Source organism: Nocardiopsis sp. NPDC049922 (genome assembly GCF_040660275.1).
Classification (GTDB): domain Bacteria; phylum Actinomycetota; class Actinomycetes; order Streptosporangiales; family Streptosporangiaceae; genus Nocardiopsis.
This window is the reverse complement of the sequence record NZ_JBFAME010000017.1, coordinates 55,103-112,773: the sequence shown is the minus strand read 5'-3', so window position 1 is coordinate 112,773 and position 57,671 is coordinate 55,103. Positions and strand designations below refer to the sequence as shown.

Here is a 57,671-nt window from a genome sequence, read left to right as displayed (position 1 = left end):
AGGCGCACGAGCACGACGCGCACGCGACAGCGCGCGTCAAGGGCTCCGAGCGGATGGTCGACCTGGTGCGCGCCGCCGTGCACGACCGCCAGCGCACGCCGACGCGGGCGTTCGGGTCCCCCGGCCTGCGGGTGGAGACCGACGCGGGCCCGCTCGTCGTTCCCGGCCCGGCGTGCGAGCGCGTCCTGTCCGCCGCGCGGGGCATGCGGCGCGCGCACAACGTGGCCCGCAAGCACGTGGTGCGGTCGCTGCTCACCGAGCTGGCCAGGGCCGAGGCGACGCTGCTGTCGCGGCCCGCCGACGAGGACGACCTGCCCTTCCACGGTGAGCGGCTCTGGCACGAGGACGCGGTGCGGGAGGCGATCGACGCGCTGTGGCCGTTGCTGACGCCGCGGCGGCTGCTGGAGGAGCTGTTCGCGGACCCCGAGGCGCTGGGCCGCGTGGGCGAGCGGGCGGGGCTGGACGCCGACGAGCGCGCCGCCCTGGTCCGCGCTCCGGGTTCGGGGTGGACCGTGGAGGACGTGCCGCTCCTGGACGAGGCCGCCGACGTCCTGGGCCGCGACGACAGCGCCGACCGGGCCCGGGAGCGGCGCGAGGCGGCCGCGCGGGCGGAGGAGGAGCGCTACGCCCAGGGCGTGCTGGAGGCCACCGGGTTGTCCGAGGTCAGGGTCTGGGACGGGTCCAAACTCCTGGAGGAGTCCGTGCTGGCGGAGCGGCACCGTGACTCCGGCCCCGACCTGACCACCGCCGACCGCGCGGGGGCGGACCGGGAGTGGACCTACGGCCACGTGATCGTCGACGAGGCGCAGGAGCTGTCCCCCATGGCCTGGCGCGCGGTGATGCGTCGGGTGCCGACCCGGTCGTTGACCGTCGTGGGGGACGTCGCGCAGACCGGCAACACGATGGGAACCCGGTCGTGGGTCGCCGCGCTGGAGCCCTACGCGCGGGAGAAGGTGCGGGTGGAGCGGTTGCGGGTGAACTACCGGACCCCGGCGCCGATCATGGCGGTGGCGGCGGACGTGCTGCGGGAGGCGGCCCCGGAGGAGGAGCCGCCGGAGTCGGTGCGCGAGGAGGGGGACCCGCCGCGCGCCGTGCGGATCGGGGGGACGTGGGCGGCGGAGCTGCCCGTGTTGGTCGCGGAGGAAGTCGAGGCGATCGGTGAGGGTCGGGTCGCGGTCATCACGGGTGACCGGGACGTGGCAGCCGTGGCGTCGGCGCTGCCGGAGGCCGGGTGGGCCGGGCGCGGGGGCGAGGACCGTCCGGTGGTGGTCCTGACCGCGCGGGAGGCCAAGGGGCTGGAGTTCGACGCTGTGGTGGTCGTGGAACCGGACACCTTGTTGGGGCAGCCGTGCGGGGCCAACGACCTGTACGTGGCGCTCACCCGCGCCACCAAGCGGCTGACGGTCGCCCACACGGGTGAGCTGCCGCAGGTTCTCAAGCGGCTGGAGTGACGGACGGGGCCACGGTTCCGCCCGGGGCTGGTGTGCGTGACCTTCGGCCCATGGTGGGGGCAGGTGTCGTCAGGGAGCATCGACCCATGACGACACCCCCCTTTCCGCCGAACACCATCCTCATCTCCCCGCGGAACGTGGCGCACCAACTCGGCTGCCAGCACAACGACGAGACCGAGATCCGGTCGGACGAGCACTCGGGCTGGGGGTGGATTCCGGAGGCGACCGCCGAGCAGTGGAAGGGCGTCGGCGAGGACCGGCCGCTCCGGGCCACCCACGGCGAGACGTCGCGCGGGGCCACGACCCGGTGCAAGCACTGCCCGAGTGGGTGGGCCCCCGGTTCGTGAGTCACGGCGTCACCGAGGAACGGGGCCCGCACCGCCGCCGTTGCGGGCCGTGAGGAAGTCGCGTAGCGCCTCGCGGGCGCTGTCGCCGTGGGGCGAGAGCGGCAGGATGTGCCATCCCTCGGGTACGACGTGCAGGTCGGCGTCGGGGATGGTGGCGGCGGCGTGCCGGGCGTGGGCGGGGTCGACGTCGCCGTCGTGGGAGCCGTGGAGCACCAGGGTCGGGCAGGTGACACCGGCGGTCAGGGTGTCGTCGAGGGCGGCCCACCGACGCAGGTCGTTGTCCAGTCCGGCGGCGCGGTCCTCGTAGGGGGTGAGGCTGGCGAAGAGCATGCGGACCAGCGCCGACCGCCCGCCGTCGGCCGTGATCCAGTCGACCACGCCGCGTCGGGCCCGAGGGTCCAGGGTCGATTCCTGGCGTACGAAGTCCGCCACGGCGGCACGCGGCCACCACTCGGCCAGGTGTGTGACCAGCCAGGTGCCGTACGGGCTGAGATAGATCCGCCTGGCCGTCGGGGAGATGACGGGGTCGTAGCGCCTGCTGATGGCGGATTCGAGCACGAGCGAGTCGGCCCGTGCGGGGTGGCGGCGCGCGAACTCGATCGCCGCTGGGCCGCCGCCGCTGATCGCGTAGGCCACCACGGAGCGCACGCCCAGCTCGTCGAGCAGGGCCGCGGCGGCGTCGGCCTGCTCGGCGAACGTCCGGCCCGTCGTGAGCGGGGTGCGCAGGTAGCCCGGCCGCGACCAGCCGATGACCCGGCAGCCCCACTCGGCGAGGTGGTCGAGCACGTGGAGCTGCTCGTGGCCGCCCGGCCCGCCGTGGAAGTACAGGACGGGCAGGCCGGTGGCGGGGCCGGTCTCGGCGTATTCGACCGTTCCGGCGCGTGTGGCCACCAGGTGCCCATGGGCGCGCAGCTCCGCCCTTCTCCGCTCGGCGAACCGCCGATAGGTCACGAACACGGGGGGTCCTCCCGTCACACTCGCACGCATGCGTATTGGTCATACGCCCAAGGCGATCGTACAGGACGACCCGCGTCCCACGAGCGACGCGTTCTCCCGCATCGGGGCGGAGACGGCCCCCGAAACACGGCGTCGAATCCACTCCGAATCTCCGAAACGGAATGACATAAGCCGAAATATCGGGTCCACGATCAACCTGGTGGCCAGGAATGGAATCGCACGCGCGGAATTCGTACGCTGGACCGTATGAACCCACCCGGATGAGACGGCCGGTTTCTCCCATGATCCCCGGACGATCCGTTCCAGGGAAAGCGCGACGGCCCCGACGCCCGCGTTCTCACCGGAAACGAACGTCCGGCGTTCCTGCCCGCACGGAACGCGCAGACGAACGAACCCCCTGGAGATAGTGAGCATGAGTGAACTCGTCACCGTTCTGGGCGAGGCGGCCCTGGACCGGATCAACGCCCTCGCCGACCGGGTCCGGGAGCTGGAGGATCGTGTGTCGGCCCTGGAGGACCCCGCACCGACCCCGGTGACGTCGACGGGCATGGCGGTCGGGTGGCGGGGCCGGGGCACGTCCTGGCCCCGCCTCATCGAGGAGGCCCAGGCCATGGCCGAACGCCCGATGCGGGTGCGGCGTGTGTACGACCCGGACGTTCCGGCCTCGTTCGAGGCGTCGCACCTGCGCCACGACAACGGCCGCCGCGTACAGGTGTGGTCGTTCAAGCCCGGGGTGGGGACGTCCTCCGACGAGCTCGTGCGCCTGTTCGCCTCGATCCCGGACAGGTCCGACGTCTGGGTCGTCCCCTTCCACGAACCCCGGGACGACATGCCGCCCGAGGAGTACCACGCCCTCTACCGCACCGCCCACCGGGCTTTCGTCGAGGTCGGCGGGTTCGCCGGTATCGGCCCGTGCCTGGTCAACTGGGGTGTGCGCGAACGGAACGAGCTGGAGTACGCGATCCCCGAGCTGTCCGACTTCCTGGCCGTGGACACCTACGTCGACCTGGAGGGCACACCGGAGGAGCCGGCCGTCGACCACCTGCGGTCGGCGCTGGACTACGCGAACGCGCACGGTCTGGCCTTCGGCGTCGGCGAGTTCGGGGTGGACCACGATCGCCGGGAGGTCTCCCCCGAGCGGAAGGCCGCCTGGATCCGGTCCTTCGCGGAGGTCGGTGACCACGCCGAACACGGGCTGGCGTGGCTGTGCTACTTCCACGCCGACGTGGGCGGGAACTTCCGGTTGGACAACCACCCGGACTACGTGTCCGCCTACCGGCACGTGTGGGACGCGTACGCGTGACCGCGCCGCGCTGACCAGGCCGGGGAGCGACCGGGCTCAGCGGGCTGCTGGCGGGCCCGCCGCCGGTCATTCACCGTCCCGGCTCCGCACGAGCAGTTCCGGCAGCGAACCCTCGAAGTCGGGCAGCCGCTCGGCCAGACCGTGCCAGAAGCCGGGCCCGGTCCTCGCGGCGGCCTGCTCGAGGTGCTTCGCGCACACGGCACGCCACGCGTTGTTCTCCGGTGTGTTCCCGGGGCGGCGGCACCCGTGGTCGAGCGCCTCCCTGGCGGGCCGGAAGGCCCTGAGCACGGACTCGTCGGTGAGGACTCCGGCGAAGCGGATCCTGTCGACCAGACCGGACCAGCGGAAGTCCCGAGTGGCCAGGTACACGCAGTCAGGACGGGTCAGCGCGACTCGGGCGGCGGTGGCCCCCCTGCGGGCCAGGAGCATCAGTCTCCGGGCGGGCAGCGCGTGGGCCAGGACGTCGGGGAACCCGGGGCGGGCGGCGAGCACGCAGAGCACCGGCTCCGACAGCGGTTCGGCCGTGTGCGCGCGGACCAGCTCGGACCAGGGGGTCGTGTCGTCACCGCACGCGCTGTCCAACACCGCCTGCGCCTCGATGGGGCCCGAGCACTCCCGTAGTTCCGTCACCAGGTCCGCGGTGAGGGCTCGCGGGAAGCGGGCGGCGATCAGGCGGCACAGTTCGGTGTTGGTGCGGGCCCACTCGGAGAGGCGCTGGTCGTTCTCGTCGTCCGCGCCGTACAACCACGCTTGGTCCTCGTGGACACCGGACCGGGCGTAGCGGACCCAACGCGCGATCGGCGCTCGGTCCGGGACTCCGCCCCGACGCAGTCGGGCCAGGATGGGGGCGCGCAGCTCCTGTCTGGAGTCAACGTCCCGCAGGGATTCCTCCATCGCGTGTTCGAGGTCCTCGTCGTCGAGGCGAGCGACGGTCGCGGCCAGGACCTCGGGTGGGGCCTGGGCGAGGATCCGCAGGTCGGGGAGGCGCCGCCCGGAGTTCTCGACCGCGCCCGACGACCTGGCACACAGCCCCTCCAGGCTGCCGGGATGCTCGGGTAGACGCCGGGCCGCGGCCAGCCAGGCGCGTCGGTCGGAGCCCAGCCTCGAACGCAGCATCGCACCGACCGCGTCCCAGAAAGCGATGCCGTACCGGATGTGGTTGTGGTCGTAGCCGTTCACGACGTTCACGAGCAGATCGATACGGGTCGCCGCACGCAGCACGGCGGGCAGGTTCCGCTCGGTCAGCACGTGCCGCACCAGGCTCGGCCGGGTCTCGCCCAGCCGCCGCAGGCTCGGCCACCAGGTCCACTCCGGCAACTCCGCCTGGCGGGCCACCAGGCGGTTGGCCACCGCGGGGTCCCAGGGCGTGAGCAGAGCGGCGGTGACATCGTCCGGGCAGTCCCGGCGCGCGATCAGGGACCGCCGGTGGATTCGCCCGAAGGGTTCGCGCTCGTGGGCGTCGGCCACGGCGGGCCAGTCCACGGGCGCGGCGGCGAGCGATGCGTCACCGTCCAACACCGTGCGGGCTGCCCGCAACGCGGCGGTGGGGTCGGTGGGAATCCCCGGCCGCTCGCCCCTGTAGTGCGCCTCGCTCTCGACGATGAACGCCATCGCCCTGTTGAGGGCGGGGGCGTCGACCTCGGCGAGCGCACGGCTCTGCTCGGTTGAAGGCATCAGCGACACGGCCCACGCGAGCGGCAGCATGTCCTGCTCACGAGGTGAGAGTTCCCCGCGTGTTCTGGGTGGCAGCCCGACCTCCCGCCGTAGGGGTACCGGCGGATCGTACCTGCGCGTCGGACGGGGAGTCCCACGGCGAACCTCCCGGGACCGGAAACGTGCCAGGTCATGCCCGCTGTGTCCGCTGTGTCCGCTTTCGGACACAGAGCACGCGTCCCTCGGAAGCCGGAGCGGCCCGAATCCGAACCGCGCCGACTGTCCGCGACGCGGAGACCTCCCACGGTCTCCCGATCAACTCTCCGGCGGCTACACCTCGCCGGGGCGGTCGATGACACGGGTGTCGACGACCAGGGCGGCGACGCGGCCGTCGACGGCCCGCCCCAGCCACACCGGGCAGGGGTCGCCGCCGTAGCCGGCGGGGAAGGTCACCAGGTTCGCGCCGCTCACCGGTTCGCACAGGGACCTGGACCACGGGCTGGTGTCCGTGGCCCGTTCCCCGGGATCCGCCGAGGCGGGAAGCCCAGGGTCCTCGGTGTGGACGATCGCGTGCGCCAGCCGCAGCAGCACGTGCACGCCCCGCCGGGTGTACGGCTCTCCCGTCATGGAGTCGCCGACGGTCGCCGCGAAGGCCTGCGCCGTACTCCGTCCCGGGGCGTCGAGGAACGCTCGGGCCGCCTCCCTCAGGCTCCGATCCTGGTCAGCGAAGCGTGCCCGCTCCTCCTCCGTGTAGCCGATGAGGAGGTTGTGGTCGTGGTCGGAGGACGCGAAGAGCTCCTGGAGGTGGGGCAGGCACGCGACGTCGCCGAGGCTCACCACGCCGCTGCCGCCGTCCACCATCACGCCGAAGAACTGGCCCTCGCCGAGGACCTGGAAGTCCTCGCCGGGCCGCAGGGCCATCTCCCAGGACTCGACCGGCGTCCCCACCAGATCGGCGACGTCGATCCGCACCCCCGCCACCAGGGCGAACTCCCGATCAGGGTCGGAGGAGCGCAGCACCGACAGCCGCACGGGGTGCTCCCCCGGCGGCAGGGGGACCGCCAGGGCCTGCTGTTCGGTGACCGAACCCAGTCCGGAGGGGTCGCACACGAGGATCCGCCCGGTGGGCAGGGCGACCGTCCCGATGTCGTGCACCTCGACCGTGCTCGGGGTCCTCCACCACGCGTCGCGGTGGTGTCCCCCGGGCTGGAAGAGTTCGTCGACACCGAACGGCGCCAGCGGTCCCGGCGGACACCAGGGCGCGAGCGCCGGGGCGGAATCGGGTGCGGCATCGGCGTCGCCCAGCCGGACGGTCGTGTCACTCAGCCGGGGGTGCAGTGCCAGCAGGCCCTCCCAGCGGCCGAACTCCGGCGCCGGTCGGGTCATGACGGCCACGAGGTCCTCGTCCGGCCTCCGGTTGACCGTCGTGCGTCCGCCGCTGAGGTAGTCGTGGTGGTAACCGGCCCAGTCCGCGCTCATCACAACGATGGTGGTCATGACGAGGTCGGGGGCCGCGTCGGCGGCCTCCGCGGACGGGTCCGGCCACCGGCGACTGTGGGTCAGCGCGAGCTCGCCGTCCTCGCGGCGCGCGTAGCGGTGGTGGGTCCGCCGCTCGCCGTCGGCGTCGAACAGCCAGACCCCGCAGTGCTCGTGCGACCAGGCGATCTCCAGCAGGACCAGCGGATCGCCCCCGGCCTCGCGGACGAGCACGGCGTACTGGTCACCGGAGGCGTCGCGGGCGCGGGCGGTGTCGGGGCTCAGGATCCCGACGGGGCGGGCGGTCTCGGGGTCCCACCCCTCGCAGTAGACGGACGCGTGGGTGAGGGGCGAGGGCATGGGGTCTCCGAGTCGCGCGGGGATGTCCCGGGGAAACTACCGCCCTCCGCCGACACGCGCGCGGGCGGGGTTCGCCGCGTTCGTGCCCGCCCCCATGCCCGACTCTGATCGAATTTCGGGAAACCGCCGAGTCTCCCCGGCTCCGACCGCTAGAACAGAGACACCGCACCGCAGCGAGCGTCAGGGAGAAGGCATGGCACGCCGCGCAATGTCGCATCGGGTCCACCGGCTCATGATCGTCCTCGACGACACGAGCCCTCCGGCATGGCTCCGTGCCGACGTGCCCTCCGTCACCCGGCTCGACGTCCTGCACAGGGTCATCCAGGCCGTCCTGGGCCGGCACGACGAACGCCCGCACACCTTCGTCTTCAACGGTCGGCACTACAGCGACCGGGCGGACGGCCCACCCGTCTCCGGCCCCCGCGACCGCGACCGCGACCGCGACGAGCGCATCGTCAGACTCGCTGACGTCCTGCCGCGTGCCGGTACCTGGGGCATCTACGACCTCGGGGACGGCCTGCCGCGCAGCGTCATCGTCGAGGACATCGCCGACGCCCTGCCCGACACCGACTATCCCAGCCTCCTGGCCAGCGGCGGTGGCCCGTCGTCCGGGGGCTCCTTCGACATCGAGGCGGCGGAGAAGGCGCTCCGCACAGCTGTCGGAACACTTCCGCTGGACGAACCCGCCGACGCCATCCCGTATGCCGACCCCGCGCGGCCGGTGACGCTGGCCCCACGGGACGAACTCGCCCGCACGGCCCTCGACACCCCGCTGTTCGGCGGTGCCGTGCGGCTGGCCCGGTGGACCGCACCGAGTCGGAAGCTGACCCGGACCGGAGTGCCCAGCCCCGCCAGCGCCTGCGCGGCGGTCGAGAAGCTCGATCTGTGGCCGGTGGACTCCGAAGAGGGGGCCGCCGAGCGCGCCGAGGCTCTGTGCCGGATCCGCACGGCCAGGGACCTCCTCGACTTCATGGTTCCGTGGGACGCGGCCGTCGGCCTGGGGTTGGTCGAGGTGCGAGCGAGTACGGCGCGGCCCGCCGACGAGGTCCACGACCTGGAGACGGACGACGAACGGGTGCTGGACCTGTGGACGGTTCTGTTCGAGGCGGTCGTCGACGGCCCGCCCATGCCGGAGGGGTACCACGGCTCGGGGATCGACTGGTCCGACGTCCTCCCTCCGACCCTGCGCTCCCTCTACGAGGCGCCCGACGGCACCGAGTTCTCCCTCGACGAGCTGGCCGATGCCCTGGTTCCGCCCGCTGAGGGACCTCTCTCCGTCCCCGCGCGCGACGCCGGGATGTGGAGGGAGCTCATGACCGAGATCCTGTACGACACCGTGCACGAACTCGCCGCCATCGGCGCGGTGCGTCGCACCGACCGCACTCCCCCACGGCTGGCCGCGCTCTACCGACCCGGACACGTCCGGTCGCGCGTCCCCGACCAGGACGAGGTCGAGGCCGCGCACGAGACCGGGAAGATCGACTGCTCGATCGCCCTCACCCCCCTGGGCCGGTACGGGACCCGGGAGCTCCTGCTCGATATGGGCATACCGGCGCCGCTCAGCGGGTCCCTCGCCGCGGTCGGCGCGGACGAACTCCTGGACGCGCTGGCGACACTGCCGCCGGAGTGCCACGCCGCCGAGGTCACACCGTGGGCCGCCACGCGCACGACGGAGCAGGCCGTGCGGGAGATCGCCGACGCCGCCGCGGCACCGACGGGTCACGGCGCCATGCGCCGGGCCATGGGCGCGGTCGTGCTCAACTCCCTCGGCCACCGGACCGCGCCCGCGTTGCGCGCCCTGCTCGGATCGGAGCGCCGGACGGTGGTCGGGCTGGCCGCCAGCACGCTGCTCAGTTCGGACGTGCTCGCCGAGGAGGAGGGCCGGCGGATGTTCGCCGAACACGGTCCGTGGATGGTCATCGACTCGGTCGCGGGACCGATGGAACTCGGCGAGGACCAGGTCAGCACCCTGTTCGCGGTCAACGAGGAGGCCGACGGAGGGTCCATCGGACGGATGGTGATCGAAACCGCCGACGCCCTGTGGCGGGTGGACCACCCGCAGACCGTCTCGGTGTTGGAGACCGTGGGACGGCTGCACCCGGACAGGCGGGTCGCCAAGGCGGCGCGGAGGGCCGCGCACAAGGCCCGCAGTCGGGGGTGACGGCCGGTAGGGGCGGGAATCCCGGAAAAAGGGTGGAGGGCACACTGGCATTCCAGCAGCGCCCTCCACCGCGAGTCCCAGACCATCCTGCCAATCCCGTGTTCCCCAGAAACCACAACCACAGCCCCACCCGAAGATTCTTGTCGCTTCCGGGCAGAACAAGCATCCGAGCGTCGCTTCGTATCTCACCTCGGAGTCCACCGCTCCCGTGCGACAAGAGCCCCAAGATCGCCAGGCGGTCTAAGAACTCCTAACGAAATGATCTTCAGGATGGATCACGTGGAAGGTAAATGCGTCGACAGCGCCCTCTGCATCCGGCAAAGTGGCCGTCCATGACGAGCAGTGAGCTGTGGACCCGTGCGACCGCCGACCGCTACGACGCCGAGGAGACCGAGATGTCCTCGGCCGCCGTTCTCGGACCGACTCTCGCCTTCCTCGCCGAGCTCGCCGGAGACGGCCGGGCACTGGAGTTCGCCATCGGGACCGGACGAGTGGGCGTTCCTCTCCGGAAACGTGGCGTGCCGGTAGTGGGCATCGAACTGTCTGAGCACATGGCAGCGGTGCTGCGACGCAAGATCGACGAGGACACGCTCCCGGTAGCCATCGGGGACATGGCTTCCATCGTCGTCCCCGGCGAGTTCACCCTGGTCTATCTCGTCTACAACACCATCACGAACCTGCTTACGCAGGACGAGCAGGTCCAGTGCTTCCGCAACGCCGCACGCCATCTGGAGCCCGGCGGCCGATTCGTCATCGAGCTGGGCGTGCCGCCACTGCGGTACTTGCCGCCCGGCCAGGTCGCGGTGCCGTTCGACGTCTCTGAGCAGCATCTCGGCTTCGACACCTTCGACCTGGTCGAGCAGATTCTCGTCTCGCACCATTTCACCCGCGACGGCGACGACGGCCGCTACCGCCGTGGCAACTCCCGGCATCGGTACGCCTGGCCGACGGAGCTCGACCTGATGGCACGGATCGCTGGGCTCGAGCTGGAACGTCGCGTCGCGGACTGGGACGGGGCGCCGTTCACCCAGGACTCCGCGAAGCACATCTCCGTGTGGCGCAAGCCAGCCTGAGGTCGACCACCGGGCCGTCACCGTGAGCCGTGCCTGTCTCGAAACTCTTATCGGGAGCTCAGGCGTCGCCAGCAGATCAGTGCGCATCCGAGGGTGAGGAAGGCTTCGTGGATGTCGTCGCGGATCTCCCAGCGGATCCGCAGGCGGCGGAACCAGTGCAGATGGGCGAATGCTCGCTCCACGACCCAGCGTTGGGTGCCGAGTCCGGAGCCATGCTCGGTGCTCCGGCGGGCGATCAGCGGCTTCACACCAAGATCCCAGACCAGGCGGCGGTACTTGTCGTGGTCGTAGCCGCGGTCGCCCAGCACCACGTCCGGTCGGCGCCGGGGCCGTCCGCGCTTCCCCCGCACCGGCGGGACAGCTTGCAGAAGCGGGATGAGCTGGGTGACGTCGTTGCGGTTGCCGCCGGTCAATGTGGCGGCGAGCGGAATGCCCGTGGCGTCGGTGATCAGGTGATGCTTGCTGCCGGTTCTGCCCCGATCAACAGGGCTTCGTCCCGTCTTCGAGCCCCCTTTAATGCCCGTATGTGGGAGCCGTCGACCGAGGCCCGGGAGAAGTCCAGGGCGTTCGCGCTGCGGAGCTTGGCCAGGAGGATCTCGTGCAGCCGGGGCCAGACCCCGGCCTCGGTCCACTCGGCCAGGCGCCGCCAGCAGGTCATACCCGAGCCGAATCCGAGCTCCTGCGGCAGATGTTCCCAGGCGATCCCCGTGTGCAGGACAAACAGGATGCCCTGGAACACCAGCCGGTCCGGATGCCGCTTGCGCCCCGGATGTCGGGTCCGACGCTCTACCTTCGGCAGCAGCGGCTCAATCACCGCCCACAGCTCGGCATCGACTTCCCACGGCTTTGGCCGCGCCACCCCACACCCCCGGATCATCGTCCCCAGGGCGATTCAAGCACCTCGAAGATCATTTCGTTAGGAGTTCTAACAGAGTCTCCAGACCAGGTGAGGCAGGAGAGGGTCTGTTTGGCCACCACCCAGGTACTCGGACCGAGGTCGGCGTTGAGACTCGGGCAGGCATCGCTCGGCTGTTGCTTGGGGCCAGCCCCCTCAAAGACGTGCTCGGACAGCTCGTCGCAGACGCGTTCCGGGCCTCGCGCGAACACACGGTCCACGAGGCCGCCGTAGTCCCTGATCTGGGAGGGGCGGTCACGGGGGGTTTCGGCATCGCTCACGTCCGGCCACGCTAACGGTTCTTCGCCCCCCCGAGGGCCGTATGACCGTATGCGGACAGTGTCGGGACACGTCGGTAACGGATGTCACCGGCCTCCCCTAACGTGAGCCGTGTTCCCGCACCACGAGCGTGAGAGGCCCCTCCTTGACCCGTCCCGTCGACTTCCGGCTCACCCACCTCGTACCCGCCCTCGACGACACCTGCGACGGGCTGGTCGCCGAGGCGCTCGACCACCCCTCCCTGCCCGAGGAACGCTGGTGGAGCCGGATCCGGCTCCCGCTCGTCCTGGGACGTGTTGGAGCCGAGCACGTGGCCTCCGGGTTGGCCCGTCTGGCGTCGCCCCGTTGGGAGGGGCGGGCCCTGGGCGAGGTGATGCCCGCGCTGTACGCCACCGGCCGCTCGGACGAGTGGGGTGCGGGCCTCGCCGAGCAGGGACCGGTCCTCGACACGCCCCTGTGGCGCCTGACCTCCGGCCTGGACGAGACGAGTGCGGGAAGGACGCTCCGGGCCGCCTTCCTGACCGTCCTGGAAACACTGCCGCGAGAGCCCGGCGGGAACGACGTCCCCAGGGCTGCCGAGGAGGACGGAACCGTCGGCGCACAGAATGCGGACACTCCGGCCACCGGCTCCGAACCGCCCCGGGAGACGCGGGCCCCGGAGCAGTCCGACTCCCTGGGAGAGGACCGCCCGTCCTCCGACCCCGCCGCGTCCTCGGAGCCCGCCGTGGCACCCGCCGTGACCGGGGAAACCGATCACGCCGCCACCCTGCTCGATGAGATCCACTCCTGGTTCATGGTCGGCGACGAGCGCCGTCGCGCCGTGGCCGCGCGACGGATCTTCACCGACGCCCCCGAGACCCTGGAGTCCATCAGCGGTGACTTCGGGGTGACCCGCGAACGCATCCGCCAGATCCACAAGCAGGTCGAGCGGGACCTACGCTCCTGGCTGGACTCCCCCTTCGGCGAACCCCTGACCGCGTACCTGGAATCGGTGTCCGCCCGGCTCGGCTCCGCCGCCCCGCTCGACTCCTTCTGGGCGCTGTGCCCCGAGCATCCCCTGCCCGTTCCGTGCCTGGGCATCCCGATGGGGCGTGTCGTCCTCACCCTGTTGCCCAGGCACCGCGTCACGGACGGATGGCTTCTCACCGAGGAGGCCGACGCCTTCGCGCGACGTCTGTCGGGCCTGCTGGAGACCAGGACCTGTCTGCCCCTCGGTGAGACACTGGAGGCCGCGCACGGGGCGGGGATCCTCCCCGAACACGCGCGAGCGTGGATCGAGACACTGCCCCGTACCGGTGTCGTCGACGACCAGGTCATCCACTGGGGGCGCAGCCTTCCGGACAAGGCGTGCGCCGTCCTGGCCGCCGCGGGGCGCCCACTGCACATCGACGAACTCATCGAGCGCCTCGGCGCAGACTTCAACGAGGCCGGTTTCCGGGAACGGCTGCACAACGACGACCGCCTCATGCGGCGGGACCGCAGGGTCTTCGGTCTGCGTTCCTGGGGCGGTGAGGAGTATCTGGGGGTCGAGGGAACCGTGCGCCGCGAACTGGAGATGGCCGGGGGCGAGATGCGGGTGGCCGAGCTCGCCGAGTCGATCGCGGGCCGCTTCGACGTCAGCGAGAGTTCCGTCCGCTCCCTGACGTCGGGAAGCGCGTTCGCCCACCCCAGGCCCGGGTGGATCGGGCTCCTCGACGACCCCGGGCGCGGCGGTGACAGCGCCTACCGTCCCCGCCGTACCGTGGACCGCACCCGCCGGTGCTTCCGGGACGCCGAGGGCGCCTGGTGGCTGCGCGTGGACGTCAACGCCGAACACCTGCGCGGCTCCGGTTTCCCGATGCCGAACGGCTTCGCGGTGTGGGCCGGGCTGTATCCCGGAGCGCGCGTACCGATGCTCGTCGGTGACCGGGAGTCGGCGGCGACCTGGAAGAACCAGCCGCTGATGAGTTCGGTCCGCCCTCTCCTCCAAGAACAGGGCGCCGCCGAGGGCGACCACGCCTTCATCACGTTCGCCGGGGGGCGCGTGCGGTGTCGGGTGTCCCCGGCCGCCTCCGCGTCCCCTGACCCGCTCTCACGCGCCCTGAACCTGGCCGGTGTGACCGCTCCGGTGTCCGGTACCGCCGCGGTGGCCGTCCTCGCCGACGCGCTGGGGCTGGCCTCCGACACCTCTGCCGACCGGGTCCGGGAGCGTCTGGCCGACCGGGGTGACCACGACATCCTGGAGGCTCTGGACACGCTGGCACAGCGGGGGTGAGGAGCCCGCGGCGCCGCACCGGCACGGCTTCGAAACCCCGGACGTGCCGGTCGGACCGCAGCGCCGGGAGACAGGGCCGAGAGGCGTGCCCGGCTCTTCCTCAGCCCCAGCGTGCCGGTCCCGGCCAGGACGTCGATGCCGCCGTCCCGGCCCGTCGGAGGCGTCGTGCAGTGGAACCCCTCGGCCGTCAGGACCGCCGCCACGAGGGCCTGTATCCGGTGACCGGCGAAGGTCTCGATCAGGTGGCTGCGGAGCTGGACCGTAGCCTGCTGCTCGATGTCGAAGGCCACGGCGGTGTCGTTGCGCTTGACCTGACAGACCGTGAGGAAGGCGCCGAGCGAGTACAGCAGCTCCTGCCGGACGGTGGAGCGGGGCACGTCGTCGCGCAGCCACTCGACCCGGCGTACGTGGCGGCATCCGGACTCGTTCGCCACCCGATACTCGTGCTCCCCCGTGACCCGGCCGACGGCGATCGCCGACCGGGTCTTGAGTGGAAGGACGAGGAGGTCACCCCGCTGGATACGGAACCGGAACGCCCAGAGCTGGGTCGCCAGGGTGCGCAGCCGGTTCTCCCGGTCCGCCGGGAAGGCGTGGGAGAGGAGCTGGAAGACGTCCTCCCGGGAGCCCGAGGAGGAGAGGTCGGGAACGCCCGAGAAGCTGTCGTGCGCGGCCATCGTGTCGCGCCCCTCGCCACGGGCGGGGACCCCGTCAGGCGGCGGTGCCGTCGTCGGTGCGCATCCAGACGGTGCGCTGGGGGAACGGGATGTCGATCCCCGCGGCGTCGAGGGATTCCTTGACACGACGGCGCAGTTCACGGGTCACGGCCCACTGTTCGAGCGGAACGGTCTTGACGGCGAGGCGCACGACGACGCCGTCCGCGTCCAGGGACTGCACGCCCCAGATCGACGGCTCCTCCAGGAGGAGGCTCTCGAACTCCGGGTCCTTGCGCATGTCCCGGCCGGTCTCCTCCAGGACGTTGTAGACCGTCTCCAGGTTGGACTCGTAGGAGACGGAGACGTCGAGGACGGCGCGGGCCCAGTCCTGGCTGTCGTTGCGCACCCGCTGGATCTCACCGTTGCGGATGTGCCACAGGCCGCCGTTGATGTCGCGGACCTGCGTGAGCCGCAGACCCACGTTCTCGACCGTGCCGACCGCCTCGCCGAGGTCGACGACGTCGCCGACGCCGTACTGGTCCTCGATCATGATGAGCATGCCGGCCAGGTAGTCGGCGACCAGGCTCTGGGCGCCGAAGCCGATCGCCAGGCCGACCACACCCGCGCTGGCCAGCAGGGGGCCGAGGGCGATGCCGATCTGGTCGAGGACCATCGCCAGGGCCGTCCCCGCGATGACGATGGTCGCGAAGCTGCTGAGCACCGAGCCGATGGTGCGGGCCCGTTGCTGGCGTCTCTCATTGGCCCGGGACGCGTCACGCTGGAGGACCGCGGGTCCTCGGCCGGATCGGTTCGGCGCGTTCTCCCTCTCGGAGGGCCGCAGGAGGCGTTCCACGAAGCGGGAGATCGCGCGTCTGGCCAAGGCTCGAACGACCAGCGCCCCGAGGACGATCAGGAGAATCCGCAGGGGGACGCCGACCAGCAGATCGAGGTTGTCCTGAAACCATCCGGGGACGGCGGCCGCCTGCTCCAGGGCTTGACTGTTCACGATGACGCTCCACTTTGCTGGATAGACGTGCGCGAAGATCGACGTAGAACGTACTTGCGGTTCTCCGTACAGGTCAAAGCCAGTGACCCCACGGAGACGAAACGGTGAGAACGGAGCGGCGCAGCGCCTTCGTCCAAGGAGTTCACTCGCCCAGGCTCTGCTCCATCTCCGTGAGCACATGGCTGGTGAACTCCTTGGGCAGAGCACGGGTGGCGTCCGTGTGGTGACGCAATCCCGCCGTCTGGTCCACTTCGGCACCGGGCATGTCGATCAACCAGCGAAGGGTTTCGTCGTCCAGACGATCGGGATCCGCGAGGTCCCGGAGCAGCGCCTGGACCCCGGCTTCCTGGTAGTCACCGGGCAGGGGGATGCCCTCGCTGACGGCATCCCTCACGATTCGCTCGCAGATCGCGCCCCAACGCCCCTGTCCCCACCAGTGCCGGGTGTAGCTGGTCGCGCCTCCCACGCTGAGCAGACGCAGAGTCGGTTCCGGGCCAAGGAGATCCTCGTCCATACGCTTCCAGAAGCGCAGCCGTTCGGACACCGTCCGCCGGACCTCCGGCCAGCCCTCTCCGAACAGTTCCGAGATCTTCCGCCCGTCCGGCAGTGCCCACTCGCTGTCCGTCAGCCGTCCTTCGATGGCCTCCCAGTCGGTTCCCTCCACCTCGTCGAGGTGGGGAAGGATCGCCTTGGTCACGGCGATGTTGACGCGTGCCATGAGGACGTCGTCGGGCAGGTGCCACTCCTCGACGGCGGTGTCATTGCGCCAGCACCATGAGGCGATACCGAGCGCCGCCGCGCTCGGAACACAGTCCGGCAAGACGTCTCGGCCGACGAAACAGCAGACGAACTGGTGATAGGTGGACATGCCCTCCTCCGCGTCCAGCCTGGCGCCGAGTTCTTCCACCGACAGTCCGCTGTAGGAAGCCGCTGGTTCGAAGATCCACCTCAGGTAGGCCATGGAGACGAGGTCGAAGGCGCTCACGGTACTGTCCTCCGAGGCCTTGACTCGCAGAGGATCCAGGAGGCCCAGTGCGCCGAGCCGTTCGGCGACCTCACGCTGAGCCTCTTCCGCACCCTGGCCGATGTCCACCGCCACGGTGTCGTCGAGCAACTCGACGAACTCGAAGGGAGGCTCTCCGACGCCTTCCGGGAACTCGTTGGAGGAGAATCGGATCTGGTGTGCCCACACGTCGTAGGTGACGGAGAGGACAGTGCCGGAACGAAGCAGGTGGGCCATGACACTGGGTCCGTGACCGGGCTCGTGGTACCCCTCCTGTAGGTGCTCCCAGAGCTCCCAGCCGCCCCCCAGCAGCGGCCCGACCAGAGTCTCGAGTTCCTCGAAGTACCTCTGCCACTCCTCGTCGGAGGGTTCGGAAGCCCCGTTGAGCGCGTCGACGGCGGCATGGACGCCCCGCCGGTACTCGGGTTCGCTCCAGTTCCCCAGGAGATCGAGGATTCTCCGGGAGTCCTCCTCCCGTTTCCTCCGGTCCGTCTCCTCAACGTGTTTCTGGAGTCGCCAGTACGCGTGCGCGACCGGATCCTCGGGTTCTCCGGCCGCGCGTCGTCGATCCAGCTCACGCAGGTCGGCGATGAGATCCGCCTTACGCGCGTAGACGGAACGTACGGGGCGGTCGTAGGCCAGTTTCCGCAGCTGGGCCAACGTCATCCGCTCATAGCCATCGGAGGGAGAGCCGGGGTAACCGTCACTGGACAATGAACCGGGTGCTTTCCGTGAGGAGGGTGTGTGCCCCGTCCACGTCGGCGAGGCGCGCGGACAGGGTGCGTTCGGCCAGGTGCTCGGGCAGGGCGGCGCTGAACTTGAGCCCGTCCAACGCGCGCGCCGACACCTCGGGCAGTGTGATCCGCTCCAGCGCCGCCTCCTTCACCGCCGCCCAGGTCCGTGGGTCCAGGTCGGGGTTCAGCCGTAGGCAGGCGTCATTGGGCTGCTGCTTGGGGTCGGCGGCGCTCCCCAGGCTGGCGATCAGGGTGAGGTTGGCCCGGGCACCGGCCCAGGTCCACCAGCGCAGGTCGCCGCCGCCGGACCGCACGATCACCGATCCCCCGGGGTGCACGAGGTCGATGTGCTCCTCACGCGCCTCGGCCAGGGCGTTGACCGCCCTGCGGGTGAGGCGGACGCGTGGATCGACCCCCAGGAGCACCTCGCGCACCGCGCGGGTGAGGTGGAAGAAGGAGCCCAGGTGACCGCCCGAGTCCCACTTGGCCTTACCTCCACCGCCCTCGACCGGTTCGACGAAGCACCGCTGCCGCCGCCAGTCCACCCAGGTGACCGCCCAGGTGCGTCCGGCCAACAGCAGTCGACGCGGTCCGGTCCGCTCCTCGTCGGACGCCAGCAGGGCGGGGTCCACCCGACCGATCTCGGCGCGCCCGTTCAGCGCGGTGAACTGCGGCGGCGCCGTGAAGACGCTGGTCAGCTCCATGAAGTGCCGGTGGCCGAAGCGCTTCTCGGCCTCGGGGCCGATCATCATCAACCCGCCGTCCAGGTCGATGAACCCCTCCCGGATCAGGTGGGCGGCGATCGGCTCGCCCTGGTGGAAGGGTTCGAGGTCGCCCCACCACTCGGGCCACAGCCGCGCGCCCACCTCGGGTTCCTGCAGGCACAGGGCCAGGAGCTGCTGGGCGACGATGTGGCGCGGTTCGGGGGTCGGGACGACGGGCTCCACCCAGTGCTGTCCCCACAGGTGCAGGAGTCCGGCGGCGTCCAGGAGTCCGGCCTTGTCGACGGCCAGGAACAGGCAGTTGCGCGTGCTGCCCCGGCGTCGCCCGGTACGACCGATGCGTTGGAGGAAGGAGGCGACGGTGCCGGGGGCGTTGATCTGGATGACCCGGTCCAGATCCCCGACGTCGATCCCCAACTCCAGGGTGCTGGTGGCGACGATGACGCAGTCGCGGGCCTCGCCGAAGGCCTGCTCGGCACGGCGGCGTTCGTCCAGGGAGAGGGAGGCGTGGGACAGGAAGGCGGTCACACCCAGCTGTCTCAGGGCGTGGCCGAGTTCCTCCACGTACTGGCGCGAGTCGCAGAACACCAGGCGCTTCTCCCCCCGGTGCAGGGAGGCGATGACCTTGGCGGCGTTGGTCAGGGAACCGACGTAGTCGAGTTCGACGTCACCGGGCGGAGGTTCGTCGGGCACGTGGCCGGGTCTGGGCAGGTGCACCCCGGGAGCGACCACCCTTCCCGGTCTCTTTCCCGCCGCCGAACCCTGGAGCCAGGTGAGCAGGTTTTCGGGGTTGCCCACGGTGGCGGACAGACCCACCCGCTGGATGGGGCGACCGGCCACCCGGCCGAGCCGTTCCAGCACGGCGAGCAGGTGCCATCCGCGGTCGTCCCCGGCGAAGGCGTGCACCTCGTCCACGACGATGGCGTGCAGGTTCCGGAAGAACTCCCGGTGGTCGACCTTGACGCTCACCAGCATGGACTCCAGGGACTCCGGGGTGGTGAGCAGGATGTCGGGCCGACGCCGCAGGATGCGCCGGCGCGCGGCCGTGGTGACGTCTCCGTGCCAGAGTTCGGCGGTGCGCCCCATCCACCCGGCGTAGGCCTGGACCCGTGGCAGCAGGTTGTTGAGCAGCGCCTTGATGGGGCACACGTACAGCAGCGACAGCCCGTCCCCCGAGCGTCCGGCCATGCTGGTGAGCAGCGGGAAGAGAGCCGCCTCGGTCTTGCCTCCGGCGGTGGGCGCGAGCAGGACGGCGTCGTCGCCGTCGATGAGCGGGGACAGGGCCTCGCGTTGGAGCGGCCGAAGCCCGGGCCAGCCGAGGGTGTTGACGACGTGGTGGGCGAGGGTGGGGTGGAGCAGGTCGAGGCTGCTCGGTCCTGGTCCCCCGGGGTCCTCGGGAGCGTCGCTCACAGGTCCAGTTCCACCTCGTCGGCGCTGGCGGCGCGCTGCACGTGGGACCCGCGTTCGACCTCGGTGAGTTCGTGTCCGCCGACGGTCAGGTGGTAGTGCGTTCGGGGGTCGAAGTCGGGGTTCTGGTCGACCCGGTCCATCACGTCCACGAGTTTGCGCAGGAACAGCCGGGGCGCGATGCCGACCCGGCCGCCCAACTCCCCGGCGACGGCTTCGGCGAACCCGAGCAGGTAGCCGTCGTCGACCCTGTCGCGCACCCGCTGCGGGGCGTCGGCGCCGTCGGCGTACAGCTCCCGGACGGCCACGCCCAGCTCGTGCAGCTTGGCCAGGTCGAAGCCGGTCAGGCGGATCTGACTGGCGTAGAGGTTGTCGTGGGCCGGGTCCGGCAGGAAGTCGGTGTGCAGGCGCTGGGCCAGGGGCGCCAGGCGCTGGACCCCCTGAGGGCCGTCGAAGAAGGCGGGGGTACCGGTGATGACGAGGTACAGGCCGGGGAACTGCCTGTTGGCGATCTCGTCCAGGAGCTGGCGCAGCGCGTTGAGCCCCTTCTCCCGGGTGTCGGTGCGGGCGCGCTGGAGGGTCTCCAGTTCGTCCAGGACCACGAGGAGCCCTGGGTGCCCGCAGTCGCGCAGGAGCACGAGCAGCCCCTTGAGCGCGGCCAGGGCGCCGAAGTGGTCGAGGTCGCCCTTGATCCCGGCGTAGCGTTTGGCGGCGGACGCGACGTTGGGCTGCCCGCCGAGCCAGGCGATGAGCGCCTCGGCGATGGCGTGTTCCCCCTCGGACTGGGCCCGGTGGTAGCCGCGCAGGGCCGCGGCGAACCCGGGGTTGGCTGCGGCGACCTCGGACAGCCGCCGCTCCAGCAGCTCCAGGACGGCGGCGTCGAGCGCCTCCTCGTCGTCCTCGGCCACCTCGCCGGTGGCCAGGACGTCCTCCTCCAGGGCGTAGACCCAGTTGTCGACGATCTCGCGCAGGGCGCTGGTGGGACTGTCGTACGCTCACCGCCCGACCACCCACCGACGAGCCAGAGCTGCGCGAGCTGATCACACGCATCAACGATCGCTACCAGGCGCCGTCCAACGGCCCGGTCAACATGCTCGCCTCGTCTCTGGCGGCACTGGACGTTCTACGACACCTGGGCGGGTTCGGTGAACCCGCGTCCCTGAACCGGCGTATGGGCGTGTGGACACATGAGCTGGCCCTTGATGAGCAACCCGTCGAACGCTCCCCCGACTGCCCCACCTGCGCCGGCGTCCGACCCGCCGTGCACCGACTTCGATGAGTCCGTTGAACACCGCACCTTCCACCCCTGCCTGTGTCTTCTGCCGCATCGTGAGCGGGAACGCGCCCGCGCACCGGATCTGGGAGGACGCCTCACACTTGGCCTTCCTGTCGATCTTCCCCAACACGGAGGGGTTCTCCGTGGTCATCCCCAAGGCCCACCGCACCAGCTACGTGGTGGATCTGGAACCCAAGGAATACGCGGCCCTGCACCTGGCTGCCCGCGAAGTCGCCCGCCTCCTGGATGCCACCTTTCCCGACGTGGCGCGCACCGGGATCATGTACGAGGGCTACGGGGTCGACCACGCCCACGCCAAGCTCTTCCCCATGCACGGAACCACCGGCAACGCGGGTGAGGACTGGCGGGAGGTGGTCTGGCCCGTCGACGGCTACTTCGACCGCTACCAGGGCTACCTGTCCTCCCACGACCACGAGCGCGCCGACGACACCTGGCTGGCGGGGCTCGCGGAGCGCATCAGAAACGCGGACCGCTGACACCCCCCGGGGGCACATACGCCGCAGGGGTGGTGCGGACGAACTTCGTCCGCACCACCCCGTGTCATGTCGGTCCTCGGCGTCGTCAGTTGTTGCCGTCGTCGTTCATCTCGGCCTCCTCACGTCGAAGGTGGTCGTGTGCGCGAAGACCATGAGCGGACCCGGGGTGCTCCAAGGCCTCGAAACTCATCAAAGCCCTTCGCCGGACCCCTGCCAACGGCATTGCTCGACATTGCTTCCGACGCCGTGCGGCCGACGCCCACCCGAGCCTTCGGGTGTATCGAGGCCGACAGAGCCCTGGCTCCCCATGTCGAAGAGAAGAACACTACGACCAAGGATGAGGAAACCGATGGCCACAAACCGTATCCAGGACGCCCTGGCCTCCGTGCCGGAGGAGTACTACACCCACCGTGAGGACGGTGGCCTCGTCCGGCAGAGCAGTTCGGCCGAGGCGATCACCGCCGGGCTGGAGCGCCTGGACGTGCGCCCGGGGATGCGGGTGCTGGAGATCGGCACCGGGTCCGGTTTCTCCGGGGCCCTGCTGGGCGCGCTCGTGGGTGAGGGCGGTTCGGTGGTCTCCGTGGACGTGGTGGACGACCTGGTCGTACGGGCACGGGACCTGCACGCCCGGCGGGGCGCCGACAACATCCGTGTCGTCACCGGTGACGGGGCCAGGGGCGCACCCGCCCACGCCCCCTACGACCGGATCGTGGCCTGGGCCAGCAGCGACCTGCTGCACCGGGCCTGGGCCGACCAGTGCGTGCCGGGCGCGGCGCTGGTCGTCCCGGTCACGATCGCCCCGCTTCCCCGGGCCAACGCGATCGTGCGCGCCCACCGCGCACGCGACGGACGGTTGGCAGCCGAGCGGCTGTGGCCGGGCGGGTACGTGGAGATGCACCCCGAGGAACTCACCCAGTGGCTGGTGCCGCCGCGCGGCGTGCACGCACAGACCGCCGACGAGGAAGGGAACCCGTGGTGGGTCAGCGGCACATGGATCACCGGGGAGGACGCCGCCGCAAGGGCGCGGTCACTGGTGGACGCCTTGGCCGTCGGCGCTCGATTGGAGGGCGGGGCGCCGCTCGGCCCGGAGGAACCGGCCGCCGACTTCCACGCCTACCTGTACGCGACCGCCCCCGAAGGGCTGAGCATGTTCGGTCTGGGCGCACGCGGCTGGGCCCCGGGGCACGCCTCCGCGGGAGGCGCCGCCGCGATGCTGGGTGACGGCCGGCTGCTCAGCACCGGGGACACCACCTCCGGGCAGGAGGTACGGCGGTGGGTCCACCAGTGGCGACAGGCCGATCGACCCAGCGCCGGCGCGCTGTCCCCGGTCCTGGAAGAGGCACGCGACGGCTGGCTCGTGCGCGCCCGTGTACGCACCCGCCGCTGAGGCGAACAGAGCCACATCCGCCACACGCTTCGCGCTCTTGGCCGTCCCTCACATCCTTGACGGGAACACTCAGGGCGACCGAAGCCGCGCCGACCACCCAGGAAGGGCAGCACCGTGCCCGCCACCACACAGGTACGCACCTACACTGTCCGCGCTGGTCTGCTCGACGAGTGGGTCCAGCGCTGGAAGGAGGAGATCGTCCCCCTGCGCCTGAAGTTCGGCTTCTCCCTCGGGGGTGCCTGGATCGACCGCGAACGCCGCCACTTCATCTGGGAGATCTCCTACGACGGCCCCGAGACCTTCGCTGAGCGCAACCGCCAGTACTGGGACTCCCCAGAACGCGAGGCCATGGACCTGGACCCGAAGGACTACCTGGTCTCCACCGACGTCCGCGAGGTCACCCGGGTCTACTGACCCGGGCCCTCTTCCTCACCGACCGCGAGCAGGTGCGTGCGGCGCTCCTCCCGGGTCAGCGCCCGGTAGGTGCGCCGACGCGCCACACGCGTCAACTCCTCCACAGGCATGTCCGCGTCCCCCACCCCTACGGTGCCGTCCGCGGACCCCGACGCGACCGTCCGGGACCCGCCGCTCCACACGACGCTGAGGACACGGTCGCGGTGGACACCGACGGTCAGCGGTTCACTCTCGCCCTTAACGTCCCACATTCGGTTCCCCCCGGTCCCCGCCCGTCTCCAGGTCCCACAGCCGTGCGCACTGGCCGGCTCCTCCTCGAACGAACTCAGACCCGGTTGGCCGGGCTCAGCCCGCCAACGCCGCCTCGGGCGCGGAGAACCCCCTGGGCAGCAGCACCTGCTCGGACTCGCCGATGATGCCCGCGGAGCGACCGTCCAGTGCGGCGACGGCCTGCGGTCCGCGCATCGGGCACAGCAGCCACAGTCCGTACGGGCTGCGGTTCGCCTCGCGGGCCTCCTGGACGAGGCTGCCCAGCAGGGCGCGACCCGGCTCGTAGCGCGCCAGCGGGGTCGCCCGGTGGAGCAGCACCACCCCGTCACCGGTGGGCGCGTCGGCCCCGGCGGCGCGTACCCGGTCCCCCAGGCGGCGGAACACCTCGGCGAGCATCCGGTTGAACGGCTCGGGGCGACTGTTGTCGGCCTCGCTCAGGATGTCCCAGTTCAGGGCGCTTCCCATGCCGTCCATGACCTCGTCGACGACGTGGACGAACTCGGAAGAGACGTCGAAGGGCACCACACCGGGCATCCGCTCCAACGCGTGGGCCGCTCGCTCGGTGTCGGGCATCCACGTCTTGACCGCCCGGTAGCCGCCCCTCGCCACGGCCTGCGCCAGGCGGTTCCACGTCTCGACGGAGGCGGCGTCGACCAGGTTCGGCTCGTGCTGTCCGGTGTGCGTGGAGGGCTGGTAGGTGGTGACCTCCGGCTCCAGGTACCAGCACACGGTGCCGCCGACCGGAGCCTCCTGGAGTTTGGGGTGCCGCCGCTTGAGCAGCGCCCGCAGCTGCTTTTCGCCGGGCCTGGGCAGCGCCGGGAACCGCGACAGGACCCGGTCCTGGATCTGCTCCGGGGTGATTCCGGGCTTGCCCAGGTAGCCGACGGCCTGGGTGATCCGCAGGGCCCGCTCCAGGTCCAGGTCGGCCGGGTACAGCTCCAGGCGCGGAGTCGCCTCGGCGTTGCTCGAAGCGGCCGCCGCGATCTGCACCAGAGCGGTGTCGGTGAACGGTTCCATTCCCTCGGGGGCGTCGACTCCGCGCAGCGCCTCCCTGACCGCGGTGGGGCTGGGCAGAAGGTCGGCGTCGCCGAGGGAGACGAGCTCGTCGGCGCGCAGCCCGAGCAGTTCGGCGTAGTCGAACAGGTCGCCCTCGACCGGCACGCGGGGGTCGTCGTCGATCACCTGCGCGGCCAGCACCCTGCGGTCGTACCGGCGGACCACGAACCGCTGCTCGACGCGCTGCTCCTCGTACTCGGCGACCACGCGCACGGCGGCCAGGGCGTAGACCGACCGTTCGTCGCCCTCCAGGGACGAGCCGCGCAGGCTCAGGAGTTCGGCGGCGATCTGTCCGACCTCGCGCACCCGGCCGTTGCGGGACAGGATGTCCACGACGTCGTCGCGGACCGATCCCAGCAGGGAGGCGTTCTTGCTCCAGTAGGTGTGCGCCTGTCGCAGGCTCTCGTCCACCAGGGAGCGGGGGATCCCCAGCGAGCGGGCGACCTCGCGTCGGGTGGGCCACCAGTGTTTGCGGCCCTTGCGCCCCTCCGGGATGCCGACCAGCTCCCGCACCACGCGCACCCACTGCCGATTGGCGTCGGTGGTGGTCGGCAGGAACTGGCGGATCACCTGGTCCAGGACGGCGTTGCGCTTGACGTCGTCCCCGGCGCCGGTCGGCAGCTTGGCCCGGGTCGCGACCGCGTACTCGGCCACGTCCAGGCGCCGACGCCACTCGGAGGCCCTCTTGCGCAGCTCGTTGCGGACGGCCAGGGGGACACCGCGCATGTGGGTGATCTCCCGGACCGGCTTGCTGAGCAGGTCGCCGACCTTGTCGCAACGCAGGAGGCGCTGGGCCGCGTCCAGCACCAACGGTGTGAGACCGGCCAGGTGCAGGGGTGTGTCCAGCGTGGCGCTCTCCGCGTTGCGCAGCCGGGTCCCCTCGTCCTCCTCGACCTGGTCGGTGACGGAGCCGGAGCGGAAGGCGGACTCCCAGGCGTCACGCATGTCGGCCAGCGAACCGAAGCGCTGCCGATGGTCCCGGTGCAGCGCCCGGTGGAAGAACGTCACCAGGGCGGAGCGGCTCTGCTTGGGGAGGGACTCCTCGGCCAGGCGGGGAACCACGACGTCGTCGCCGAGGAACTCCGGGCCCACACCGTCGTCGTCCCAGACCGGGAGTTCTCCGGTGGCCATCTCGTGCAGGGTGACGGCGACCGCGTAGCGCTCGGCCGCGTCGTCGTAGGGGCGGTCCTGCCCCAGGAAGGGGTCGAGGTAGCCGCGGGTGCCGGCGGTGACGCTCTCCACGGGCGCCTTGGACAGGGAGAAGTCGAACAGCACCAGGGCCCTGCCCTGTTTGCGGGTCTCCCGGACCCCGAGGTTGGCGGGTTTGATGTCGCGGTGGAAGACCTCGTGCTCCTCCAGGTGCTCGACCGCGTCGAACAGGTACCGGCCGAAGCGCAGCAGCTCGCCGGGGCCCAGGGCTCCCTGCCGGGACAGGTAGTCGGCGAGGGTGCTCTCCCCCGCGCGTTCCAAGGGCAGGATGGTGCGCTCACCGATCTCCAGCACACCGGACTCGTTCCCGTCGCCCGTGGCAGCCAGCGCCACGATCCTGGTGCTCCCGGCGACGGTCCGCAGGGTCTCGGCCTCGGCGCGCAGGGCCTTGGCGGCGGTCTCCTGGTTGAGGGCGACCTTGTAGACGACCTCCTCCGACCGACCGTCGCGCCCCATGAGCAGAGCACGGGCGGTCGCCCCCTTGCCCAGGACCTCGCGGACCTTCCAGCCCTGGACGACCTCGTCCCCGCGGCGGGCGTCGAGGGGGTCGGTGATGGTCTCGGGCAGGGTGAGGTACTCCTCGACCTGGTCGAGCATGCGCAGGAAGGTCTGCACGTTGGCCAACCGGTCGTTGGGAGAGCGCCGGGTGGACTCGCGGACGAGCGTGTCGAGTTGGGGCACGACGTCGTCGCTGATCGCCGCCGGGGTCAGGCAGCCGTGCTCCTGGATCTGCCCGCTCAGCTCGCTGCGGTCCCGGCCCGGGGGGCGGCCGGTGAAGATCAGGTAGGTGAGCGCCCCGAGGCCGAAGATGTCCTGGGGGGCTGCACGGCCCGTGTAGTCGGGGAACTCCGGGGCGAGGTAGGCCTCGGCGGCCTTCTCGATGTGCGCGGCGAACGCACGCCCGCCCAGTACCTCCTCCAGGTGGGAGGTGGCCGCGCCCGAGGTGGTGTGGCGGGTGTGGCCGCCGCTGCGCAGCCGCAGGCTCTCCCGGGAGGCGACCTGCCAGTCGGCGATGTACAGACGCGGGTAGGCGCCGTCCATCTCCACCCACACGCTGCGGGCGGCCAGGGCGCGGTGGTAGAGGCGGTTGCGGTGGGCGTGGTTGACCGCCTCGGCGAGCTGGCGGACCATCTCCATCCGCGTGTCGACGTCCAGCCCGTCTCCGTGCTCGGCCATGAAGTGGTCCAGGCGCTGCCAGGAGGAGTGGTGCCGGAAGACGACCGCGGGTCCGAGGTCCTTGCTCGACTCCTCGATGACTCCGAAGTACTCGGCCTTGACGATGCCCTCGTGCGAGATGCCCTCCAGGGACATGTACTCGCGTTTGGCGGCGCGCTCGACCGACCGGCGTTCGTCCTCGCTGTCGGTCTCGCCGTAGTGGTAGAGGCGCACCCGGCTGGTGCCGCCCAACCGCTGGTGCCTGGCCTCGTAGTCGGTCCAGGTGGGCCCGCTGTCGAAGGACCGCTTCTCCAGGGTGTACTCCCCCAGGGTCAGCGCCCGGTCCATGGGCATGACCCCGATCGTCTCCATGAGTCGGGAGACGTTCTTGAGGAAGCCGGGGTCGACCTGGCTCTGCGGGGCGCCGAGGAGCCCGCTCCAGATGCCCGGCAGGGAAGTCTGGTGCTCCAGCCCCTCGCGGCCGTAGACCTTGGCCTTCTGCACCTCGTCGAAGTCGCAGCGCAGGCCCTCGTCGGAGAGGAACACACCGGCCTCGATGAAGGGGACCCTCACTCCGCGCAGGCCGAGTTTGTCGACCGCCCACTGCAGGCGGCTCTTGAGCTCCTTGGCCTTCAGGTCGGTCAGATGCAGCGGGTTGGTGATGGTTCTGCGGTGCCCGTTGGTGAAGATCCACTCGCTGCCGTGGTTGGCAGCCCGGCCCTGGTGGCTCTTGATCTCGACGAGGAAGACCCCTCGGGGGGTGACGGCGAACAGGTCGCACTCGCGGATGCGCTGGTTGCGGGCGGTGAAGGTGAACCCGGCCCAGGCCCGGTAGGGCTCCCGGTCGGGGAAGTGCGCGCGGACGTGTTCGAGGGCGGACTGCTCCCAGGGGAACTCCGAGGGCTTCCCCCACCATCGGTTCGCCATCCGGCCTCCGCCTCCCCGACTCCATACGCACTCGACCGCCCCCAGCATAGGACTCCCGTAGGAAGGGCGGTTCAGCCGTGGTGTCGGGGGACCGGCCACGGCTCCGACCCACCACGGCCGCTCCCGACAGTCGCCGTACCGGGTCGTGTCCGGGTTCCGGGGCACGGCGACCCCGGAACCGGGTCAAGGGGTTCACCCGAGTGCGGTGAAGACGAAGGCGGCCACGGCGGTGGCAGCGCCCAGGGTGGCGAGCGTCGCGGTTCCGGCCGCGCCCAGAGCCGCGGACCAGGGCTTGCCCCCCTCACGGGTCACGAACGCGGCGGCCAGGGCGGCAACGAGGGCGAGAAGCACGATGACGAACAGGAAGACCAGCACCGCGACGAGGTCAATGGACATGGGGTGGTAGCACCTTTCGTGGGGACCATCACGGAGAGTGAGGACTTGGGACGCATCGCAGCCCGCACGGACGGGGACACGGCACCGACGCGGGAGCACTGCGTCCACAGTAGCGACTCTTCTCAGCACTCACAAGGAATTACCGCACCCACGGATTGCATTAGACTGCCCCCAGGGGGAGCCGCGACTGTCCCCAGAGCCCAGAAACTGCTTTGAACAGGAAAGACTCCACGACAGAGAAGGCAGGGCATGTCCCACCCCTCGTTGCTGAGTGAGCTCCACTCCCTCGTGTTCACCCATCTCGATCGCCCCCGGGGCTCGGCGCCCATGCCCTCGGCCACATGGCGCCAGACCGAACACGCCATGGTCATGTGGACCCTCGCCACCGCTTTCGTCACTTTCTGTGAAGACAACGGCCTTGTCGCCGACCGGTCGCTCAGCCGGGCGGACGTCCCGGACCCCGCTTCCCAGGCGGACCCCTTCCACACGATCGAACTGGCCATCGACCGCGTGGTCCAGACACACCCCGTCCTGGGCGCCGCCTTCCGGCACGACATCGGACCGTGGTGGACGCACCGCCCCGACCCCGACTTCGCGCGTCAGCTGGTCTCGTACTGGCGCGGCTCCGACCGTGCGTCCCTCCGAGAGCCGTCCCCGCCGGACACCGGGAGCGGGGACGGAGAACCGGGCACCGCGGTCTTCGGTCGGCTGTACCAGGATGCCTCGGAGAACTCGCGCAAGACCGACGCGCTACTCGTCACTCCGAGCTTCGTCATCGACCTGATCCTGGAGCAGACCCTGGAGCCCGCGCTTCGGGAGTCGGGGTCCATCACCGAACACGGGTTCCGCCTCATCGATCCGGCGTGCGGCTCCGGCGGATTCCTCCTGAAGGCGTTGCCCCTGGTCCTGGAGCGCATTCGCGCGGAGAAGCCCGAACTCCCCCTGGGCGAAGCGGTCGGTCTGGCTCTCACCTGTGTCCACGGAGCCGACCGCAACCCCTTCGCGGTCATGGTCAGCCGCTTCCGTCTGGCAGTCGAAGCCCTCCGGCTGGCCCAAGGGGCAGAGCCCCCGACGGAGGAGGACTGGCCGATCCTCGTGGTCGAGGCGGACTCACTCCTGGAGGGCCGCGACGCCCCAGAGGAGCACGGCCTGTTCCCGGGCCTCCCCCAGGCGCCGACCTCCTGGCCGTCATCGGCCAGGACCGCGGACGTTCTGGGGCGCTCCTCCTACGACGTCGTGGTCACGAACCCGCCGTACCTCACGCCCAAGGACAAGCAGCAGGCCAAGGGCTACCGCGGTGCTTACCCCAGCGCCAGTTCCGGGGCCTTCGCCCTGACCGTGCCCTTCACGGAGCGAGCCTTCTCCCTCGCCCGCCGGGGAGGCCACGTCGGCCTTCTGCTGGCGAACTCCTTCACCAAACGGGAGTTCGGCAGAACCCTGGTCGAGGAGTTCCTCCCCACCGTGAAGGTCGACCAGATCATCGACACCTCCGGGGCCTACATTCCAGGGCACGGCACGCCCACGCTCATCCTCACCGGCCGCAGCCAACCACCCGAGCCGGAATCGCGGGTAACCGTGGTCAGCGGTCTGCGCGGCGAGCCCTCCGTTCCCGCCGACCCCGGTCAGGGCGAGGTGTGGGTCTCGATCCGGGAGCGTCTGGCCGATGTTCCCAGCAAAGACCAATGGACGGTGTCCCAGCACCGCCTTCTCACGGAGTACCACGAGCACCCGTGGAACCTCGCCGCTCCGGATGCCGAGGCGGTCTTCCGATCACTGAACACGGCCCGAAGGCTGTGCGATCAGGTAGACCGCATCGGCTACGTCGCCAGCACCGGAGCCGACGACCTCTTCGCCTCCTCCCCTGCGTCGCTGCGCCGCTGGGGTGCCGAGCCGGAGGCGATCATCGACCTCGTCACCGGCTCCGAAGTTCGTGACTGGCAGGTCTGGAGTGATCGGGTGGCCTTCTTCCCGCGCCGCCGACAGGCTCCCTCCGAAGTCGTGAGCATCCAGGATTTCCCAGGTCACCTGCGGCGGCTCTGGCCCTACCGGAGTCACCTGAAGAACCGTCTGCGCTCCGAGGGAAAGTCCTGGTACGACTGGCACCAGTTGACGGTCAGCGTCGATGTCTCTCCGTGGTCGATCATCTTCCCCTGGGTGGCGACCCACCCCCACTTCTCCCTCAGACGGGACCCCGACGCCCCGCTGAACTCGGCCCCCGTCATCGAGCTTCCCCCGTCCGTGACTCAGGACCAGGTTCTGGGCCTTCTCGGGGTACTCAACAGCTCCGCCGCGTGCTTCTGGTTCAAGCAGGTCAGCAACGCCAAGGGCAATCCCCGCGACGGTCAGCTCAGGTCCGGCGACACCTGGGACAGCATCTACGAGTTCACCGCGACCCGGATGCGCGACCTTCCCCTCCCCGAACTGAGCGAGACCGATCTCCCCCGTGAACTCGACGCCCTGGCACACCGCCTGCTGGAACTGCGAGCAGAGGTCGGTGACGCCGAGTCCACGCCCACACGCGATCGGATCGACGAACTCGGCGGGCAGTGGAGGGCCGCCCTCAGCCGCATGGTGATGCTTCAGGAGGAGCTGGACTGGCGGGTCTACGAGGCCTACGGGATCGTCCCCCACGGAGTCCTCACGCGCGTGTCCTCCGAGGCGATGCCCGACGGTATCGACGTCGGGCATCGTGCCTTCGAGATCGTTCTGGCCTCCGATATGGCGGCGGGGGTCGAGGAGAGCGAGTGGTTCCACCGGCACGCGACGACCCCGGTGACCGAACCGCCCGACCACTGGAGCACGGACTACCGGCGCGCGGTGTCACACCGGATGGCGGCCATCAACAGCGACTCCGCCCTGAGCGTCCTGGAGCGGCCCGATTTCAAGCACCGTTGGACCACCCCCTCATGGGAACAGGTGTGGCGTCCCGCCGTCGTCTCCTGGTTGCTGGACCGGTGTGAGCGCAGGGAACTGTGGTATGCGCGGGAGGCGAACGGCACCGAGCGGCCCGTCAGCCGTACCCTGTCCGAGTTGGTCGGGCTTCTCGAACGTGATCCGGGCGTCGTCTCCGCCGTGGAGGCCCTCGAACCGGGAGCGACACCCCGAACGGTGCTACCGGACCTGTTGCAAGCGGAGCACGTTCCCTCCGCCGCCGCACTGCGCTACAAATCGTCGGGGCTGCGCAAGCACGCGGAGTGGACACGTCTGTGGGAGTCCCAGTGGCGAGGGAGCCATGGACTCCCGGTCCCGCCGAAGTTCGTGTCGGCTGACTTCCTGCGCCCTTCGTACTGGGCCAACCGCGGCAAGTTCGACCTGCCCAACGAGCGGTTCGTCTCCTACACACCCAGTACCTCACCCATGCTCTCCCCGACCAGTGTGCTCGGATGGGCCGGATGGGACGCCTACGAACGGGCGTGGGTACTGGTGAACATCATCGACGACCACCTGGCACCGCCCACGGCCACGACCGAAAGCGTCATCCCTCTGCTCGCGGGCCTGGCCGAGGTGCTGCCCTGGGTGGACCGGGTCGGAGCGGGGATCGGCCCCGTTCACGCCCCCCCTGACTCGTCATGGCCGCGCAGGCGTTTCGAGGGGTTCCTGGAGCGGTTGGGCCTGTCGGAGGAGACGGTGACAACATGGGCTCCTCCCCCGCCTCGCCGGGGCCGCCCGCCGAAACGGGCCCGGTCTTGAGCGTGCGTTGGAGTGTCCTCGTCGGTGCGGTCCGCGTAGACCACGCCCATGCCCCGTTGCCGAGTCTGTCGAGGTTCTCGATCTCTCCGATCCGCCAGGGGTCGAGGCTGACCCTGCGAGGGCCTTGTCGTTCTTCAGCAGCGCGCCCGCAGATCCCGTAGTCCACAGCGGCCAACCGTCCGGTCCGGACAGGACTTGGGCGTTACCGCCCTGGTGCTCGCCCGAACACCAAAGATCAGCGCCGTCGCCGCCGTGCCTGCGGCCGGAGTTCATCCGGTGGCCCCCGGCTCGTGTGACCTCCTCTTGCGCCGCCTCTTCTTGCCCTTCCTGCCTGCCTCGGCCTGTCCCGCTCCGCCCGTGTGGACCTCGCGCAGGGTCCGCAGGGCCTTCTTCTCGATCTGACGGATGCGTTCGCGGGTGACCCCGAAATGCTCCCCGATCGCGTCGAGGGTCTGCTTATCCCCCGTGGTCCATCCCATGCGCCGTTCGATGACCTCGCGCTCGCGGTGGCCGGTCAGGCAGGAGAGCAGGTTTCGGACCTCCCGGCACCGCTCGTCCTCCATGACCTGGACCTCTGGGGAGGGCAGGGCACGGTTCTCGTCCTCACCCACCAGGGTGAGCAGGGTGGTGTCCCCCCTCACCTGACGGTCCAGGGAGTCGGTCCGGTAGGTGAGGCGGCGGACCTGGTCGACCTCGTCGACCGTCAGACCGCTGTGCACCGCCACGTCCGCCTGACCGGTGCGCCTGCCCCGGGCGGCCAGCTCACGCTCAGCCACCGCGACCTTGGCCGCCTTCTCATGGAAGTGCACCGGAAGGCGGATCAGGGCCCCTTCGTCGGCGATGGCGCGTGTGATGGCCTGGCGGATCCACCAGGTGGCGTAGGTGGAGAACTTGTTGCCCTGTCCGCCGTCGAACTTGACGGCCGCGCGCATCAGGCCCCGCATGCCGTGCTGTGCCAGGTCCTCGTAGTCCAGCCCCTGTCCGCCGAACTTGCCTGCCAGGCTGTAGACGAGCCTCTGGTTGTGCAGCACCATCGCCTCATAGGCCAGGCGGCGCTCGTCGGCCGGTTCCAGCGCTGCGAGCTCGGCTTCCGTGAGGGGCGAGCCGAGGGACTGTCCGCCCCTCATCAGGGCCGCCAGGCCCACCTCCGCCTGTGCGCTGAGGATGCGCTGCTCCGGACGCCGCTTCTCCCGGTCCTCGGCCAGGACCCGGCGGGCCTCCGCGACGACCGTGCTCAGCTCGGTGGTCTCCCGCACCGTTCTCACACGAGCGGCCGCGTCTGCCGGTTCCGAGTTGTGCGGGGCATCCGTTTCGTGTTCCCGGGGGCCGGACTCGGGCGCCGATCCCGCCTCGGGTTCCACACCTTCCCCGGTATTCGAATGAGCGATCGATATACCCGCCTCGCGCAGGCAGTTCGTGAAATCGTCGAGTTCGCTCTCGCCGAGTCCGCACATACGGACGACACCGTCGAACACCGCGGCGGAGATCGACCCGGCGGCAACATAGCGCCGCGCCAGACGCACGACCGCAGCCATTCGGGGATCGCGGATGCGCCGCGGATCCGCTGCCGCGAGCCCCCCGGCAGGCTGGGGACTTTCGACCCTGGACACCTTCTCCGGAGCTGCTACACGGATCCCCAGACCGGGGAGTGCCGCCTCCACCCGACTGCGGACTTCCTCACCGAGCCCCAATTCTTCGCACACATTTTCGAATTTATCGCGAGTCATCACACCGTTCTCCGCGTTGGCCCGAATTCTCGCGAGCACAGCGTTCACCAGGCCGTGGCGAGCGGACTCCGACATCGGAGAGGGGGAGAAGTTCGGCATGTATCGGATAATGTCACCAACCCCTGACAGAATACTTTCCCGCACCAGGAGAGAACGGATCACCGCCCGGGCCCCAGAACCCGGCGGCCCCGAACCAGAACAGGCCCCCGATGTGTGACCGCTCCACCAAGCAGGACGCTGCCGAAGCCCGCGACCTGCTCGTGTCCGCCCTCCGGCTCCAGCTCGTCGGCCCGGCCGACGGAGAGCACGAAGTGCTGTCCGTCCCCCCGGACCGCCGCTACCTCATGGGCACGCTGTATCCGCAGGAGGCCGACCTGCATTCGCACCTTCTCTCCGCGGGCGAGGAGGAGACCGGTGACGGCAACGAGCCCGCCACCGAGGAGAACGCCTTCGCGGAGGACCCCACCTCCGACGCCAACGCCTGGCTGCCCTCGTCACTGGGGCTGTCGCTGTTCACCGACGCTCCCGCCCTGGCCATCACCTGCCGAGGAGCCCGCTATGCGACCGGGCGGGACGACGGAACACGGCGGTGGTCCCGTATCCCCCTCGACGAGGAGACGGTCGAAGCCGCGGAGAGCGGCGACATCCCGATCCACGGAGGCCGCGCCCTGCTCCGGGTCCGCCGACGCCCCTACGCCGGTGCGTGGCTGGTGACGGTCGCGCTCGTCAATGCGGCCGTCGCAGAACCACCGGACTCCGCGGGAAGAAACGGCCACCGGCCGCCGCGTACCGACTGGGACCGGATGCTCTTCCAGTCCTCCTTTACCGTGGAGCCCCGTGACGGCGCCTTCCTGGAATACCCCGGTGTCCTGCTCACCAGCCGCGACCCGGAGGAAGAGGAGCTGCGCCTGCAGTACCGGCACGTGCGGACGTTCACCGTCGGCCACGGCTGCTCGGTCACCGAGGAGCGGTCGGACTCCGTACCGGAGGACGGCCCGCCCGACCGGGTCGGCACCGAGGTCATGCCGACCGAGGAGGTCCTGCGGGTCCGGCACGCCGGCCCGACCGACGCGCGTGCGCTGAAACTCTCCTTCCTCAGCGATGCCTCCCTTCCCCCGACCGATCTCGCCCGGGAGCTGTCCGGGTTCGTCGACGGCTACCGGAACTGGTACGACGAGCGCGTCCTGGAGGCCGCCACCGCGGTCCCCCGGTGGGGGCGGGCAGCCGCCGAGCGCGTCCTGACCCGCATCCGCACGGTCATCGACCGCATGGAGGCCGGGGCGCGCCTGGTGTGCGAGGACCCTGCGGCACTGGCGGCCTTTCGGACCGCCAACCAGGCGATGGCCCTGCAGATGCGCCGTGGCTCGGCCGACCTGGCGGGGACCCCGCGCACACGCCACGACCCGCTGCCCCAGGAGACCGCGCCCGATGACGCATACGCGTGGCGGCCCTTCCAACTCGGCTTCTTCCTGCTGTGCGTCGGCGGCCTGATCGATCCCGCACACCCCGACCGCGAGAGCGCCGACGTCATCTGGTTCCCCACCGGAGGCGGCAAGACCGAGGCCTACCTGCTGCTGTCCTGTTTCGAGATGGTCCTGCGGCGGCTGCGGCACGGCTCTTCCGGGGGCGGCACAGCCGTGCTCAGCCGCTACACCCTCAGCCTGCTCACCACCCAGCAGTTCCAACGCGCGGGAACCACGGTGTGCGCTCTCGAGTACCTGCGACTGCGCCCGGGGGAACGCTCCTGCTCCGGGCTCGACCTCGGCACCGAGCGGTTCTCCATCGGCCTGTGGGTGGGCGAGGCCACCACGCCCAACACCTACGACAGGGCCCACGAACTCGCCGAACGGCAGCGCGAGGCGGCCCAGCCGACCGATGCCTTCATCCTGGACCGGTGCCCGTGGTGCGGCACCCGGATCATGCCCGGGAACAAGTCGGCGGACCCGGGCGACTACGGGGTGCGGACCTCGCCGTCGTCGTTCTCCTTCTTCTGCCCGCGCGAGGAGTGCGACTTCCATGACGAACTCCCCGTACGCGTGGTCGACGCCCACCTGTACGATGACCCTCCCTCGTTCCTGCTCGGAACCGTGGACAAGTTCGCCCGCCTGGCCTGGGAGGCCAGGGCCGGACGGCTGTTCGGCGGCGGTGGCCGACTGCGGCCGTCCCTGGTCATCCAGGACGAACTGCACCTGCTCACCGGCCCGCTCGGCACCACGGTCGGCCTGTACGAGTCCGCGATCCTGCGGTTGTGCTCCTGGGACGGAGTGCCACCCAAGGTGGTGGCGTCCACAGCGACGATCCGCCGCTCCGGTGAACAGGTCCGCCGCATGTACGGCCGCGACGTCCAGCTCTTCCCCCCGCCAGGCCTGGACGCACGCCACTCCTACTTCTCCGAACCCGACGAGTGCTCCGCGGGCCGCCTCTACGTGGGCGTCATGGCCCAGGGGCACACGGCCGGCCGCGCCACCGTGGCCACGGCGGCCGCCCTGCTGCACGAGGCGGCCCGGCTACCCGAGGAACACCTCGACGACTACTGGACGCTGGTCGCCTACCACCACAGCCTCAGGGAGCTCGGCCGGACCCTGACCTCGGCCCGGGACGACATCCCCGCGCAACTCATCGGGATGGGCGGGGACGGGAAGGGGACACGGGAGCTCCCCGAACCGTCGGTCCAGGAGCTCACGAGCAACCTGGACCGCGAGGAACAGCCGCGCCTGCTGGTCCGCTTGAAGGAAGGACACCCCTCCCCGTCCGCGGTGTCCCTCCTCGCCTGCACCAACATGCTCTCCGTCGGCGTCGACGTCGGCCGGCTCGCGCTCATGCTGATGCTCGGCCAGCCCAAGGCCGCAGCCGAGTACATCCAGGCGACCAGCCGGGTGGGGCGCCACCGCGTCCCCGGGCTGATCCTGGCCTTCTTCAACGCCACCAAACCGCGGGACCGCTCACACTACGAGACCTTCGGAGTGTTCCACCGGTCGCTGTACCGGCACGTCGAGCCGTCCAGTGTGACCCCCTGGTCGATCCCCTCCCGCAAACGCGCCCTGCACGCCGCTCTGGTGATCCTCCTCCGGCACGGGCACGGGTGGTCGGGTGAGGACCAGGCGTCCCGTGTCCTCGACGATCCCGGGGCCGTCTCCGATGCCGTCGGACGGCTGGTGGCGTGGGTGGAGCAGGCCGACCCCGCCGCCGCGTCCGACGTGGCCGCCGAGTTGAAGGAACTCGTCGACGACTGGCGGGACGAGGCCGTCGCGGCGCGTCAGGCGCGGGCCGCCCTCTACTGGAGCGGACAGGGGCGGTCGACACGGCACATCCTGAAGAACTTCGACCGCAGGAACGGCCTGTGGGAGACCCTGCACTCGGTCCGCTCCGTGGACCGCGAGTGCCAGATCACCGTGAAGGGGGCTCGGGGATGACCCGGAAGCTACGCGTCCGCCAGGCTCAGACCATCGTGCCGTTCGGAGTCGGTGCCATCGTCGAGACCCGGGGCGAGTCGTTCGTGTCCGCCGACATCTCCCGCTGGCCCGCCACCAGCCCCTGGGTCGACTCCCCCAGACTCGCGGAGCGGTTGAAGGTCACGGGGTTTCGGGCCCTGCCCCCGGCGGCCAACGACTTCTTCGACGCCCCCGACGCCGACGGAGCGCCCTGTGTCCGTTTCCCCGCCTGGCTCTTCTGCGGGTCCTGCCGCCGGATGAGGCAGTGGGGGGTGGCGGACGAACAGCCGGGGGCCGCACCGCTGTGCCCGGCCTGCCCCACCCCGCAGGTGCTCGCACCGATGCGGTTCGTCCAGATCTGCTCGGAGGGGCACATGGACGACGTGGACTGGTGGTGGTGGGCCCACAGCCGACCCGGCACACCCGTGTGCGAACGCTCCCGGAGGCGGCTGTCCTTCCTGGTCGACCGCTCCTCCATCGGACTGGAGGCCCTGTCCGTCCACTGCCGCGCGTGCGACGCCTCACGGGACCTGCTCGCCCTGCTGGACCGGGGCCGCATCCGTTGCGCCGGCCGCCACCCCTGGCAGGACCTCGGGCAGAAGGTCCCTTGTGAGGAACAGGCCCGCATCGTGCAGCGCAACGCGGGCAACGTCTACTACCCGGTCACGATCTCAGCGCTGGACATCCCCGGTCCCGGCGGCCCGGGCACCGATCAGGTGGGGTCTCAGGCCGCCTCCCGCATCCGGGAGGACCCGATGTGGCCGGGCCTGTGCCGTCTCCAAGGCACAGGACGGGAGGCTGCGGTCATCGGGATGATCTGCGACGCCAACGAGGGCGTCACCCCCGAGGACGTGGCGGCCCTGCTTCGCCTTGAGACCGGCGGTGATCCGGTTCCGGATGTGCCCGCCCCGGGCACGACCGCCTCACCGGCCACAGACCTGAGCTGGGACGAGTGGTCGGCGCTGAACACCGACGCGGCGGTGCACCAGCGCAACTTCGCGGTCCGTCCCATCCCCTTCGTCCCGTCGGCGCAGATGTCCGAGGCCGAACGGATGCTGCGGGAGTGTGTCGAACGGGTCGTGGTCGCCGACCGGCTGCGCGAGGTCCGTGCCCTGCGCGGGTTCTGCCGTGTGCAGCCGTCCCCGAAGGGCATGGTCGGGGCCGACCCCACGGGCCGACGGGGCTGGCTGCCGGCGGTCGAGGTCTTCGGTGAAGGGGTCTTCCTGTCCTTCTCCGAGCAGGAGATCACCCGTTGGGAGTCGCACACGGGGGTGCGCGAGCGTGTGGCGGACCTGGAGCGCGACCTGGACGCCGCCTTCCAGAAGGACCGGCTCATCGGTACGGTCGGCGGCAGGCTGCTGCCGCGGCTGCCGTTGCTGCACACCTTCGCCCACCTGTTGATCCGCCAACTCTCCTTCGAGAGCGGTTACGGGATCTCCTCTCTGCGCGAGCGGGTGTACGCGCGCCCCGGTGAGCACGGACACCAGGCCGGGGTCCTCGTCTACACGGCCGCCGGTGACGCCGAGGGCACCCTGGGCGGTCTCGCCCACCAGGGCTCCTCCGAACGGTTGGCGGAGACCCTGCTCAGGCTCCTGGAGTCCGGGGCGTGGTGCTCGGCCGATCCGCTGTGCGCGGAGCACGGTGCCCGCGGGTTCGCCAACCTCAACCGGGCGGCCTGCCATGCCTGTGCCCTGCTTCCGGAGACCAGTTGCGAAGCGGGCAACGCCCTGCTGGACCGGGTTCTGCTCATCGGCGGCCCCGGAGTTCCCGGGTTCTTCGAGCCGGTGATCGAATCCGCTCGCGGCCAGGCGGCCCGTATCACCCGCGGGGAGGAGGCACCGTGACCACTGTGGTGGCCGGATCCGGAGTCCTGAGGTACCTGGACCTGTCCAGCGGACAGCAGCGGGTGCTGGATGACCTGCCGTTCGACGGCAACCACCTGGTGAGCGGTCCTCCGGGGTCAGGAAAGAGCGTGATCGCGGTGCACCGCGCGGCGATGCTCGCCCTCACCGGTGCACCGGCCACCCTGCTGTGCCGGTCCAACCTGCTGCGACAGCACGTGGCACCGGCGACCGCTGAACTGGGACCGGACGTGAAGGTGGCGACCGTCCACTCCTGGCTGGGGTCCTGGTACAAGCGCGCCGTGGGTGGGCGACCGCCCACCCACACGCCCGGAGGGTTCGACATCGACTGGCCCGCGCTGCTCACCGAGGCGATGGGGGCCGGGGAGCTCCCCTCCCCCGGAGCGTTGGTGGTCGACGAGGGTCAGGACCTTCCGGTGGGGTTCTACCGCCTGTGCCGCCTGGCGGGAGCGCGGGTGACCGTTCTGGCCGACGAGTACCAGACCATCACCGAGTCCAGGAGCACCGCCGACGAGATCCGAAGGGTCCTGGCCGCCGAAGAGGTCCGCCTGGCGGAGAACCACCGCACCACCCGGCCGATCGCCGACCTGGCCGAGCACTTCCGCCTGGGAGGGGCCGACCCCCTTCTACCGGAGCGGGACGGGCCTCTCCCGGTCATGGCCAGGTATCGGGCGTTCGGCGAGCTCACGACCGAGCTGCGCGAACACGTCCGCAGCCATCCGAACCGCACGATCGGTGTGGTCGTCCGGTACCGCGAACTCCAGCTGCGGCTGCTGGAGGTGTTCGAACGGGCCAAGGTCCCCGTACAGGCCTATGTCGGCGCAGGGCAAGGCCGGTACCGAGACATCGATGCGGACCGGCCCGGTGTGCACCTGGTGACCCGCGCCAGTGTGAAGGGACTGGAGTTCGACACGGTCTTCGTCCCCGACTGCCATCGCGACACCGCCGATCCGGCGGACCCCGACCAGACGATGATGTATTACGTCCTGGCCACGAGGGCCCGGCACGAGTTGCGGCTGGGGTTCGCGGGCGACCGCCCTCCCGCGCACCTGGACGCTGTGCCCCGTGACCTGTACCGGCCCCGGCCGTAGCTTCCTTTGGGAGGAAGGAAACCGCTCCAGACCGGGCTCAGTGCACCTCCCCTGCCTCACCTGCGCGCGCAGCCGAACGCCTTCCTCTCCGCTACCCGTCCAGTCCACGGCGGATCTGCCTGGCGATGCTCACGTCCTCGATGGCGCTGTCCTTGGCGAGCATCAGCGCCTTGGACAGGATCAACGCCAGACGGCCGCCGTCCTGCTCGAAGGGCAGGAACATCCCCGGGCCCTTCTCCTTGCCCGAGGGCACCACGCAGAGGTAGGAGTCGTCCGGATCCATCAGGATGTTGGCGCTGCCCAGGTGGATCCGGTAGGAGCGCAGGTCTCCGCGCACCCGCAGGAAGCGGCCGTCGACCTCCAGCCGGTCAGCCGTGCTCAACCGCGGCAGCAGACGCTCCAGGGCCTCGCGCCGCACGACCGCGTTCTCGGTGAGTTCACCGAAGGCCGCCGCACGCCAGTAGGGCAGGTGGGCGCTCTCCCCCCGGTCGACCCACTCGGGATCGGCGGCGATCGAGGACACCCCCACCGCCAGATCCACGTCACGCATCGCCTCGGACAGCACCAGCGTCGACACCTCCGCCAGCGGACCCGGTTCCCTCTCACCCGCGCGATGGAAGCGGACCTGGTCGGTGGTGCAGTGCCGAACGGGATCGAACTCGTCGTCGGCCAGGGCGATGTCGAGGCTGACCCGCCAGGAGGTCCCGCTCTCCCGGTCGGTGTAGACGCCCTCGGCCGGGCCGTTCTCGCCGCCGTGCCAGCCGCCCAGCTGGTGTACGCTCCACCCGCGCTCGTTCAGCAGGGCCTTGGCCCGCCCGTACCTGAGGACGTGGGCGGCGTACCGGTTGGAGTAGACCCGAGTGGCCTCCTCCGCCGGTGTGAGCAGGTAGATCTCCCGATACGCCTGCTTGACGGGCTGGGCGATCTCCCGGTCGGTCAGCTGCCCCCGCCACCGGTGCACCGTCTCCGGGCGACTCCGCACCGGGTGCCACAGCCGCACCCGGGCGCCGCCGCCCACGGTCGCGGTGTGCGCGACCACGGCCCCGTCGGGGTCGACCAGGCGCCAGTGGTCACCGTCCGCCTCGGGCAGCCCGCACACCCAGGTCCGGCCGTCGTCCCCGCTCACCTCCCACAGCAACCGTCGGGCGAGCGCCCCGGTGACCGGGTGGTCGAGATAGTGACGGACCCAGGACGCGGCGTCCCACACCCGCCCCTGGCCCAGGAACCCCTCCAAGCGGACCCGTTCGGCCGCCACGACCTGGCGCAGTTCCTTGAGCTCGGCACGCAGCGCCTTGACCTCGTCGGGGTGCGACGTGCGCAGGGCCGCGGGGGGACTGGCGACGGGACGCCCCTTCGCGGAGACGAAACCCAGCGCGGCGGTACCGTCCGCGCCCAGGGCCACGGTGACCGGGTGCTCGCCCAGCAGGTCGGTCCGGACCCCGTCCCGGCCCAGGCCGAAGTCGGGGACGGTGCGCTCCAACAGTTCCTCCCCGGTGATGCCCAGTCGGTCGGCGATCTCGCCCAGGGCCTTGTCGATCACCCTCAACAGGGTCTTCTTCTTGACCCTCGCGCGGATCCGCGCGAGGGCGGCGACCGCCTCATCGGTGCCGCGCGCGGCCAGGATGCGGACGCAGGCCGAGGCCGAGCGTTCGGACCGCAGCAGCTTGGACCCGCCTGGCCCGGTCCCGGTGAACACCGCCAGCCGCTCCAACAGGGGCAGCGTCCAGGTGTCGTCCTCCGAGGACGACTCCTGCACCGCCCACACCAGACCGTTGACGATGTTGTGCACGTGCATCAGGAAGTAGGCCGAGCTCGAACCGTAGTGGCCCTCCTCGGCCCGCGGCGTACGCAGCACCGTCTCGACCAGGCGCGACAGCACGTTCTCCGCGTCGGGGAGCGCGGCCAACCTGTGTCGAAGCCCTTCCCGCCATTCCCGAGAGGGCCGGGAACCGGGCGGGACCAGGAGGTACACGAACAGCTCCGCCAGGCCGGGGCAAGCGGCCAGGGAGGGCTCACGCTCACGCAGTCGGTCGCCGAACAGGTCCCCTTCGGGAAGCAGGTGCTCGACGGCCAGGGGTGCGCCCAGCCGGAGAAGGAGCAGCAGCCAACGCGCGTGGGGGTGAAGCTCGTCGGGCTCGTAACCGAACAGAGTGTCCCCGCGCTCCTGACAGCGGGCCCGGTACTCGTTCAGCTGTTCCACACACGGGACCAGGACATCGTCCTCCACCCGCTCACACACATCGACGTGGACGTGCCGATCGGTGAGGCCGTGCGCCTCCGCGTGCAGGAGCAGGGAGAGCAGGGGGCTGTCCCAGGGCAGCTTCATGCTGGACAGGGAAAGCCCGGCATGGCGGTGGATCCTGGAGAAGTACTCCCCGTGGCGGCCCCGCCCGTCGACCTCGGTGTGTCGAGGGTGCTCGGCATTCAGCATGAACCAGAGCACCAGGCGTACCTTGAGGCCACCGTCGCAACGGTCGACCAGCTCGCGAAGCGGAGTGCCCCGTTCGAACATGGAGATCCGCCCGTACCCCTCCCAGCCCTGGTCTGGGGCGTGGGCGTGCGCGATGCGGTCGCACTCCTCGACCAGTTCCGGCAGGCCGGGGGAGTACAGCCGACCCAGGACCTCCTCGACCTGCGCGGGCAACGTGCTCCGATACGCCCAGGCACTCCTTCCCCTGGCGTCGATGCCCAGGGCGAACTCCTCGGCGGTCCGCTTCGCCCACTCCAGCGCCGCGGAGGAGGGGGTGATCGAGGCGAAGGGCGGGGCGGTGGTCCCGCTCATGGTCAGCCCCCCGCCGGCGGAATGGGCTTGACGAACACGATCCCGGATTCGCCGGTCAGGTCGACGTTCTCCGCCAGGGACTCCACCTGGCGGTCTCCGACGATGAGTTCGGGAGCGGGGCCGGGGACGCCCAAGGGGCTCTCGACCCGAAGGTGGGCTCGGGGCATGGGGGTGGTTCCTCTCCTCCGCCAGCGCGGGGCATCGCGTGCCGGGCCACGCTAGCGGAGGAAACCGACAGACCCACCGGGACCGGGTCTTCGCCGTCGCCGAGTTGGGACCGGGCCTCCTCCGCTCGGCAGACACCGCGCTCCTCACTCCGAGCAGTGACACGGTGCACGCGAACGGGGGTCAGCATCGCCGGGTGGCCGGAAACGGCCACCCACGCGGGCTTCATGTCCTCGGGATCCAAGGGCGCTCGCGACCAGAGTGACCGTGCACCCGAGCGACCTGATGTACGTCCGGGTCGTCTCCAGCGGATCGTCGGAGTCGAGCTCCAACGGTTCCCAGCTGAAGTCCACCGGAGAGCTGACCGCCGGTTCGAGTTCGGGGGCACTGACATCCGCGCCCTGAGGCAGCCAATCAAACCCGCCCTCGAGAGCCCGTGCTCGGTACGTGCTGGAGGCAGGCGCCCCTCACAGGGCATGCGGCGCGGGAGGCCGCCGCCTACCTCAGCGCCCACGGACTCATGCGTGTGCTTCACCGTGTCGGTCGTCGTGTCCAATATCTGTTGTTCCAGGAGTTTCCTGGCCTTCGGGCGATGTCCTGATGAATCGTGGTCACGCCAACCTCCAGTGCGCCCGGGGCGTGCGCGAGCTTCCCGCTCACCCGGACTCCCCCGATCCAGGTGCCTCGGGATCGACTCTCATGCGGTCACCACGGAGAAACCGAACTGGATCACCGCCATGACCCCGGAGACGATCGTGGCCGCCGCGGCGAGCGCGGGAACCGCTCTCTTCCAACTGGCCAGGGTCTTCGCTCGGAGTTCTCCCCAGCCACCCGACGTCAGCATGAGTTTCGCCGTCTGCCACCGGTGCTGCTCGATGCGGCACCCCGGGAGAAAGCCGGAGGCGTTGTTTCGGCAGCGGGTCCTGTCTCGGTTCCAGGCTCCGCACGGCAAGGGCATCTGGAAGAAGACGTAGAGGACGGAGACTCCCGCCGCGACGGCGATCCACATCGGACCGACCTCGGGCAGAAACCATCCGAACAAGGCGAACAGAATGACGGCCACACCCCAGTAGCGCACGAGGCTCTTGGTGTTCTTCTTGGAAGCCATACCCACGATCATCGATCGCCTGCTTTTGAGCGGACAAGTGACATTGGTCCTTCGACACTGGCCGACCCAGGACAAGGAGGGAAGGTGTGGAACGGGTGCCACACGGGAGACCCGAGCCATCCATACGCGACCGGCGGTCTCCCGAGTTCACGTGGACCCTCGATACCACTTCCATCAGGATCGAACTCGGGGCATCAGACGCACTTCCCCTGACTGCGACGAAAATAACACGGAAAGACATATTGACCGAAATAGACCAGATTTCAATCGCATATTCCCTTTTCTTGTCATTTTGTTCATTCTCGAACCCGACTACGACCCCAGGAGATCGGAAGAGTGCCAGACGACGACCGACACACGTTCGACCGCATTCGCACTCTCAACCGGTGGTGCACGGAAATCAGGTACCGGTCGTCCGGCATGGGCGCCCTGATCGACCGGGCGGTCTGCGTGGTGCTGTCCGCACACGACCCGACCACTCCGCTGGGCATGGACACCGACGGTGCACCTGAGCTCCCACCTCGAACCGGAGCCGCAGACCCTTGACTTCTCCCGCGACGTGACCGCGACCATTCCCCGGTACGTCCGCGCGTCCCTGTCCCCGGAGATCGCCGCGCCGACCTGTGGTGGATCGCCGATGTGGAGGAAGCGGCGGACACCTTCTGCACCGTCTCCGTCAGCACCAACGACAGGATGACGGATGACCCCGTCGGTCATCGATGTCACGTCCCGTGGACGAGGGAGGTGAGGAACTCCTGGGTCTCCTCGTCGGTGGAGTACAACCGGCACGAGCCCATTCCCCGCGTCATGAGGACTCGATAGATGTTCCTGGCCAGGTCGAAGTATTCTTCGCGGCCGACCGACCGTATGTGGGGATCACGGCTCTCCCCTGGCTCCGCCACCCACTGCCCCGTCCCTGCGGACCAGTTCCGGACCGAAGATCACCCCGGCGTCGTCGTATTCGATTCCTTGAGCGGTGTACACGCAGCCGACCTGTTCCACACCGCCGGGATGCGTCGCCCAGACCACCACGACGGCGACCAGATCCTTGGGGCCGCGCTCTCCGATGAGCGGGGCGTCGTAGCGGCTGTGCCCTTCAGGAGTGCCGAACTCCAGATAGATCCGCAGATCGTGGAGGCCGGCTCGGGCCAGGGCGTCCAGGAGAGGAGGCCAGCTCTCGACCTCCGGCGCTCCTGGTTCTCCGAAACCCATGGAGCGGTAGCGGGAACGGCAGCGGTCGATGAAGTCGGGCCTTCCGAGCTCTCGGAGGGTGTCACCGACGCTGCCCGTACGTCCAGGGGCACGCGGTACGGGTAGACGTCGTCATCCCAGACCTGGGCGTGGTCCTGGTACAGCCCGCCCGTCAGGCGTGTGACGAACAGCTCGGACACCGTCCGGTCCCGCGCCTCCCGCGCATTGATCCTGCCCAGGCCCAGGAATCCGAGGACGAGGTAGTCGCCCTCCCGCAGTGACTGGAGCACCGGAAGTTTGGACTTGCTCTCCGCGGTCTTGGGCTTCCAGCCCCACACCGACTCCTGGACGCCGATGTTGAGGTTCTCTCGCCCCTTGTCACCGACGTACACGAAAACCGTGGTCACGGTCCTCCTTCGACACGTGCCGCCCGCCAGAACCAGGACGCTTCTTTCCTGGCATCACGGAAAAACGTCATTAATTGCACATATGTTACGAGTTGTCGATGACATCAAAGGCTCCGTACCGAACGGAGCCGCATCCCCTCGTGTCCCGTGGAGCGCCGATCCCTCGGCGGTGATGTCGTCAGCCTGAGCAGACCCGCCCCGGCGTGCGGTGCCGACGTCGCCGACCGTCTCCTGTGCGAAAAGGTGCGCCCCAGCCGACAACTGATGGAGGAGGCCGCGGCGGAAGTCAAGGAGCGCACCCAGTGACCATACGCAAGGTCGCGGGCAGGCGCAGCCCTCGAGTGCAGAGGCTGTTCACGTACTTCAACAGCTTCATGGAGACCGCCCCGAACCAGGATGCGCTCCTTGGAGCCGAAATCATCTGGATTCAGCGCCTCTGAGCTGGGATCCTCAAGTTTTCCACAGAGGCGAAGCGAGAAGGGGGCGATTCCCGCACCATGGGTGGTGTACCCCTTTCGAAATCCGCTGTGAGCCGCCCGTGATCACCACGTTCTTCCCCGCCGTCACCAGTCGGCGCCGACTCGAGCGCTCGGCGCGTGAGCACACCCTGACGCTGGACCTGGAGAGGGGGTCGTGCAGCGATGACGTTCCCGTCGAACGCCTCGTCGTCAACTACCTGCGTCACGAGTGCACCGACTACGACCTGGACCAGAGCAGCCCGCGCCACCGTGCGGCGTGTGAGGCGATCGCCGAGCGCTTCCCCTGGCTGGCCAAGGAGTGTCAACGTCAGATCGTCCGGCGCGCCGAGGCCGACGCTGAGGCCGAGGCGGCGTCGCGTTCCTGGGAGCAGGAGGAGGAGGCCGCACGGGAGCGGTGCCGCGCGCTGGTCAGCGCGTCCCGTGAGGCCATCGCCGACTTGCATGTGGGACAGCGGGTGAGCTTTCCGTACAAGCGCCACCGGTACACCGGCGTCATCACCAAGAAGGGCCGTTCCCGGGTGACCGTGGCCTACCGAATCCGGACCGGTAAGGACCGTGACCGGGTCCGTCTCGTCCACGCCTCCCTCGTCACACCCGTCACCGAGGAATCGTGAGCCGTCGACTGACGGCCGCTTCCTCCGGAACCGCTTCGAGGACGGCTCGCCGAGCGTTGAATGGCCGTATGCGCACTTTCTCCAGGGACGACCTCCTCGAATTCGCCGGGCGCACGTCCTACGCACGCGGCGTCGACTATGTCTCCCACGTCACCAGCCTGACCGTCGACGGGAACACGGTACGCGGCACCGTCACGGGCACCTCCGTCTACCGGGTGGAGCTCACCCCGAGCAGGAACGGTCTGGGGTGGGACTGTGACTGCCCCTGGGCGAAGGAGGGCAACTTCTGCAAGCACTGCGTGGCCGTGGGGCTGGTCCACCTGTACAACCTCGAACACGACGTGCCGAACCCGAAGGCCCCGGATCTGCGCTCCTACCTGCGCTCACGCGACCACGGCGAACTCGTCGAGCTGGTGGTGGAGGCAGTCGACGCCTCGCCCGAGCTGCGCCGCCGCCTGGAGATGCGCGCGGCCTGCTCGAGGGACGACGTCGACACCGCCTCCCTGCGCGTCCTGGTCGACAGCGCGCTGCGGATCATCGACTTCGTGGAGTACGGCCAGGCGCGGGAGTACGCGGACTCGGTCCACGGAGTGGCCGACGAACTGGAAAGCCTCCTCCAGCAGGGGCTGGCCGAGGAGGCGGAGGAGCTGAGTCGGCACGCGCTCGACCTCCTGGACGAGCACGGCGGCATGGTCGACGACTCCGCCGGTCACGTGGGCGATGCGGCCCACCGCTTCGTGGAGATCCACGTCGAAGCCTGCTCCGCGTCGGGGAGGGACCCCGGAGAGGTCGCGGAGTGGCTGCTGGACCGGCAGCTCAACGGGACCAGCGGAATCCCGGAGCTGTCGTTGGAGACGTACGTGGACGTACTCTGTGAGGATGGTCTTCGGCGTTACGGGGAGGAGCTGGTCAGGGCGCGGTCGCGACGGCCGGAGGGGGGCTGGACCGCACGGTTCCTCACGACCGAGTTCGCCCGGGTGGCGGGCGACACCGACCTGCTGGTGCGGACGTACGCCTCGGATCCGGAACGGGTGCACCACGCGGGGATCGTGGCGGCCCTGCACGAGGCGGGCCGCCGGGACGAGGCCCTGGAGTGGGCGCTCAAGGGACTGGCGGAGACCACGGAACGCCTGGACGAACGGTTCGTCGACTACGCGATCGACGCCTACCGGGAGGCGGGACGGATCGACGAGGTCCAGCGGTTGCGGTGGGAGGTGTTCGAGCGTTCTCCGCAGGTGCGGACCTATCAGGCTCTGCGTGAGGACACCCCGGAGCAGGAATGGCCGAGCGTACGGGAACAGGCTCTGGCACTGCTGCGGCGGTCCGCCGCACGCAGGCGCCAACCGCACTTTCCCTGCACCCTGGTGGAGGTGCTGCTGGCCGAGGGCGACGCCGAGGAGACGTGGGAGGCCGCCGTCGAGCACGGCTGTGACGACCGCCAATGGCTGCGGCTCGCCGCCCTGCGGGAGGCCTCGCACCCGGAGGACGCGCTGGAGGTGTACCTGCCGCGGATCTCCGCGAAGGTGCGGCTCACCAACCCGGGGCTGTATCCGGAGGCGGCCGAACTCGCCCGGAAGGCGTACCGGATCTACGAGCGACTGGGGCGTTCGGAGGAGGGTCGGGAGTTCGTCGAGGGTCTGCGGACCGAGCACCGGCGCAAGCGGCGGTTCATGGCCGAACTCGACCGGGTGGGGCTCGGCCGGTGACGGCACCGAACCCCGGACGGCGAGACGTCAGCGGTGGGCGGCCGACCCGCAGCACTTCTTGTACTTGCGGCCCGATCCACACCAGCACGGCTTGTTGCGCTCGGGCGGCCAGGGGATCAGCCTGGGGTCGTCGAGGGTGACGTTCGTCCGCCCCCAGGCCAGGCAGGTCTCGCGATCGGCCGGGTCCAGGCCCTCGCGGTCGGCGAACGCCGTGATCTCGTCGATTCCGTGCAGGACCACCCGCCACGGTGTGTCCGGGAATTCACGGGCCCGCTCCCGCATCACCCCTTCGGCGGCGCGGTAGTAGGCGCCGATCCCCAGTTCGGCGGTCTGCCCGGTGAGCAGCCCCCGGGCGCGGGCCACGTCGAAGGCGTCACGGGAGTAGAGCACTTCCACGCCCCCGTCGAGCTCGCTTCGCTCAGGCCGATCCTCGTTTTCCAACATCTCCCTGGCCGCTTCGAGCGCCACCCGGTCGTGGTCGTCGAGGGGGAATCCGGACTCCAGGCGCGCTACCTGAAGGTCCTCGGCGAACAGGCCCGCGGGCCCCTCCTCCAGGTGTCCGGGGCGCAACAGGTCGGCGGTGATCCGGTCGGCCTCGGCCGCCTCCCGCTCGTCGCCGCTCTCCCGCAACCGGTGCACCAGTTCGATCGACGCGTACTGACCGTCCTCCGGGGTGGGCGGGTCTCGCACAGCACCTCCAGCAGACGGCGGGCCTGCCCGTCCCGTCCACGGGAGGACAGTCCCACCACGGCCTCCAGGAGGATCTCCCCGATGTCCTCCGGATACTCCTCCAGCTCTTGCCGAACGACGTCGGGCAGCTCCAGAGAGCGCACAACGGTCATCAGGGCGTCATCGGGCCGGGGCGCCGAAGTCGGGGGCACGGGGGTGTCGTGAGCCACGGACACCACGCTAGCGCGAGGTCGCGGGCGGGAGCCGGTGGTCGCGTGGAATCCCCGCGCCGGATCAACCCCGTTGGGCACGACCGAGCCGGTCGTACACGGAGACAGGGCGGCACCGCCGACGCAACCTCCGTCCACCGGTGGGAGCCCTCCCCCTCCCCCTCCCACACCGACGAGGGCCGTCACCGGCCGGTGAACACCGGTGTGCCGCGCTCCAGTGACGCGGCGACCCCGGCCTCGTGGTCCTCGGTGGCCATCAGGCGGGTCTGTTCGACGATCTCGCGTTCCAGGGCGGCGGGCAGCGCGGCCAGCAGGTCGGCGCGCATGGTGGTCTTCATCGAACGCACCGCGAGCGGAGCGCGGGAGGCGATCCGGCGGGCCCACTCCAGCGCGCCCTCCCGCACCTCGCCGTCCTCGACCAGGTGGTCGGCCAAGCCGATCGCGTGCGCGTCGTCGCCCGGGACGCGGCGGGCGGTGTAGAGCATCTCGGCGGCCTTCTGCGCGCCCACGATGCGGGGCAGGGAGACGCTCAGCCCGAACCCCTGGTGCAGGCCGAGCAGACCGAAGTTGGCGTGGAAACGCGTGGCGGCCGAGGCCACCCGGAAGTCCGCGGCGCAGGCCAGACCGAGTCCGCCGCCCACCGCGGCGCCCTGGACCGCCGCGATCACCGGGACCGGCAGTGAGTACAGGCGCAGCCCCTGGCCGTAGAGGGCGCTGAGCGTGTGGACCGGGCTCTGTCCGACCCCGTCCGCCGCGAAGTCCATCCCCGCGCAGAAGTTCTTGCCCTCCGAGCACCAGACGAGAGCGCGGCACCCGTCGGCGACCAGTTCCTCCGAGGCGTCGGCGAGCTCGGTGAGCACCTTGAGGGAGAAGTGGTTGTTGGGCGGGCGATGGATCTCCAGAACGGCGACGTGACCGTCGACGCGCACGGACAGCTCCTCCGACATGGGAGCCTCTTTCCTTCGGTGCGGGGTGGGCGAACGGCAACGAGGCTATCGGGGGAGCCGTTCCGGGTCGGCGCCGGGGAGAGGCGGAGCAGGGCGGGTCACCGGGATGCCGGTACCGGGCACTGGTCCCCCGGCGGTGCGGGGCGGAGTCCCCGCCCCTGGTGTGTGTCCGGGGCGGCCGGGCAGCGCGGCCGTCACTCTCCCCGCGACAGCTGTCCGGAGAGGGGACCCGCGGCAGGAGTCCGTCCGTTGGGGGTGGCGGAGGGCGACGGGCGGGCGGGGCCACCGTGCGCTGCCACGGGACTTCGACGGGGAGCGGTTGCGGATCGCCGCCCCATCGAGTCGGCTAGCCCGCAACCGGTTCCGCGTCGTGCAGGACCAGCATGTCGACGACCAGGGCCGCGACCTCTCCCTCCTCGGTGCGGCCGATCCACACCGGGTAGTCACCGTCTCCGTGGCCGCTGTCGGCCACCACCAGGTGGCCACCGGTGGTCGGGTCGGTCAGTGTCCTGGACCAGGAGCTGGTGACCTGGACCGCCTCGTGTGTGTCCAGGGCGAGCGAGGGATCGGTCGTGTGCACGATGCCGTGCGCCACACGGGCAAGGAGCGACAGGTCGGGGAGCTCGTCGCCCCGTTCCCAGTCGTAGTCCAGTCCGATGGACCGGGCGAAGTTCTGCATCCGTTCCACGTTCCGGGGAAAGTCGAGGAAACGGCGCGCCCTGTACTTCAGTCCCGATTCCCTGGCCTGTAGTTCAGCCACCCTGTCCGGCGTGAGCTCGTGGATGAGCCAGGTGTACCGGTTGAAGTCGTCGAACAACTCGGTGAAGTGCGGCAGACAGGCGACGTCGCACACACCGATCATTCCACCGTCCACACCGACTCCGTAGAACTCCCCCTCATCGAGGTCGCGCGGGTCCTGGCCGGAGCGCAGGCCCAGTTCCCAACGGGTGACCGGGGTGCGGGCAGGGTCCGCGACGTCGATCCGGAGCCCGGCCACCACGGCGGGTCCGTCCTCGAACCGGAGCAACGATATCCGGACGGGATGCTCACCCGGGGGCAGGGAGACCGTCAGCGCGTCCTCAGGCTTGGCGAAGCGCAGCGAACCGGGATCGTAGGCGAGGACCTGTCCGGTCGGCAGGGAGACCGTACCGAGGTCGCGCACCTCCACCGTGCCGGTCATGCCCGTCCAGCCGTCCCGGTAGCGGCGCCCGTCGGGTCGGAAGAGCGCGTCGACGAAGGCGGGAGCCATCGGGCCGGGTGGGCTCCACGGTGGAGGTACCGGAGTCGGGTCGGGATCGGCCGGAGCCTCCCGGAGTTCCAGGTCGACCCCGGTGAGCCGGGGATGGACTTCGAGAAGGTCGTGCCAGTGCCCGAAGGCGGGGGCGGGGCACGTGGCGAAGGGCGCCAGGTCGGCTTCCAGACCCTGGGGCACGTGCGTGGCACCACCGTCTTCGTGTTCGTACTGGTACTCGTAGCGTCCCGCGTCCTCGTCGATGAGCTCGATCGTGAGTCGCGGGCTCCGCGATCCGCGCTCGCCGTCGGCGGGCCAGCTCCTGCTGCGGGTGAGGGAGAGCCCGCCGTGTTCCCGGCGCGCGTAGCGGTGGTGGGTGCGCCGTTCCCGGGCCTCGTCGAACAGCCAGACTCCGCAGTGGTCGTGTGACCAGGCGATCTCCAGCAACACGAGCGGGGCGCCCTCGGGCTTGCGGATCAGTACCGCGTACTGTTCGCCTGCGGTGTCGCGGTCCCGGGCCGTCTCGGGGCTCAGTTGCCCGACGGGGCCGCCCACCGCCGGGTCCCAGCCCTCGCAGTAGACGATCTCGCAGGTGACGGGGGATGTCATGGGGGATGACCTCGGTGTCGGGGATGTGTCCCGTGTGACCCTAGCGCCCGTGTGCGACACCCCGTACCGTCCACTCCGGTCACCGGTCCGTGCCGATCACGGGTCATCGGGGTTCAGCCGAAGGGAAGCGCGCCCCAGACGAGGGCGAGGAGGTCGGTGACCCCCGCCCCCGAAAGCGCACCCGTCTCCAGGCCGACGACCAGTGCGGCCACCAGCAGGAGAACCAGCACCCACGTGCGCCGACGCCTGGGCGGCTCGGCCGCGACGGGCTCGTCCCGGTCGGTGTCGAGCCAGGGCCGGTCGAGGCGGGCGACGTCCCGGCGCAGGTCCTGCACCTCGGCGTGGTAGCGGTCGCGTTCCTCGCGGACCCGCTGGAGCTCGGCGCGTTCGGCCCGGACGGCGGCGCGCGCGTCGACGACGTCCACGCGGGCGGCTTCGGGCCCGCGCCGGGTGTGCCACCGTTCCAGGCGGGCCAGGGGGAGGTCCGCGTACTGGGTCGGCCAGTTGTCGCCGGGGTCCTCGTCGACGACCACCTCGTCCGGGTCGAGCGCGGTCTCGGTGGCGTAGTCGGGGGCCAGGCCCAGGGGCGGAGCGTCCTCGGGGGCACGGGGGTGGGGGCGGGGGGCGGGGGTGGCCAGGGGTTCACGCGGTTCCCGGTCGGCCAGCGGCCAGAGCGGCGGGGACGCCGGTTCGGCCAGGTCGTCGATCTCCGGCGCCTCCACCTCGGGGAGGTCCGGCAGATCGAGGGATTCTGGGAGGTCTGCGGGGTCCGCGTGGTTGGTGGTCTCCGGGGGGTCGGTGGGACCCCACAGGGCGGCGGACTCCGACCGGTCAGCGGGTTTCGCGGGGTTGGCGGGCTCCGGGGGGTCGGAGGGGCCCCACAAGTCGACGGACTCCGCAGGGTTGGCGGGGTCCCTCAGGCTGACGGGCTCTGAGGGATCACCGGGGTCCGGGGGGTCGAAGGGCTTTGCGAGATCAGCGGGTTCGGGGAAGTTGGCGGGCTCCGGGGGGTCAGTGGGATAGAGGTCGGCCGGGGGTTCGTACTCGGGGGGCAGCCATTCGGGCTCGGGTACGTCGTCCAGGTCCGGGAGGTCGTCGTCCGCGGTGACGGTCTCCGCTGAGGGTCCTGCGACGCCGCCCCTGACCGGTCCGTCCGTCGGTCCCGGACGATCCGCCGCGTCGGCTCTCGGCTCCGGCTCGGCGGGCAGGGGTCGCGCCTTCGGGGCGAGCCAGTCGCACAGCAGGGCGCGGCGGTCGGCGAAGGTCGGCCCGTCCGGCACGCCGCGATCGCGCAGGTGCTCGGCGAGCACGTCGCCGCCCTCGTCGCGCAGCATCGCCACGAGGGACTCGGCCACCGCGAGGTACTCGGGTGCGGGCGGGTGGAGGAAGGGCGATCCGGCGTCGTCGGCAGGCGGGCCGAACGCCAGGTGCTGGCCGCCGCCCGTGCCCAGGACCGGGTCGTAGGTGGAGAAGGACCAGCTCCACCCGGCGGCGGGGATGGCCCGGGACGGGGTGAGCACGTCGCGCAGGACGCGGTGCACACCCCACAGGAAGCGAAGTTGGACCGCCTGCCACAGGTCGGCGCGCCGGGCGTCCAGGGCGATGTGGACCGGCAGGTCGGGGCGGGCGAGGGCGGCGGCCACGGCGCCGACGAGGACCGGTTCGCCGGAGACGGCGGCCTCGGCGGCGTGGCGGTCGCGGGTGCGCACGGCGCCGGGGGCCGCGGTGCGCTCCCAGGGCTCGGGGGTGGGCAGGGCGTCCATGGTCGCCCACCCGGGTCTGGGCGAGCGGCTGGCGGCGGGCCTGGTGTGCGGGTTCTCGTGCAGCGACAGCACCCGGGGGAACGTCAGTCCGTGCGCCGGGCCGACGATCGCCCAGGCGTGCGCGTCGTGGACCTCGCCGGGCCACCGGTAGACGAGGGCGGCCTGCCCGTCGGGGTAGGCGCGGGCCCAGAGGGTCTCGGGGTGGTCGGCGGGGTCCATGTCGGGCAGCGCCGCGCGGTAGTCGGCGGTGAGCGCCGGGAGGAGCCGGTCGCGCCAGGAGCGTAACGCGGGCTGGTCGTCCTCGGGGAAGGACGAGGCGGCCGGGCCTGGACCGATCCTGCCGAGGAGGGTCGGTTCGGCCCAGGCGAAGTGGATCTGGTGGTAGGTGTCGTCGGGCAACTCGCCCCTCCCACGGGTACGCGGACCGAGGCGGCGCGGCCACCCGCCGCCTCTAGGGAAGGTATCCGGTCACCCCGCGGTGAAAACAGCGTGTTCGCCCGAATGCGCGGTGTCGCACGGTTCGTCCTAGTCGGCGGTGGCGAGGCGCTCCCACTGGTCCCTGGTGAGGGTCAGGTCGGTGGCCTCGATCGCCTCGTCGAGCTGGGCCATGGTGCTGACGCCGACCAGGGGCACGACCGCCGGTTCGCTGTCCATGAGCCAGGCGAGGACGACCTGGTTGCGCGTGGCGCCGGTCTCCGCGGCCACCTCGTCGAGCACGGCCAGGCGGACGGCGGTCCCCGGGTGGTCGTAGGCGCGTTCGAGCTCCCTGTCCGGGCGGGTGTAGGCGCCCCACAGCAGGGACGTGTAGGCCACCAGCGTGTACGGGCGCCCCTCGGCCCCCTCGGCACGGACGAAGTCCAACAGCTCCGGGGTGACGTGCACGTGGCTGGACGCGGTCAGCGGCACGTCCAGACGGGGCTGGAGGTAGCTGTACCGGTACTGCAGCAGCCGGGGGCGGGGCCAGGCGCGGGCCTCGGCGACCGCGCGGGCCCGCTCCAGCCGCCAGGTGCGGTGGTTGCTCAGGCCGAGTTCGCCGACGGCGCCCTCGGCGACGAGGTCGGCGAAGGCGCCCAGGGTCTCCTCCAGGGGCACCGACCGGTCCTCGATGTGGGCGTACAGGGCGTCGAGCCGGTCCACGCCCAGGCGCTCACGGCTGCGTTCGGCGGAGGCGGCGACGACCTTGGCGGACAGGCCCTCCGCGGTCTCCAGGCCGGTGCCGGGGACGGTCGGCATGGCGCCGAGCTTGGTCGCGACGAACACCTCGTCGGTGACGCCGCGCTCACGGCGCCAGCGCCCGAGGAAGGCCTCGCTCTCGTGCCCCTCGCAGCCCTCGACCCAGAACTGGTAGTTGTTCGAGGTGTCCACGAAGGTCCCGCCGGCCTCGACGAACCGGTCGAGCAGGGCGGAGGCCGTGGCGTCGTCGGTCTCGCCACCGAACTTCATCGCGCCCAGGCACAGGGCGCTGACACGGCGGTCGCCGATGGTGGTGTGGCGCATCAGGAGGTCTCCTCGACCGGTCGGGGGGCGTTGTCGGCGAGGACGCCGACGTAGTAGTCGATCTTGTGCTGGATGGCCGCCTGGTTGGCGCGCAGCTCGGCGATGCGCTGGTCCAGCCGGTCCTGGTGGCGTTGGAGGACGTCCAGCCGGTCGTGGACGGTGTGGTCGCCCGCCTGGACGAGTTCGGCGAACTCGCGCAGCCGGGCGATGGGCATGTCGGTGTCGCGCAGGCAGCGGATCAGGCCGAGGAGTTCGACGTCGTCGGCACGGTAGCGCCGGTGACCGCTGGGGGCGCGGTCGACCCGCCGCAGCAGTCCCTCCCGCTCGTAGTAGCGGAGGGTGTCGAGCGTGAGGTCGAACCGTTCGGCGACCTCACCGGGTGTGAAGTAGTCCCTCATGGGAACGAGCATGGGGCCTGGAGTGCGCTCCAGGTCAAGGGGATTCCGCGAACGGGTGCGGGAGCGGGTCGTCGACCGGCTCAGGAACCGCCCCGGATCGCGCCCACGACGGCGCCCGTGAGGTCCTCGATGATCTCCTCCTCGCCGACCTCGGGATGCTCCAGCCACCACTCCCCCGCGGCCTGGACCATGCCCACGACGGCGTGCGCGACGATCTGGGCGTGCACGAGGCCGGTGACGCGCCCCTCGCTGACCAGCTGCTCGGCGAGCTCCTCCCCCAGACGGCGGACCATGAGGCCCAGGTCACCGCGGGTCCGGGGGTCCTCGGCGGTGGCCCGGTCCATGAGGAAGCGGTAGAGGTTGAGGTTCTGCGAGATCATCGACAGGTAGGCGCCGACCGTGGCGCGGGCGCGGACCTCGAGTTCGGCGTGCTCGTGCAGCTCGGCGCGGATGCGTTCGATGAGCGGGTCGACGTGGCGCTGGGCCAGGGCCCGGTAAAGACCGCCCTTGTCACCGAAGTGGCGGTAGAGGATCGGCTTGCTGATCCCGGCCTCGGCGGCGATGGCGAGCATGGGTGCGTCGGGGCCGTCGCGCTGGATCACGCGGTCGGCGGCGTCGAGGATGGCGCGGCGCCGTTCGGGGTCGCGTCCGCCCCGTCCCCGGCCGCCTCGGCCGCGCGCACGGGTGGGCGCCTCCGACTCAGGGGCGTCGGAGGCGTCGGTCGTGTTGGTCACGGCGGTGCGCCGCGTGAAGTCGATCGCCACAAGGGTTCACCGTAGCGCTTCGGCTGGTGAAGCGGTGATCACGTACGGATCGCGATCCAGGTCGCGTGGGCCTGGGCGAGGAGGCCGCCGTCGGCGTCGTAGACCGCGCTGCCGGTGTGCGTCTTGCGGCCGTCGACGGATTCGAGGTACCCCATCACCACGTACGTGTGCCCCACGCGCGGGGCGCGGTCGACGCGAGCGGTGAAGCGGCCGAGGACGCTGGGGCGGCCGACGACGTCGCTGGACCACCCTCCGGGGCAGTCGAGGGCCGCCCAGGTCTGGGGCAGGGTGACGGCGCCCGAGTCGTCGCCGAGGTCGGCGTGCGGGGTCCAGGTGCAGGCGACGGTGTTGCCCTGGCCGTCGGGGCCGGTGGCCGGGCGCACGGGCCCGGCGAAGAGGCGGAGTCCGTCGCCCTCGGGGCGGGCGGGGCCGCAGCTGTAGCAGCGGGGGAAGGGGTGCTCGACCAGGCCGGGGTAGCGGTTCTCGGCGTCCTTGGCCTCGGCGGGGGTCACCGGGCCGCCGGGGACGGCGGGGCGGTCGGGGAGTTCGGCGGTCTGGGCCTCGGCCACGAGGTGCGCCTTGTCGGTGCGTTCGGGATCGGTGAGGCGCAGGCCGGTGGCGGGGTCGCCCTCCACGGTGAGCGGCCGGTCCAGGGGCGGCGGCGTGCGGAGGGTGACGGTGACCGCGGGGCCGCCCTCGGCGGTGAGGTGGGCGGCGAGCAGGCCCGAGGTGTAGCCGCCGTTGCCCGATCCGTCGGGGCCGTTGAACCTCGCGGGGATGGTGAGGGTGGGGGCGCCGTTGCCCGGAGTGTCGTTCATGTCTTCAGCGTAGGAGAGGCGCTCGCCCGGGTTCGTGCCGACCGGCCGGTCGCACACGTCACCGGACTCCGGCCACCGGCCGTCGGAGGCGTCATCCGACCGCCGGCTCCCGGGAGGCGGACGAGCGCCGCGACGCCAGGGAGCGCAGCAGGCGCACGTACGGGCTCCAGC

Annotated in this window: 41 protein-coding genes and 2 pseudogenes (2 of these 43 running past the window's edge); 18 read left to right on the top strand and 25 right to left on the bottom strand. The window is 70.7% G+C overall.

The genetic code is table 11. The annotated features are described in order from the left end of the window. Positions 1–1,451: the 3' portion of an ATP-binding domain-containing protein gene (locus AB0I72_RS24795; protein ID WP_358572725.1), read on the top strand. Its footprint begins 934 nt before the window's first position; the window shows 1,451 of its 2,385 coding nt (coding positions 935–2,385); the start codon falls outside the window, past its left edge; its stop codon occupies positions 1,449–1,451. 86 nt (positions 1,452–1,537) lie between these two features. Continuing rightward, positions 1,538–1,798 (top strand): hypothetical protein, encoded by a 261-nt coding sequence (locus AB0I72_RS24790; protein ID WP_358572723.1) that lies wholly within the window; start codon positions 1,538–1,540, stop codon positions 1,796–1,798. Between the two features lie 9 nt (positions 1,799–1,807). Here the strand turns inward: AB0I72_RS24790 and AB0I72_RS24785 are convergent, their stop codons facing one another. Beyond that, entirely contained in the window at positions 1,808–2,755 is a 948-nt protein-coding gene (locus AB0I72_RS24785; protein ID WP_358572721.1) for an alpha/beta hydrolase, read from the bottom strand. Positions 2,756–3,167: 412 nt separating this feature from the next. On the opposite strand from AB0I72_RS24785, the gene AB0I72_RS24780 reads away from it, so the two are divergent. After that, the gene (locus AB0I72_RS24780) at positions 3,168–4,058 is read left to right on the top strand and encodes a hypothetical protein (RefSeq protein ID WP_358572719.1); all 891 of its coding nucleotides are present in this window, start codon (positions 3,168–3,170) and stop codon (positions 4,056–4,058) included. 66 nt (positions 4,059–4,124) lie between these two features. Here the strand turns inward: AB0I72_RS24780 and AB0I72_RS24775 are convergent, their stop codons facing one another. Further along, complete coding sequence (locus AB0I72_RS24775) at positions 4,125–5,762, bottom strand: hypothetical protein (RefSeq protein WP_358572717.1); 1,638 nt, start codon at positions 5,760–5,762, stop codon at positions 4,125–4,127. Between the two features lie 279 nt (positions 5,763–6,041). Then, complete coding sequence (locus AB0I72_RS24770; RefSeq protein ID WP_358572715.1) at positions 6,042–7,547, bottom strand: DUF4241 domain-containing protein; 1,506 nt, start codon at positions 7,545–7,547, stop codon at positions 6,042–6,044. 193 nt (positions 7,548–7,740) lie between these two features. On the opposite strand from AB0I72_RS24770, the gene AB0I72_RS24765 reads away from it, so the two are divergent. Both AB0I72_RS24765 and AB0I72_RS24760 read left to right on the top strand, forming a co-directional pair. Next, positions 7,741–9,708 carry a plasmid pRiA4b ORF-3 family protein gene (locus tag AB0I72_RS24765; protein WP_358572713.1) on the top strand — a complete coding sequence of 656 codons (1,968 nt, stop codon included), beginning with the start codon at positions 7,741–7,743 and terminating at the stop codon, positions 9,706–9,708. A gap of 332 nt (positions 9,709–10,040) precedes the next feature. Continuing rightward, a complete protein-coding gene (locus AB0I72_RS24760) occupies positions 10,041–10,781 on the top strand; it encodes a class I SAM-dependent methyltransferase (RefSeq protein ID WP_358572711.1) in 741 nt (246 codons plus the stop codon). Positions 10,782–10,828: 47 nt separating this feature from the next. Here AB0I72_RS24760 and AB0I72_RS24755 read toward each other — a convergent pair. Next, a protein-coding gene (locus AB0I72_RS24755) for an IS5 family transposase (protein ID WP_358572709.1) occupies positions 10,829–11,658 on the bottom strand; the annotation gives its coding sequence in 2 pieces (ribosomal slippage) (positions 10,829–11,295 and positions 11,295–11,658; 831 coding nt in all). 442 nt (positions 11,659–12,100) lie between these two features. On the opposite strand from AB0I72_RS24755, the gene AB0I72_RS24750 reads away from it, so the two are divergent. Continuing rightward, positions 12,101–14,209, top strand: a complete 2,109-nt coding sequence (locus tag AB0I72_RS24750) for an RNA polymerase subunit sigma-70 (RefSeq protein ID WP_358572707.1) — start codon at positions 12,101–12,103, stop codon at positions 14,207–14,209. 708 nt (positions 14,210–14,917) lie between these two features. On the opposite strand, the gene AB0I72_RS24745 is transcribed toward AB0I72_RS24750, so the two are convergent. The 4 genes from AB0I72_RS24745 to brxD form a co-directional block, all read right to left on the bottom strand. Further along, positions 14,918–15,868, bottom strand: coding sequence for a mechanosensitive ion channel family protein (locus tag AB0I72_RS24745; protein WP_358572705.1), 951 nt, complete (start codon positions 15,866–15,868; stop codon positions 14,918–14,920). 142 nt (positions 15,869–16,010) lie between these two features. After that, positions 16,011–17,531, bottom strand: coding sequence for a hypothetical protein (locus AB0I72_RS24740; RefSeq protein WP_358572703.1), 1,521 nt, complete (start codon positions 17,529–17,531; stop codon positions 16,011–16,013). A 43-nt stretch (positions 17,532–17,574) separates the two neighbouring features. Next, positions 17,575–19,737 (bottom strand): DEAD/DEAH box helicase, encoded by a 2,163-nt coding sequence (locus tag AB0I72_RS24735; protein ID WP_358572701.1) that lies wholly within the window; start codon positions 19,735–19,737, stop codon positions 17,575–17,577. Continuing rightward, on the bottom strand, positions 19,734–20,672 hold the full coding sequence (gene brxD / locus AB0I72_RS24730) for a BREX system ATP-binding protein BrxD (protein WP_358572750.1): 939 nt from the start codon (positions 20,670–20,672) through the stop codon (positions 19,734–19,736). The genes AB0I72_RS24735 and brxD overlap by 4 nt, the downstream gene beginning before the upstream one ends. A gap of 41 nt (positions 20,673–20,713) precedes the next feature. On the opposite strand from brxD, the pseudogene AB0I72_RS24725 reads away from it, so the two are divergent. From AB0I72_RS24725 to AB0I72_RS24710, 4 genes and pseudogenes are all read left to right on the top strand, one after another. Continuing rightward, positions 20,714–21,013 (top strand): annotated as a pseudogene (locus AB0I72_RS24725) (ThiF family adenylyltransferase); the annotation flags it as partial. Next, positions 21,010–21,507 carry an HIT family protein gene (locus AB0I72_RS24720; protein WP_358572699.1) on the top strand — a complete coding sequence of 166 codons (498 nt, stop codon included), beginning with the start codon at positions 21,010–21,012 and terminating at the stop codon, positions 21,505–21,507. The pseudogene AB0I72_RS24725 and the gene AB0I72_RS24720, both read left to right, overlap by 4 nt. Positions 21,508–21,856: 349 nt before the next feature. Continuing rightward, a complete protein-coding gene (locus tag AB0I72_RS24715) occupies positions 21,857–22,894 on the top strand; it encodes a methyltransferase domain-containing protein (protein WP_358572697.1) in 1,038 nt (345 codons plus the stop codon). Between the two features lie 114 nt (positions 22,895–23,008). Then, positions 23,009–23,308, top strand: a complete 300-nt coding sequence (locus AB0I72_RS24710) for an NIPSNAP family protein (RefSeq protein WP_358572695.1) — start codon at positions 23,009–23,011, stop codon at positions 23,306–23,308. A 345-nt stretch (positions 23,309–23,653) separates the two neighbouring features. Here the strand turns inward: AB0I72_RS24710 and pglW are convergent, their stop codons facing one another. Continuing rightward, positions 23,654–27,925: a BREX system serine/threonine kinase PglW gene (pglW, locus tag AB0I72_RS24705; protein ID WP_358572693.1), complete on the bottom strand. Its 4,272-nt coding sequence runs from the start codon at positions 27,923–27,925 to the stop codon at positions 23,654–23,656. A gap of 192 nt (positions 27,926–28,117) precedes the next feature. After that, positions 28,118–28,321 carry a hypothetical protein gene (locus AB0I72_RS24700; protein ID WP_358572691.1) on the bottom strand — a complete coding sequence of 68 codons (204 nt, stop codon included), beginning with the start codon at positions 28,319–28,321 and terminating at the stop codon, positions 28,118–28,120. A 249-nt stretch (positions 28,322–28,570) separates the two neighbouring features. Here AB0I72_RS24700 and pglX point away from each other — a divergent pair, with 249 nt between their 5' ends. Beyond that, a complete protein-coding gene (pglX, locus tag AB0I72_RS24695) occupies positions 28,571–32,011 on the top strand; it encodes a BREX-2 system adenine-specific DNA-methyltransferase PglX (RefSeq protein WP_358572689.1) in 3,441 nt (1,146 codons plus the stop codon). Between the two features lie 156 nt (positions 32,012–32,167). Here the strand turns inward: pglX and AB0I72_RS24690 are convergent. Next, positions 32,168–32,257 (bottom strand): annotated as a pseudogene (locus tag AB0I72_RS24690) (IS5/IS1182 family transposase); the annotation flags it as partial. 23 nt (positions 32,258–32,280) lie between these two features. Continuing rightward, positions 32,281–33,267, bottom strand: coding sequence for a sigma-70 family RNA polymerase sigma factor (locus AB0I72_RS24685; RefSeq protein ID WP_358572687.1), 987 nt, complete (start codon positions 33,265–33,267; stop codon positions 32,281–32,283). A gap of 680 nt (positions 33,268–33,947) precedes the next feature. Here AB0I72_RS24685 and AB0I72_RS24680 point away from each other — a divergent pair. Genes AB0I72_RS24680 through AB0I72_RS24670 form a run of 3 tightly spaced genes read left to right on the top strand, consistent with a single transcriptional unit; the run spans position 33,948 to position 40,122 of the window. After that, positions 33,948–37,151: a helicase-related protein gene (locus tag AB0I72_RS24680; RefSeq protein ID WP_358572685.1), complete on the top strand. Its 3,204-nt coding sequence runs from the start codon at positions 33,948–33,950 to the stop codon at positions 37,149–37,151. After that, entirely contained in the window at positions 37,148–39,013 is a 1,866-nt protein-coding gene (locus tag AB0I72_RS24675; RefSeq protein WP_358572684.1) for a DUF1998 domain-containing protein, read from the top strand. The genes AB0I72_RS24680 and AB0I72_RS24675 overlap by 4 nt, the downstream gene beginning before the upstream one ends. Continuing rightward, positions 39,010–40,122 (top strand): hypothetical protein, encoded by a 1,113-nt coding sequence (locus AB0I72_RS24670; protein WP_358572682.1) that lies wholly within the window; start codon positions 39,010–39,012, stop codon positions 40,120–40,122. The genes AB0I72_RS24675 and AB0I72_RS24670 overlap by 4 nt, the downstream gene beginning before the upstream one ends. 91 nt (positions 40,123–40,213) lie before the next feature. Here AB0I72_RS24670 and AB0I72_RS24665 read toward each other — a convergent pair whose 3' ends face one another. Both AB0I72_RS24665 and AB0I72_RS24660 read right to left on the bottom strand, forming a co-directional pair. Continuing rightward, the gene (locus AB0I72_RS24665) at positions 40,214–42,904 is read right to left on the bottom strand and encodes a DUF4132 domain-containing protein (RefSeq protein WP_358572680.1); all 2,691 of its coding nucleotides are present in this window, start codon (positions 42,902–42,904) and stop codon (positions 40,214–40,216) included. A gap of 2 nt (positions 42,905–42,906) precedes the next feature. Beyond that, positions 42,907–43,071 (bottom strand): hypothetical protein, encoded by a 165-nt coding sequence (locus AB0I72_RS24660; RefSeq protein ID WP_358572678.1) that lies wholly within the window; start codon positions 43,069–43,071, stop codon positions 42,907–42,909. 265 nt (positions 43,072–43,336) lie between these two features. On the opposite strand from AB0I72_RS24660, the gene AB0I72_RS24655 reads away from it, so the two are divergent. Beyond that, positions 43,337–43,474 (top strand): hypothetical protein, encoded by a 138-nt coding sequence (locus tag AB0I72_RS24655; protein WP_358572676.1) that lies wholly within the window; start codon positions 43,337–43,339, stop codon positions 43,472–43,474. A 292-nt stretch (positions 43,475–43,766) separates the two neighbouring features. On the opposite strand, the gene AB0I72_RS24650 is transcribed toward AB0I72_RS24655, so the two are convergent. Continuing rightward, positions 43,767–44,177 (bottom strand): hypothetical protein, encoded by a 411-nt coding sequence (locus AB0I72_RS24650; protein WP_358572675.1) that lies wholly within the window; start codon positions 44,175–44,177, stop codon positions 43,767–43,769. A gap of 876 nt (positions 44,178–45,053) precedes the next feature. Continuing rightward, entirely contained in the window at positions 45,054–45,389 is a 336-nt protein-coding gene (locus AB0I72_RS24645; protein WP_358572673.1) for a DNA/RNA helicase domain-containing protein, read from the bottom strand. Between the two features lie 533 nt (positions 45,390–45,922). Between AB0I72_RS24645 and AB0I72_RS24640 the strand changes: the two genes are divergently transcribed. The 3 genes from AB0I72_RS24640 to AB0I72_RS24630 all read left to right on the top strand — a co-directional run bounded on the left by AB0I72_RS24640 (position 45,923) and on the right by AB0I72_RS24630 (position 48,574). After that, positions 45,923–46,081, top strand: a complete 159-nt coding sequence (locus tag AB0I72_RS24640) for a hypothetical protein (protein WP_358572671.1) — start codon at positions 45,923–45,925, stop codon at positions 46,079–46,081. A 232-nt stretch (positions 46,082–46,313) separates the two neighbouring features. Continuing rightward, positions 46,314–46,868: a hypothetical protein gene (locus AB0I72_RS24635; RefSeq protein ID WP_358572669.1), complete on the top strand. Its 555-nt coding sequence runs from the start codon at positions 46,314–46,316 to the stop codon at positions 46,866–46,868. Positions 46,869–46,936: 68 nt separating this feature from the next. Beyond that, on the top strand, positions 46,937–48,574 hold the full coding sequence (locus AB0I72_RS24630; protein ID WP_358572667.1) for a DUF6880 family protein: 1,638 nt from the start codon (positions 46,937–46,939) through the stop codon (positions 48,572–48,574). A gap of 27 nt (positions 48,575–48,601) precedes the next feature. Here the strand turns inward: AB0I72_RS24630 and AB0I72_RS24625 are convergent, their stop codons facing one another. The 9 genes from AB0I72_RS24625 to AB0I72_RS24585 form a co-directional block, all read right to left on the bottom strand. Continuing rightward, positions 48,602–49,264: an SEC-C domain-containing protein gene (locus AB0I72_RS24625; protein ID WP_358572665.1), complete on the bottom strand. Its 663-nt coding sequence runs from the start codon at positions 49,262–49,264 to the stop codon at positions 48,602–48,604. A 391-nt stretch (positions 49,265–49,655) separates the two neighbouring features. Then, positions 49,656–50,420 carry an enoyl-CoA hydratase/isomerase family protein gene (locus AB0I72_RS24620; protein WP_358572663.1) on the bottom strand — a complete coding sequence of 255 codons (765 nt, stop codon included), beginning with the start codon at positions 50,418–50,420 and terminating at the stop codon, positions 49,656–49,658. Between the two features lie 346 nt (positions 50,421–50,766). Beyond that, complete coding sequence (locus tag AB0I72_RS24615; protein ID WP_358572661.1) at positions 50,767–52,260, bottom strand: DUF4241 domain-containing protein; 1,494 nt, start codon at positions 52,258–52,260, stop codon at positions 50,767–50,769. A 113-nt stretch (positions 52,261–52,373) separates the two neighbouring features. Then, complete coding sequence (locus tag AB0I72_RS24610) at positions 52,374–54,422, bottom strand: hypothetical protein (protein WP_358572659.1); 2,049 nt, start codon at positions 54,420–54,422, stop codon at positions 52,374–52,376. 126 nt (positions 54,423–54,548) lie between these two features. Then, positions 54,549–55,520 carry an aldo/keto reductase gene (locus AB0I72_RS24605; protein WP_358572657.1) on the bottom strand — a complete coding sequence of 324 codons (972 nt, stop codon included), beginning with the start codon at positions 55,518–55,520 and terminating at the stop codon, positions 54,549–54,551. Continuing rightward, positions 55,520–55,918, bottom strand: coding sequence for a MerR family transcriptional regulator (locus tag AB0I72_RS24600; protein WP_358572655.1), 399 nt, complete (start codon positions 55,916–55,918; stop codon positions 55,520–55,522). The genes AB0I72_RS24605 and AB0I72_RS24600 overlap by 1 nt, the downstream gene beginning before the upstream one ends. A gap of 80 nt (positions 55,919–55,998) precedes the next feature. Further along, positions 55,999–56,682: a TetR/AcrR family transcriptional regulator gene (locus AB0I72_RS24595; RefSeq protein ID WP_358572653.1), complete on the bottom strand. Its 684-nt coding sequence runs from the start codon at positions 56,680–56,682 to the stop codon at positions 55,999–56,001. A 38-nt stretch (positions 56,683–56,720) separates the two neighbouring features. Further along, positions 56,721–57,500, bottom strand: coding sequence for a hypothetical protein (locus AB0I72_RS24590; protein WP_358572651.1), 780 nt, complete (start codon positions 57,498–57,500; stop codon positions 56,721–56,723). 91 nt (positions 57,501–57,591) lie between these two features. Continuing rightward, positions 57,592–57,671, bottom strand: the final stretch of a protein-coding gene (locus AB0I72_RS24585; RefSeq protein ID WP_358572649.1) for an SRPBCC family protein. 439 nt of this gene lie beyond the right edge of the window; only the last 80 of its 519 coding nucleotides appear in the window; its start codon lies beyond the right edge, outside the window; its stop codon occupies positions 57,592–57,594.

Excerpts from the sequence above, each read along its gene's own strand:
- AB0I72_RS24790 (WP_358572723.1), top strand. The coding sequence starts at position 1,538 with ATGACGACACCCCCCTTTCCGCCGAACACCATCCTCATCTCCCCGCGG.
- AB0I72_RS24780 (WP_358572719.1), top strand. The coding sequence starts at position 3,168 with ATGAGTGAACTCGTCACCGTTCTGGGCGAGGCGGCCCTGGACCGGATC.
- AB0I72_RS24775 (WP_358572717.1), bottom strand. The coding sequence starts at position 5,762 with ATGCTGCCGCTCGCGTGGGCCGTGTCGCTGATGCCTTCAACCGAGCAG.
- AB0I72_RS24770 (WP_358572715.1), bottom strand. The coding sequence starts at position 7,547 with ATGCCCTCGCCCCTCACCCACGCGTCCGTCTACTGCGAGGGGTGGGAC.
- AB0I72_RS24765 (WP_358572713.1), top strand. The coding sequence starts at position 7,741 with ATGGCACGCCGCGCAATGTCGCATCGGGTCCACCGGCTCATGATCGTC.
- AB0I72_RS24760 (WP_358572711.1), top strand. The coding sequence starts at position 10,041 with ATGACGAGCAGTGAGCTGTGGACCCGTGCGACCGCCGACCGCTACGAC.
- AB0I72_RS24720 (WP_358572699.1), top strand. The coding sequence starts at position 21,010 with ATGAGTCCGTTGAACACCGCACCTTCCACCCCTGCCTGTGTCTTCTGC.
- AB0I72_RS24715 (WP_358572697.1), top strand. The coding sequence starts at position 21,857 with ATGGCCACAAACCGTATCCAGGACGCCCTGGCCTCCGTGCCGGAGGAG.
- pglW (WP_358572693.1), bottom strand. The coding sequence starts at position 27,925 with ATGGCGAACCGATGGTGGGGGAAGCCCTCGGAGTTCCCCTGGGAGCAG.
- AB0I72_RS24700 (WP_358572691.1), bottom strand. The coding sequence starts at position 28,321 with ATGTCCATTGACCTCGTCGCGGTGCTGGTCTTCCTGTTCGTCATCGTG.
- pglX (WP_358572689.1), top strand. The coding sequence starts at position 28,571 with ATGTCCCACCCCTCGTTGCTGAGTGAGCTCCACTCCCTCGTGTTCACC.
- AB0I72_RS24680 (WP_358572685.1), top strand. The coding sequence starts at position 33,948 with ATGTGTGACCGCTCCACCAAGCAGGACGCTGCCGAAGCCCGCGACCTG.
- AB0I72_RS24675 (WP_358572684.1), top strand. The coding sequence starts at position 37,148 with ATGACCCGGAAGCTACGCGTCCGCCAGGCTCAGACCATCGTGCCGTTC.
- AB0I72_RS24665 (WP_358572680.1), bottom strand. The coding sequence starts at position 42,904 with ATGAGCGGGACCACCGCCCCGCCCTTCGCCTCGATCACCCCCTCCTCC.
- AB0I72_RS24660 (WP_358572678.1), bottom strand. The coding sequence starts at position 43,071 with ATGCCCCGAGCCCACCTTCGGGTCGAGAGCCCCTTGGGCGTCCCCGGC.
- AB0I72_RS24650 (WP_358572675.1), bottom strand. The coding sequence starts at position 44,177 with ATGGCTTCCAAGAAGAACACCAAGAGCCTCGTGCGCTACTGGGGTGTG.
- AB0I72_RS24645 (WP_358572673.1), bottom strand. The coding sequence starts at position 45,389 with ATGGGTTTCGGAGAACCAGGAGCGCCGGAGGTCGAGAGCTGGCCTCCT.
- AB0I72_RS24630 (WP_358572667.1), top strand. The coding sequence starts at position 46,937 with ATGCGCACTTTCTCCAGGGACGACCTCCTCGAATTCGCCGGGCGCACG.
- AB0I72_RS24620 (WP_358572663.1), bottom strand. The coding sequence starts at position 50,420 with ATGTCGGAGGAGCTGTCCGTGCGCGTCGACGGTCACGTCGCCGTTCTG.
- AB0I72_RS24615 (WP_358572661.1), bottom strand. The coding sequence starts at position 52,260 with ATGACATCCCCCGTCACCTGCGAGATCGTCTACTGCGAGGGCTGGGAC.
- AB0I72_RS24605 (WP_358572657.1), bottom strand. The coding sequence starts at position 55,520 with ATGCGCCACACCACCATCGGCGACCGCCGTGTCAGCGCCCTGTGCCTG.
- AB0I72_RS24600 (WP_358572655.1), bottom strand. The coding sequence starts at position 55,918 with ATGAGGGACTACTTCACACCCGGTGAGGTCGCCGAACGGTTCGACCTC.
- AB0I72_RS24590 (WP_358572651.1), bottom strand. The coding sequence starts at position 57,500 with ATGAACGACACTCCGGGCAACGGCGCCCCCACCCTCACCATCCCCGCG.